The organism is Streptomyces sp. NPDC104226 (assembly GCF_055584085.1).
Window position 1 is genome coordinate 1,017,388 of record NZ_JBVJMS010000001.1, and the last position, 56,092, is coordinate 1,073,479.

Genomic DNA, 56,092 nt, shown 5'->3' on the forward strand with positions numbered 1-56,092 from the left:
GTTCCGTCTCCGGCTGGTCGGGCCGCATCTGGCACCGCCTCGAAGCTCCGCTCACCGCCTGGGCCGGCCGCGAGGTGCACCTCCGCTTCCGCCACACCGCACAGGGTCGCTACGTGGGCCGCGGCGTCTACGTCGACGTCCTGCGCGTGTCGGAGCCGGCCCGCCTCCTCTTCGCGGAGGACCGGCCCGCGGACTCCTCCCGCATCGAGGCGACGGGCTGGACCCGCTCGGCGGACTGAGGATCCAGGGCCGTGCCCTGTGGCGCCGACACTCGTTGTTGTGGTTCGTTGACCGTTCAACACGAAGGCAGGCGAGCCGTATGACCGACATCGACTGGGACAACCCGATCGACCCCAAGCCGGGCTGGACCCTGGATCACGTCAAGCTGTACGTCGGTTCGGGCGGGACCGAGGGGCAGTACTGGAACAACACCCAGACGCTGCTGCTCACGACCATCGGCCGCAAGTCCGGGAAGCCGGTGCGGACCCCGCTCATCTACGGCGAGGACGACGGGCGCTACCTCATCGTCGCCTCCAAGGGCGGCGACCCCGCGGACCCGCTCTGGTACCGGAACCTCAGCGAGCACCCCGAGGTGCGCATCCAGGTCGGCCCGAAGGTGATGCAGGGCACCGCGCGGACGGCGAGCTCCGAGGAGCGTGCCGCGTTCTGGCCGCTGATGGTGAAGCACTGGCCCTCGTACGACGAGTACCAGACCAAGACCAGCCGCGAGATCCCGATCGTCGTGATCGACCCCGTCGGCTGACGGACGGGACGCCCGGGGCGCATGAATGCCCCAGGACCACCATCGCCACGTCAGTGCCCCAGGACCGCCATCGCCGCGTTGTGGCCGGGGACCCCGCTGACGCCGCCGCCGCGGACCGCCCCCGCACCGCACAGGAACACGTTGCGGTGGGCGGTCTCCACGCCCCAGCGGCCGCCGCCCCCACCCGCGTCGGAGTACGGCCAGGAGAGGTCCCGGTGGAAGATGTGCCCGCCGGGCAGGCGCAGTTCGCGCTCCAGGTCGAGCGGGGTCTTGGCCTCGATGCACGGGCGGCCGTCGGCGTCGAAGGCCAGGCAGTCGGTGAGCGGTTCCGCCAGGTGGGCGTCGAGCTGGGCGAGGGTGGCTGCGAGCAGCACCTCGCGCGCCCCCTGGTTGTCCTTTTCGAACAGCCGCGCCGGGGTGTGCAGTCCGAAGAGGGTCAGGGTCTGGTAGCCCTGCTCCGCCAGCTCGGGCCCCAGGATCGTCGGATCCGTCAGCGAGTGGCAGTAGATCTCCGAGGGCGGTACGGAGGGCAGTTCGCCGGCGGCGGCCTCCGCGTGGGCCCGGGCGAGCTGCTCGTACCCCTCCGCGACGTGGAAAGTACCGCCGAAGGCCTCGCGCGGGTCCACGGAGGTGTCCCGCAGCCGGGGCAGGCGCCGCAGCAGCATGTTGACCTTGAGCTGGGCTCCCTCGGGGGCCGGCTCCGCCGGTGCCTCCCCGAGGAGTTCGGCGAGCGCCCGCGGTGAGGCGTTCACGAGCACCACCCGGCCCGCGACGCGGCCCTCGCCCGTCGCCGTACGGAAGGTCACCTCCGCCGGGGCGGTCGTGCCGTCGGTGTCGATGCGCAGCGCCTCGTGCCCGGTGGCGATCTCCGCCCCGGCGGCCAGCGCGGAGGCCGCCAGCGCGCCCGTGAGGGCGCCCATGCCGCCGACGGGTACGTCCCAGTCGCCGGTGCCGCCGCCGATGACGTGGTAGAGGAAGCAGCGGTTCTGGGCCAGACCCGGATCGTGGGCGCCGGCGAAGGTGCCGATCAGCGCGTCGGTGAGGACCACGCCGCGCACCAGGTCGTCGGTGAACTCCCGCTCGACGGCCCGTCCGATCGGTTCCTCGAACAGCATCCGCCAGGCCGCCTCGTCGTCGAGCCGGGTCCGCAGCTCGGCCCGCGTGGGCAGCGGCTCGGTCAGCGTCGGGAAGAGGCGTCCGGCGGCACGCCCGGTGGTCCCGTAGAAGGCGCGCCAGTTCTCGTACTCCCGCTCCGAGCCGGTCAGCCGGGCGAAGGACTCCCGGGTGCGTGCCTCGCCGCCGCCGACCAGCAGTCCGCCGGGGCGTCCGGCGCGTTCGACGGGGGTGTACGAGGACACCGAGCGCTTGCGCACCGCGAAGTCCAGCCCCAGCTCGCGCACGATCTTGGCGGGGAGCAGCGAGACCAGGTAGGAGTAGCGGGAGAGGCGGGCGTCGACGCCCGGGAACGGCCGGGTGGACACGGCGGCCCCGCCGGTGCGGCCGAGCCGCTCCAGGACAAGGACCGAACGGCCGGCCCGGGCCAGGTAGGCGGCGGCGACGAGGCCGTTGTGGCCCCCGCCCACGATCACCGCGTCGTACACGTCGTGCCCGAAGCCCCGCGAGGTCGTCATGGCTCTTGGTAACACACCTGGCCCAGCCGCTCCAGACAGTGTGCCTCGTCGGCGTGTGCCGCGACCGTGTCCGGATGGCCGTCGCCCAGTGACCGTTCGCGGATGCCGGAGAGTTCCCGGTAGACCGGCAGCGCCTGGTCCCAGCGGCCCAGCCGGCCGAGCCCGACGGCGAGTTCGCGGCGGCTGACCAGGGTGTCGGGGTGTTCCGCGCCGAGGGTGCGGGCCCGCGCCTCGCCCACCTGCCGGGCTTCGGCCACCGCTTCCTCCCAGCGGTCCAGGCGTCCGAGGTTCACCCCGAGGACGTGCCGGGCCCGCAGCGTCTCGGGGTCGGCGGCCCCGTAGGCGCGGGTGCGGTCGCGGACCAGGTCCCGGAACAGTTCCAGGGCCTGGGCCGAGCGCCCGGTGCGGCCCAGCGCGATCCCGGCCTCGTAGCGGGCGGCCAGCGTGTCGGGGTGGTCGCGGCCGAGCACCCGCTCCCGTACGGCCGCGATGTGCCGGAAGGCCTCCAGGGCCTCCTCCCAGCGCTCCAGGCGGCCCAGGGCGTACGCCACCTCGTACCGGGTCAGCAGCGTGTCCGCGTGCTCCGCCCCCAGGACGGCCGCCCGGTCGGCGGCCACCTCGGCGGCCGCGGCGTGGGCCTCGGCGAAGCGGCCGAGGGCGCCCAGCGCGCAGGCCAGGTTGTGCCGGCAGCGCAGGGTGTCGGGGTGGATCCGGCCGACGGTCCGCTCCCGGGCCGCGAGCACCGTGCGGTAGCCCTCGTACGCCTCCTGGTGGCGGCCGAGCAGGCCCGTCTCGTACGCCGCCTCCTGCCGCGCGGCGAGGGTGTCCGGGTGGTCGGCGCCGAGCACCCGGGCGCGCCCTTCGGCGACGGCCGCGTACCCGGCGAGGGCCTCCTCCGTGCGGCCGGCCCGGCTGAGGGCGAAGGCCCGCGTATGGCCGGCGTCGAGCGCGGCCGGGCCCGTGAGGGCTTGGCCGGGGCCGTGCGGGAGCCCGTAGGCGGCGGTGAGCCGGGGGTCCTCGGCCGGACGCGGGCGCACGACGGTCGGCGCGGGCGGGGTCGGCGTCGGGGGCAGGGCCGGGATCGGGGTCGGGGTGCCGGAAGCCGTCGCCGCCGGTCCCCCGACGGCGGGCACGGCCGTGGCGGGCGCGACGGAGCCGGTGGCGGCGTGCGCGGCATGGGTGGCGTGCGCGGCGTGGGCCGTCCAGGAGCCGGTCAGGACCGCCCACTCGCCGCTCGCGGGACGGGCCTCGATGCCGGCCCTGCGTCCGGCGGTCATCCCCCCGGCCCACGCGGGCAGCGGCGGGTGCGCACCGCCGGCCACGGCGGGGCCCAGCCGGGCCTCGAGGAGCTGGCGGTGCAGGTGGCGGGCGTCGCCGGGCCGGTCCTCGGGGGACTTGGCGAGCAGGTCGAGCACCAGCCGCTCGAAGTGCACGGGCAGCTCGGGCCGGTGCTCGCGCGGCGGCACGGGCGCGGTGTCGCGGTGGCCGACCAGGACCGACCAGGAGTCGCCGAGGTCGAAGGGCGGGGCTCCGGTGGCGATCTCGTACAGCACGCAGCCGAGGGAGTAGAGGTCGCTGCGGTGGTCGACCTCGCCGCCCGCGATCTGCTCGGGCGACATGTAGTGCGGGGTGCCCATGGCCATGCCGCCGCCGGTGAGCTTGGCGGTGAAGCCGATGTCGGCGGCCAGCCGGGCGATGCCGAAGTCGCAGATCTTCACCGTGCCGTCGGTGAGCCGCATGATGTTGGCGGGCTTCAGGTCCCGGTGGACGACGCCCTGGTCATGGGTGTAGCCGAGGGCGGCCGCCATCTGCTCGGCGATGTCGACGACCACGTCCACGGCGAGCGGGCGCGCGTCGTTGTCCTCCAGGAGCTGGCTGAGATTGCGGCCTTCGAGGAGCTCCATGACGAGGTAGAGGGGGCCGCCGGCCGCGCTGTCGTCGCCGAAGTCGTGGACGACGGTGACGCCACGGTGCTGGAGGGCGGCGGCGACGCGCGCCTCGCGGCGGAACCGCTCGCGCAGCACCTGGGTGAAGTGGGTGTCCTGCTCGGGTCCGAGGGGCTTGAGGCATTTGACGGCGACCTGCCGGCCCAGCGACTCGTCGCGGGCCCGCCACACCTCGCCCATGCCTCCGCGGCCGATCAGATCGAGCGACCGGTACCGGCCGTGGATCAGTCTGGACTCCGCCATGTCTTGAAGTCGCCCCCGTGTGTCGTGCTACGCCCTCCCCGGCCGGTCCAGTATGGCCGCTGATGTACGCAGTGTGTACGGCGCGGGGCGGCTCCCGGGGCCCATGCGGCGCATCGCTTTCAAGATGTGACCTGGAGGCAGCTGCCAGCGCAGACCTGCGGGAATGCTGCGCAGCAGGCTACCGGTGAGGCGCAGGCGCCGGGTGACGCTGCGCGGGGCCGGTGCGGGACGGCCGTACAGCTGGTGCGCCCAGCCGGGCAGGGACCCGTAGGCGAGGGCGGCGAGCGGGCGCCACACCAGGTTTCGGCCAGGGACGAGGAGGGGGTGGATCGGCGGGGCGCACAGGAACGCGTCGACGGCGTGCGCGTCGGGTCCGGCGGCGAGCTCGGGGCGGATCCGCTCGAAGTAGGCGGTGAGGGCCGCGGTGTCCCCCGGTACCCCGGACGGGTCGAGCCCGACGAGCCGGGCGTTGACGCGGTTCTCCGCCACGTACCGGTCCGCCTGCGCGGGGGTGAGCGGGACTCCGGAGCGGCGCAGGACGTGCAGGAAGCTGTCGATCTGGGCGCAGTGGATCCAGAGCAGCAGCTCGGGCTCGTCCACGCGGAACCGTGCGCCGGTGGCCGGATCGGTCGCCGACAGCAGGGTGTGGATCTTGCGGACGCGGGCGCCGGCCCGCTCGGCGGCCTCGGTGGTGCCGTAGGTGATCGTGCCGACGAAGTCGGCGGTGCGCAGCAGGCGCCCCCAGGCGTCGCCGCCGCCGTTCTCCCCGCTGAAGGCGGAGCTGTTCTCCATGACACCGCGGACCGCGCGCGGGTGCAGGGCCTGGAGGTAGAGCGCGCGGACCCCGGCGATCCACATGACCGGGTCGCCGTGGCACTGCCAGGTCACGGAGCCCGGGCCGTACAGCCCCGGATCGGGGCCTGCGCTGTCGTCGTCGTCCACGTACGGCTCCTCCCCCGTCGCCCGCCCCGGTACGCCGCATCGGCCGGACGGGCTCTTCCAGCATTCCACCGAACGGCCGCACGCACGCGCACGGGCGCCACTAGGCTTTCCCGCCGGCGGACCGCACCCGCCTCTCTTCGGGACGCGGAGGCACGGTCATGCGTACGGGACAGCTCGAAGGGCAGGTCGCCGTCGTCACGGGCGGTTCGTCCGGCATCGGCCTGGCGACGGCCCGGCGGTTCGTGGCGGAGGGCGCCCGGGTCTTCGTCACCGGCAGGCGGCCGGAGGAACTGGCCGCGGCGGTCCGCGACCTGGGCCCGGACGCCGTGGCCGTCCGCGGTGACGCCTCGCGCGTCGCGGACCTGGACCGGCTCTACGCGGCGGTCGCCGCCGCGGGCTGCGAAGCGATCGACGTGCTGGTCGTGAACGCGGGCGGCGGCCCGCCCGGCGGCTTCGCGGAGTTCACGGAGGAGCAGTTCGACGCCACCGCTGACCTCAACTTCCGGGGCGCCTTCTTCACCGTCCAACGGGCCCTGCCGCTGCTGCGCGACGGCGCCTCGGTCATCCTGCTGGGCTCGGCCGCCGGTTCCTCGGCGTCCACGCGGTACGGGGTGTACGCCGCCACGAAGGCGGCCGTACGGTCCCTCGCACGCAGCCTGGCCCTGGAGCTCGCGGGGCGGGCGATCCGGGTCAACACCCTCAGCCCGGGCCCGATCGACACCCCGGCGCTGGCCGGCGCGCCGGCGCACGTACGCGAGCGGGCGACCGCCGGAGTCCCGCTCGGCCGGGCCGGCCGCCCCGAGGAGGTGGCCGCGGCGGCCCTGTTCCTGGCTTCGCGGGAGAGCAGCTTCATCACCGGGATCGAACTGTTCGTGGACGGCGGAGCCGCCCAGGTCTGAGCCGCCCGGCTCCGGCCGCCGGCCCCGCCCACCCTCCTTGACCAGCAGGTTCGCATGGCTGAAAGTGACCCTACTGATCGACTGGGGCGGGACGATGACACACGACGACTACGCCGTACGCTGCGAGGAGCTTTTCGCGGTGGGCGGTTTCGGCAAGGTCCGGAGCCTGGCCGAATCCGGCCTGTCCGAGCTCGGACCCGATCCGGTGCTCTACCGGTGGCTCGGCCTCGCGCACGCCGCGGAGGACGAGGACGACCACGACACGGAGGCGGAGAAGGCCTACGAGGCCGGACTCGCACGGTGGCCCGACGACCTCGGACTGCTCGTCTCGTACCTGGAACTGTGCGTACGGGCCGACGGGTGGACGTACCCCTGGCGCACCAAGCAGGCGGAACGGCTCAAGGAGCGGATCGCCGACTTGGCGCCGCCCGGGTCCCCCGAGGCGGCCCGGGTGGAGGACGCGCTCGGCTGGGCCGGGCGGGGCTACTGGCAGGACGTCCGCGAGAAGGCGGCCGGAGCGCGGGCCGAGCGGGCGGCTCTGAGCTCGCACAGCTCCGATGTCGCCGAGGCACTGGAGCAGGGCGGCCCGGCGCCCGCCCATCCCGAGGACCTGCGGGCGGCCGAGGTGGCGGCCGCGCTGGAACTGCTGGCGGGCCGGTGGCGGGCGCCGCTGCGGCTCATGGTCCGCTATCGGGTGGCCGCGTACGTCGCCACCTTCGTGCTGGTGCTGGCCACCAACAAGGCGCTGGTGCTGAGCGGGACGCTGTCCTACAGCGTGTGGGGCTGGATCTGGTACGCGCCCCTCCTCCTGGCCGACCTGAAGCTCAAGCAGGCCCGGCGGCTGGCCCGGCAGCGGGTGATCGCCGCGACGGAGGCCCGGCACGCGGAGACCGCGGCCGCGGGCTAGCCCAATCGGAGGGCGGAGGGCAGGAGCCGGGCCCGGGGCACGCGCCGCAGGGCGCCGACCGAGGCCACGGCTCCGGTGCCCGCCGCCCAGGTCACGGCGGGCACCCGGAAGCCGCGTTCCACCTCGGGCCGGATCCTGCGGAGCTTCACGGGACGACCGCCGCTAGGCGGAGCGACCCCTCAGACGGCAGCCGGCGTGAACTCCACGCACAGGGACTTCGGCCCGCGGGTGAAGACCCCCTCGGCGACCGGGTCGTACCCCTGGGCCGGCCGGACGCCGGGCATGGCGTCGAGGAGCTGGTTGGCGGCGATCTCCACCTCGGCCCTGGCCAGCAGCGCACCGACGCAGAAGTGCCGCCCGAGCGCGAACGCCAGGTGGTCCGCGGCCGCGGAGAAGGCGGTGGCCGCCGTCAGGTCGTCGCGGAAGATGTCGAAGCGGTCCGGGTCCTTGTAGCGCTCGGGGTCGCGGTTGGCGGCGCCGATCAGACAGGTGACGGTGGCCCCGGCCGGGATGGTTCCGCCGCTCATGGTCACTTCGACGGCGGTCTGCCGCATGATCATGTGGACGGGCGGGGTGTACCGCAGGGTCTCCGCGAAGGCCCGGTCGACGAGTCCGCGGTCGCGCCGTACGGCGGCGAGCTGGTCGGGGTTGGCCAGGAGGTTCGCGAAGAGACCCGCGACCGCCTTGTCCGTGGTCTCGGCTCCGGCCGTGAGGAGGAGGCTGCAGAACGCCTTGATGTCCTCGTCGCTCATGCGCACGCCGTCGACCTCGGCGGTGCAGAGCGTGGACAGCAGGTCGTCACCGGGGTGGTCCCGCCGGTCGCTGATGACCGGCAGCATGTACGCGGCGAACTCGGCCTGGGCACGCGCGCCCGCGGCCGCCTTCTCCGGGTCGCCGGACAGGTTGCCGGTGAACGCCACGAAGGCCCGGTACCAGCCGCCGAGGGCCCGCTGCCCGGACCGGTCCAGTCCGAACATGTCCGCGATCACCGAGATGGGGAAGTGGGAGGCGAACCCGCTCACGAGGTCGACGGAGCCGGTGTCGCGGAACGCGTCGATCAGCTCGCGGGCGTTGCGCTCGATGACCGGAACCACCTTGTCCCGCAGCTCGTTGCCGCGGAAGGCCGGGGCGACCAGGGCGCGCCGCGTGGCGTGTTCGCGGCCGCTCATCTGGAGCAGGGTCTTGCCGTGCACGGGCTCGGCCTGCCAGGCGTAGTTGTCCGTGGTGAAGAGCGCTTCCTTGTCCCGGAACGCCCGCGCGACGTCCTCGTAGCGCGAGATGATCCAACTCTGCGTCCCCTCGTGCCAGATGAGGGGTGCGCTCTCGCGCATCACCCGGTAGGCCGGGTAGGGGTCCTCGGCGAACTCCCGCGAGAGGATGTCCGGGATGTCGTGCGCGGCGCTCATGGAGTTCCCCCATCGGCTCGGCCCGGCGGCAGTCCTGAGACACCCCGGTCACCGCCGACGCGGGACCGGCCGTGCCCCCACAACGCCCTGTGCGTCCGCCTTCCAGGAAACAGCACACCGCGCGACGACGCCAGGGCACCGAACCGACTGGGCGGAAACTCCCAACTCGGGCACGCTGTAGGCCCGTTACTCGTGGTGGCGCCGGAACGGTGAGGCGGTACGCGCAGATTCTGGTGCCCCTCCCCGCACAGCCCCCGCGTAGACCCGTGCTCGGCTGTCCGTCGAGACCGACGACGGACAGCCGAGGCGGCACGCGACCCCGCGCGATCGACCGGCGTCAGCGGCGGACCCTTGGCATGCCCAGGCCGATCCACGAGATGATCTCGCGCTGGATCTCGTTGTTGCCGCCGCCGAAGGTGAAGATGACCGCGCTGCGGTAGCCGCGTTCCAGTTCGCCGTGGAGGACCGCGCCCGCGGAGCCGTCCTTGAGGGAGCCGGCCGCGCCGACCACCTCCATCAGCCAGGCGTACGCGTCCCTGCGCGCCTCGGAGCCGTAGACCTTGACGGCGGAGGCGTCCTGCGGGGTGAGGTTGCCGTCCTGGACGGCGTTGACCATCTGCCAGTTGAGGAGCTTCATGGCGTCCAGGCGGGCGTGGGTGCGGGCGAGGCGTCCGCGGACCCAGGACAGGTCGATCACGCGGCGGCCGTCCGCGAGCTTGGTCTCGGCGGCCCAGCGCTGGACGTCGTGCAGGGCGCGGATGGCCATGGTGCCGTGGGCGGCGAGGGTGACGCGCTCGTGGTTGAGCTGGTTGGTGATCAGGCGCCAGCCCTTGTTCTCCTGGCCGACGCGGCGGCTCGCGGGGACGCGGATGTTCTCGTAGTAGCTGGCCGTGGTGTCGTGGGAGGCCAGGGTGTTGATGAGGGTGCAGGAATAGCCGGGATCGGAGGTCGGCACGAGGAGCATGGTGATGCCCTTGTGGGCGGGGGCGTCCGGGTCGGTGCGGACGGCCAGCCAGACCCAGTCGGCGGTGTCGCCGTTGGTGGTCCAGATCTTCTGCCCGTCGACCACGTAGGTGCCGGTCTCCTCGTCGCCCTCGCGGACGGCCTTGCACTTGAGGGCGGCGAGGTCGGTGCCGGCGTCGGGCTCGCTGTAGCCGATGGCGAAGTCGATCTCCCCGGCCAGGATCTTGGGCAGGAAGTACGCCTTCTGCTCGTCGGTGCCGAACTGCATGATGGTCGGCCCGACGGTGTTGAGCGCCATCAGCGGAAGCGGTACGACGGCCTGTGCGGCCTCGTCGAAGAAGATGAACTGGTCCATGGGCGACATCCCGCGCCCGCCGTACTCCTTGGGCCAGCCGACCCCGAGCCAGCCGTCGGCACCGAGCCTGCGGATGGTCTCGCGGTAGAAGCGCTTCTGTTCGGCCGGGTCCTCGTAGCGCGCGTAGACGTCGTCCGGGATCAGTTCGGCGAAGTAGGCGCGCAGCTCGGCGCGCAACCGCTGCTGCTCAGGCGTGTATTCGAGGTGCACGGCCCCTCCGGGTCTCTCGTGGCTCAGGTCGCGCGGCCGTCCGCCGCCGCTGCGGGGGCAGACTAGAACCTGTTCCAAGAATCCGGAAGGGCCGGGTGCGTCAAGTCGTCGACGGGCGCCCCTCGGGCCTCACCTACTCCTCGGGCCCCACCGGCTTCGCGGGCCTCACCCCGGTTCCGCCCCGCTCGGGCCGGATCAGGACCTTGATGTGCTCCTCGGGCCGGCGCAGGGAGGCGAAGGCCGCGTCCAGCCCGCCGAAGCCCGCTTCCCCGGTGACCAGGGACGCGGGGTCGATGCGGCCTTCGGCCAGGCGGGCGAGGGTGGCGCCGAACTGCTCGGGCGGGTAGGTCAGGCACATGCGGATCGTGACGTCCTTGTAGATGCCGACCACCGGCCGGATCACGTCCTCGGTCATCACCCCGCCGATCTGCAGGATCTCGGTGCCGCGCGGGACGGTGTGCAGGAGCCGGTTCAGCATGCCGGGTACGCCCACGCAGTTCACGACCACCGTGGGGCGCGGGCGGGCGCCAGCCAGTTCCGCGCAGAGCCGTACGGGGTCCTGCGCGGCCGGGTCCACCACCGCGTGCGCGCCGAGCCGGGCGGCGGCCGCCCGCCGCAGCGGCGAGGGGTCGGAGGCCACGACCGGTCCGGCACCGCGCTCCAGCAGGGCGGCGACGGCCCCGAGGCCGACCGGTCCGCAGCCGACGACCACGGCCGGGGTGTCCTTCCCCGCCGCGCTCCGGGCGATGTTGCCGAATCCCACGGCCAGCGGCTCGGTGAGGGCGGCGAGCCCGAGGTCCAGGGACGGCGGGACGGGCAGCAGTGCCTGCGCCTGTACGACGATCCGCTCGCCGAATCCGCCGGGGAAGGCGTTGCTGTAGCCCACGGTCCGCACCACCCCGCCCGGGTCGACCGCCCAGGGCAGGCCGACGACCCCGGTGCCCGGTTCGGGACCGGTCGCGCCGGGCCCGTAGGAGAGGACCCGGCCGGAGAACTCGTGGCCCATCACCAGCGGTCGGCCCGGGTCGAAGAGGAAGCTGGTGGTTCCGCTGTCCCGGGAGGCTCGGAGGAACGCGTCGGTGTGCGCGACGGCGCTCAGGTCGGAGCCGCAGATCCCGCAGGCCACCGTCTCCACGAGGGCCTGCCCGGGGCCGGGCACCGGATCCGGGTGCTCCCGTACGCGGAAGCGGCCGTCTTCGAGCACGGCGGCCCTCAACGGACCTCTCCCTTGCGGGCGATGGCCTCCGCCGTGGCCCGGCGCATCGCCCCGATGAACCGTTCGCTGTTGCGCCCGGCCCATTCCAGGCCGGCGCGGCGCGCTTCGGTGTGGCCGGTGAGCCGGGGCACGACCCGCTCGGCGAAGAGCTCCAGGCTGCGCAGGGCGGCCGCGGGCTCGGCGAGGTCCAGTTGCAGGATGAGGAAGGTCCCGAACCCGCCGGTCTTGTCCGCGAGCCGCTCGATCCGCCGCACGGCGTCCTCGGGGGTGCCGATGACGGCCCGGCCGAAGGTGGGCAGCCCTTCGGTGGTCCACCGTTCGACGGCGCCGGCCGGGGTGGCGCAGCCGTCCAGCCGGGTACCGCTCAGCGTCTCGATGTAGTCGACGAGGTCGGGCGTACCGTACTCGGCTTCGCGCAGGGCCTGTTCGCGGGTCTCGGCCAGGTGCACCGGGGTGACCAGCCGCCAGGCGGAGCGGTCGGCGGCGCGGCCGGCTTCGCCACAGGCCCGCTCGTGGGCGGCCCAGTTGGCGTCGAGCGCCCCGTACCCGGCGGGGTCGGCCGCGGCGAGCGAGAGCATCCCGACCCCGTGGCGTCCCGCGAGCACCGCCCCGGTCGGCGATACGGCGGAGGCGACCGCGACCTCCAGTTCCCGGCCCCGGTGGGGTCCGAGTTGGAGCCGGGCCTCCTCCAGGGTGAACCAGTCGGTGGCGGCCGTGACCGTCTCCCCGCGCAGCAGCCGGACGATCGCGTCGAGGGCGTCTGCCGTCATCTCGCGGGAGCGGAGCGGGTCGACTCCCATCATGAAGGCGTCCGAGGGCAGTTGGCCCGGACCGACCCCGAGCATGGCCCGGCCGCGGGACTGCTGGTCGAGCTGGCAGATCCGGTCGGCGAGGATCAACGGCTGGTGGTAGGGGAGGGAGTTGACCCCGGTACCGAGCATGATCCGGCTGGTGCGTTCGGCGGCAGCGGCGAGGAACACCTCGGGCGAGGCGATGATCTCGTACCCCGCGGAGTGGTGTTCGCCGGCCCACAGCTCCTCGTAGCCGAGCCGGTCCAGGTCGGCGGCGAGGTCGAGGTCCCGGCGCAGCTGGAGCGCCGGGTCTCCGTCGGGCCGGTGGTAGGGGGCGAGGAACACCCCGAAGCGGTGCGGGAGATACGGCTGGTGCGGCATGTGCGGTGGCCTTCCCTCGGCGGCGCCTGCTCTGCTCGGGCATCCGACGAAACACCGCCCGGGGCGCGGCTTCAATGCCGCCGCGGCCGTCCTCCCACTGAGTGGGAGGAATCCCGTGGGCCGCCGCTCGGGGTGCGGCTCACGTGTGCCTCAGGCGCGGCTCACCCGTACCTCGGGCCTGGCTCACGTGTAGAGGAACTCGTAGTCGAAGTACACGAGGTCGCGGATGCCGTCGAAGCGGAAGGTGCCCGAGGGGACCACATCCAGGCCCTCCTCCAGGGCGGCCTTGTCGTACGTCGGGCTCTGCTTCCAGGCCGCACTGGAGGGTATGAACGGTTTCAGCGGGGCGGGCAGCCCGGACAGGGAGACGACCTCGAAGTGGTGGGCGGGATCGCGCATGATGCGGTTCGCCGTGCCCTGCTTGAGGTGGGCGACGCCCACCAGGCGGATACGGGAATCCGGGCTCGGGACCGTCCGGTCGTTGCCGGACTCGCCTATGCCGTAGCCCAGCCAGTGCGCGTCGGACACGTCGCCCAGCGCAGTCCAGAAGCGCCGGTTGAGCGGCGCCGGATCGGTGCGGACCTTCTCCGCGTCTTCTCCCTCGGGCCACATGACGTAGCCGAGCCCCGCCGCGCCGAGCAGCAGCGGGGCCCCCAGTCCCAGGAGAAGCCGCCGTCTGCTGCTGAGGCCCCGCTGTGCGTCCATACAGTCCCCCCGATAGCCGTTCCGGTCAGTTCAGGGCGCTGATCATAGCGGCGGCCGTCGCCGTCATCGCCTCCCGTGCGGCGGTCAAATACGGGCGGGGATCCGCGGGGGTGAGATGGGTGCGGATGGCCTCGGTCATCGCCACGTTCAGCGCGGTGCCGATGTTGACCTTCCGGATGCCGCCGGCGACGGCCGCGGCGAGTTCCGCGTCCGGCAGACCGGAGGATCCGTGCAGCACCAGCGGTACGTCGACCATCTTGGCGAGGCGGCCGAGCAGCGCGTGGTCCAGGGCCGCGGTACGGCTGGTCATGGCGTGGCTGCTGCCGATGGCGACGGCCAGCGCGTCCACTCCGGAGTCGGCGACGAACCGCCGCGCCTCGTCGGGGTCGGTACGGGCGCCGGGTGCGTGCGGGTCCAGCGGCGCGGCCCCGTTCTTCCCGCCGACCTCGCCCAGTTCGGCTTCGATCCAGAGCCCGTTGACGTGCGCCCAGTCGGCGGCGGAGCGGGTGGCCTCCAGGTTCTCGGCGTAGGAGAGGTGCGCGGCGTCGTACATGACCGAGCTGAATCCGGCGTCCACGGCCTGCCGCAGCAGTTCGGAGCTCTTGACGTGGTCCAGGTGCAGCCCGACCGGGACAGCTGCGGCCTCGGCGACGGCCACGGCCGCGCGGCTGATGGGCAGCAGCGCCCCGCCCCGGAACTTGACGGCGTTCTCGCTGAGCTGGAGCACCACGGGGAGTCCGGCCGCTTCGGCGCCCGCGACGACCGCTTCGGCGTGCTCCAGCGTGATGATGTTGAAGGCGGCGACGGCGCGGCCCTGGGCGGCGGCGTCCTGGACGAGCCGACCGGCGGAGACGAGGCTCATCGGACGGCCTCCTCGTCCGTGGTGAGGATGACGGACCGGGTCAGATTGCGCGGCGCGTCCGGGTCCAGCCCCTGGTGGGCGGCGACGGCGATGGCCAGACGGTGGACGCGGACCAGTTCGGCGAGCGGGTCGAGGTGGCCGGCCACCCACTGGGCTCCGGTCCCCCGGACCTGTTCGGCGAGCCCTTCGGGGGCGTCGCCGAGCGACCAGGTGACGGTGCCGGGCGCCGAGACGCTGATGGGGCCGTGCCGGTACTCCATGGCCGGGTAGGACTCGGCCCAGGCCAGGGCGGCTTCGCGCATCTTCAGGGCGGCCTCGTCGGCGAGTCCGACGCTCCAGCCCCGCCCGAGGAAGGTGAACTGCCCCCGGGTCTCCAGATCCGCGGGGAGCGGGTCGGCGAGCGCGGCGCGCGCGTCGGCGATGACGGACGGGCTGTGCAGGCCGACGTGGGCGCGCAGCAGGGTGAGGGCGGTGGTGGCGAAGCGGGTCTGCACGACGGACTGCTCGTCGGCGAAGTCGAGGACGACGAGCCCGTCGGCGAGGGTGATGACCGGGGTGGCGGGGTCCCCGATGACGGCGGTGGTGGGCACGCCCGTCTCCCGCAGGCCGGCCAGCAGGTCGAGGACCTCGGTGGTGGTCCCGGACCGGGTCAGTGCGACGACCCGGTCGTAGCGCCGGTGGCGGGGGAACTCCGAGGCGGGGAAGGCGTCGGTCTCGCCCTGCCCGGCCTCCTCGCGCAACACGGCGGCGGCCCGGGCCATGTAGTACGAGGTCCCGCATCCGACGATCGCGGTACGCTCCCCCGGCCGCGGCAGCACCGCCCGGTGTTCCGGGGCCAGTTCGGCGGCCCGCTCCCAGCATGCGGGCTGTGTGCCCAACTCGTACGCGACGTGGCTCATGGCTGCTCCCTAGCGCGGTGCGTGCACCCTGAATGCGTGTTCCTGCAAGATACTGGGCTCTTTCACGCAACTTCAAGCATCTCCGCGGTGATCTCCTGCGTTAATCTCGACGTGTAGGCCAAGAGAGAGCGTCGAAGCGAACAGCGACGCGCCCCTCGAAGACAAGACCGGAAGGGCGGCCGATGACCCGCAAGGAACGCTGGCAGACACTGCTGGACCTGCTGGTGGAGCGGGGCGAGCTCGAAGTGGAACCCGCCGCCGAGGCCCTCGGCGTGTCCGCCGCCACCATCCGGCGCGACCTCGACCAGCTCGCCGAACAGCAGCTGCTGGTGCGCACGCGCGGCGGAGCGGTGCTGCACGGGGTCAGTTACGAACTCCCGCTGCGCTACCGGACCTCGCGCCGGGCCGCCGAGAAGAGCCGCATCAGCGAAACCGTCGCGGCGCTGATCGCCCCCGGCGAGGTGATCGGCCTGACCGGCGGCACCACGACCACCGAGGTGGCGCGCGCGCTGGCCGCCCGCCCCGACCTCGCCACCGGCTCCCCCGCCCTCACCGTGGTCACCAACGCACTGAACATCGCGGGCGAACTGGTCATCAGGCCGCAGTTCAAGATCGTGCTCACCGGCGGCGTGGCCCGGCCCCAGTCCTACGAGCTCACCGGCCCGCTCGCCATGGAGGTGCTCGGGCAGCTCTCCGTGGACACCGCCGTCGTCGGCGTGGACGCCTTCGACCCGGCCGACGGGGCCGCCACCCGACACGAGGACGAGGCGGCCATGAACCGCCTGCTCTGCGAACGCGCCCGCCGCGTGGTGATCGCCGCCGACTCCAGCAAGCTCGGCGTCCGCGCCTTCGCCCGCATCGTCGCCACCGACGCCGTGGACGTACTGGTGACGGACACCGGCCTGTCCCCGTCGGTGGCCGATGCCTTCGAGGCGGCCGGCGTGGAGATCATCCGCGCCTGAGCACACCGCCGCGAGCCCGCACCGGCCCGGAAGAGACGGCCTAGGCCGTCTCTTTCGGATCTTGCCGGGCCCGCGGCGCCCGGCACCGCGCCTGGCCGCACTGCCGAGACGACCACGTACGCCCAGTACGCGAGCGCCCCGACAGCACGCCCAGGCACGGCACCAGACACCGCGGACTCGGCCGACAAGATCCGAAAGAGACTGCCTAGACTCCCCGGATGGCAGACGATCTCGTCGGGCTTCTCCGGCTCACCGTCCTGGGCAGCGCGACGCCCTACCCGCGCGCCGACAATCCCTGCTCCGGCTACCTGCTCGAGGGCGGCGGAGCCCGGGTGTGGGTCGATGCGGGCAGCGGAACGCTCGGCCCGCTGCAACGGCACGTCGGGCTGGGCGAGTTGGATGCGATATGGATCTCGCACCTGCACGCCGACCACACGGCCGACCTGCTGACCGCGTACTACGGCCTGCTCTACGCCGACGTGCGACGACCCGCGCCGCTCCCCCTCTACGGGCCGCCCGGCATCGCCGACCGGCTGGCGGGGTTCCTCACCAACGGCCCGGACCGCAGCCCGGTGGAGGCCGCCTTCGAGGTCCACGAGCTGTACGACGGCCACCGCGCGCGGGCCGGAGCGCTCGGCCTCACCAGCGGGGCGGTGTCCCACGGCATGCCCGCCTTCGCGCTGCGCGCCGAATGGGGAGGCCGGTCCCTCGTGTACTCGGGTGACACGGCGCCCTGTTCGGCCCTGACCCGGTTCGCCGAGGACTGCGCGCTCCTGCTCTGCGAGGCCGACAGCTCCGCGCACCCGGCCGGCGCCGAACCGGTGCACCACACCCCCGAGGAGGCCGGCGACACCGCCCGCGCGGCCCGCGCCGGGCGGCTGGTCCTCACGCACCTCGGCCGGGACCTGGACCCGGCCGAGGCCGTGTCCCGCGCCGTCGCCCGCTACTCCGGGCCCGTGGAGCACGCGGCGCCCGGCGCCGTCTTCACCGTCGGGCAGGGCACGGCCTGAGGGGTCCCCGGTCAGTGTTCCGGGAGCCGGTCCGCCTCACGGGTCAGGGCCGCCAGCACCGGTGCGATCAGCGGGTGCGCCTCGGCGCCGCGGCGGGTGGCGGCGAAGACGCGGCGGGTGGGCGCCGGGCCGGACACGGGGCGGACCTGGACCTCCTTGAGGTCCATGCCGCGCAGCGCCGAGCGCGGTACGAGGGCCACTCCGGCGCCGGCGCCCACGAGGGCCACCACGGCCCGGAAGTCGTCGGAGGAGTGCACCAGCCTGGGCTGGAACCCGGCCAGTTCGCAGGCGAGGAGCATCACGTCGTGGCAGGGGTTGCCGGGGTACTGGCCCACCCAGTCCGCATCGGAGAGGTCGGCCAGGGACACCTCGGGGAGGTCGCCGAGCGGGTGTCCGGCCGGGAGGACCGCGTCGAAGGGCTCGGCGTAGAGCGGGAGCACGGACAGCCTGCCGTCGTCGGCGCCCGGGGCTCCCCGGTACTCGACGGCCAGCGCCAGGTCGGCCTCCCCGTCGAGCAGGAGCAGCAGGCTCTGGTCGCCCTCCGCGTCGCGCACGCGCAGCCGGATGCCGGGCTGGTCCGCGGCGAGCCGGGTGATGGCGGGGGCCAGTACCTCGGCGATGCCGGTGGCGAAGGCGGCCACGGTGACCTCGCCCGCCGAGCCGCCCGCGTAGGCGGCGAGTTCCGCTTCCGCCCGCTCCAGCTGTGCGAGCACCTCGTGCGTGTGCCCGAGCAGGATCTGCCCGGCCGCGGTGAGCCGGACGCCCCGGCCGCTGCGGGTCAGCAGGGTGTGCCCGGTCTCCTGCTCCAGCGCCGCGAGCTGCTGCGACACGGCGGAGGGGGTGAGGTAGAGGGCTGCGGCCGCGGCGGTCACCGTACGGTGGTCCGCGACGGCCCGCAGGATGCGCAGCCGGCGGGGGTCGATCACCCTGCCATTCTCGCAGGCCGCGGGGCCGTGCCGGGCCGACCGAACGGGCGGGGCCGCAGCCCGCGTGCCCCGCGCCGGAGCGCCGCGCCCCCACCCGGCCGTCCGGGCCGGCCCGAGCCGGTCCGCCGCCCGCCTCGGGCCGGCCCGCTCCGGAGCCCGGAGGACGGGTGCTGTCCCCTACCCGCCCTTCCGCCGTTCCCCGGGGGCTCCGCCCCGGAACCCGCGTCTCAACGCCGACGAGGCTGGATCTGGCCGGCCCGGGCTCGGTTCTAGGCGCCCGTCAGGGCCGCCCGCGCGTCGATGAAGGCCGCGATCGCGCGTTCCACGTCGGCCGTCGAGTGCGCGGCCGAGAGCTGGACGCGGATCCGCGCCGCGCCCATCGGGACCACCGGGTAGGAGAAGCCGATCACGTAGACCCCGCGCTCCAGCAGGAGTTCCGCCATCCTGGCCGCCTCTGCCGCGTCGCCGATCATCACCGGGGCGATGGCGTGGTCGCCGGGCAGGATCTCGAAGCCGGCCTCGGTCATCTTCGTGCGGAACAGCGCGGTGTTGGCGGCGAGCCGCTCGCGCAGGTCGTCGGCCGACTCCAGCAGGTCGAGGACCTTCAGGGAGGCCGCCGCGATGACCGGGGCGAGGGAGTTGGAGAAGAGGTACGGGCGCGAGCGCTGGCGCAGCAGCTCGACGATCTCGGCGCGCGCCGCGACGTAGCCGCCGGAGGCACCGCCCAGCGCCTTGCCGAGGGTGCCGGTGATGATGTCCACGCGGTCCATGACCCCGTGGAGTTCCGGGGTGCCGCGGCCGCCGGGGCCGACGAAGCCGACGGCGTGCGAGTCGTCGACCATGACCATGGCGTCGTAGCGGTCCGCGAGGTCGCAGATCTCCGTGAGCGGGGCGACGTAACCGTCCATCGAGAACACGCCGTCGGTGACGATCAGCTTGCGGCGGGCACCGCCCTCGGTGGCTTCCTTGAGCCTGGTCTCCAGTTCCGCCATGTCGCGGTTGGCGTAGCGGAAGCGGCGCGCCTTGGAGAGGCGGATGCCGTCGATGATCGAGGCGTGGTTGAGGGCGTCGGAGATCACCGCGTCCTCGGGGCCGAGGACGGTCTCGAAGACTCCGCCGTTGGCGTCGAAGCAGGAGGAGTAGAGGATCGTGTCCTCCTGGCCGAGGAAGGCGGAGAGCCGTGCCTCCAGCTCCTTGTGCACCTCCTGCGTACCGCAGATGAAGCGCACGGAGGCCATTCCGTAGCCCCAGCGGTCCAGGGCCTCCTTCGCCGCGGTGACCACCTCGGGGTGGTCCGCGAGACCGAGGTAGTTGTTGGCGCAGAAGTTGAGGACCTCGCCGGGGGCGCCGCCCGAGGTCACGGCGACGGCGGCGTTCTGCGGGGTGCCGATGACGCGCTCGGGCTTGTGCAGACCCGCGGAGCGGATCTCGTCGAGGGTCGTACGGAGGTCCGCGCGGACGGTCTCGAACATGTGCGGTGCTCTCTTTCTCCTGGTGCGGCGGAGGGAGGGGGGCCGGGCCCCGCGGAGGGGGGAGGGTGGTGCGGGACCCGGCCGGAGGGAAATGGTCTGTGGGGCTGGACGTCTGACGCCTGACACCGGGCACCGGACGCCCCGGCGGGCAACGCCCGGGCGTCGGCTGCGCCCGGAGCGCTACGCCTGCGTCCAGTCCAGGATGATCTTGCCGCTGCGGGCGGTCGCCGCCTCGTCGAACGCGGCCTCGAAGTCCCCGTAGGCGTACCGGCCGGTGATGACGGGGCTGAGGTCGAGCCCGCCCTCGAGCAGCACGGTCATCGCGTACCAGGTCTCGAACATCTCGCGGCCGTAGATGCCCTTGATCGTGATCATCGAGGTGACGACCTTGGCCCAGTCGACGGCGAACTCCTGCGCCGGCAGGCCCAGCATGGCGATCTTGCCGCCGTGCGTCATGTTGTCGATCATGTCGCGCATGGCCTCGCCGCGGCCGGACATCTCCAGGCCGACGTCGAAGCCCTCGCGCAGGCCGAGCTGGGCCTGCGCGTCGGCGATGGTCGCCTTCGAGACGTCGAGCGCGAGGGTGGCGCCGGCCTTGCGGGCGATCTCCAGACGGTCCGGGCTGACGTCGGTGATGACCACGTTGCGCGCTCCCGCGTGCCGGGCCACGGCCGCCGCCATGATCCCGATCGGGCCCGCGCCGGTGATCAGCACGTCCTCGCCGACCAGCGGGAAGGACAGCGCGGTGTGCACGGCGTTGCCGAACGGGTCGAAGATCGCCGCGACGTCGAGGTCGACCTTGGCCCGGTGGACCCACACGTTCTGCGCGGGCAGGACCACGTACTCGGCGAAGGCGCCGTCGCGGCCGACCCCGAGCCCGATCGTGCTGCGGCACAGGTGGCGGCGCCCGGCCAGGCAGTTGCGGCACTTCCCGCAGACCAGATGGCCCTCGCCGCTGACCAGCGCACCGACCTCGATGTCCTCGTGGACGTCCGCACCGAGCGCGGCCACCTCGCCGACGAACTCGTGCCCGAGCACGAGGGGGGTCTTGACGGCGCCCTGCGCCCAGCCGTCCCAGGAGCGGATGTGCAGGTCGGTCCCGCAGATGCCGGTCCGCAGCACCTTGATCAGCACGTCGCCGGGGCCGTATTCGGGCTCGGGAACGTCCATGAGCCACAGCCCGGGCTCGGCCTTGTGCTTGACGAGTGCCTTCATGGGGTGGCTCCAGGCATGCGGAAGGAAGCGCTACGGGGCGTGCGGGCCGGGCAGCGTTCGGACGTCACCAATCTGCCGACCTGCGGGTGATCAGTCCATCGAGGATTTCTTAAGCGGGTCCACAGCCCAGCTTCACGCCTATGCTCCTCAGGTGACGGGCAGGGGCCGGGGAGTGTTCCAGGCCGGGTTTGGGGAGGTGAGGGGCGTGCCGAGTCTGCGCAGCAGGGCGCTTTCGGTCGCGCTGATCGCGGCGGGGCGGCGAAGACGGTTCGGGAGCGCCGAGGCGGTTCGTACCCGGGTGGCGGAATCGATGCGGCGCCCGGCGTCGCACCTGCCGCCGCGATCGCTGGGCCGGGTGGCGGAGGTCTCGCGGACCTTCGTCGGGGCCTGGCCGGTGTACGAGGTCTCGCCGCTCGGCGTGGAACCGGCCGCCCGGGTGCTGTACGTGCACGGCGGCGGGTACATCAACGAACTGGTCCGGGCGCACTGGTCGCTGATCCGGACCCTGGTCACGCAGGCGCAGGCGCGGGTCGTCGTACCGGCGTACATACTGGCCCCGCGCGGAACCGCCGACCGGACCGTCCCGGTCGCCGCCGACCTGCTCAGCGGCCTGATAGCGAGCGGGGGCGCCGGTGGCACCGTGCTCGTCGGGGATTCGGCGGGCGCCGGGCTGGCGCTGGCCGCGGCCCAGCGGCTGCGCGACCGCAACGGGGCGCAGCCTTCGAGGATCGTGCTGATCTCGCCCTGGCTGGACGTGTCCATGAGCCACCCCGACCAGGCGGCCATCGAGGCGGCCGACCCGATGCTGGCCCGCCCGGGCCTGCGGGAGGCCGGGCGGCTGTACGCCGGCAACCTGGCGGCCGACGATCCCCGGGTCAGCCCGCTGCACGGATCGTTCGCGGGGCTGGCCCCGCTGACGGTGTTCACGGGCACCCGGGACGTCCTGACGACCGACAGCCGCGGACTGCTGGACCGGGCGCGGGCGGCCGGCGCCGAGGTGGAGTTCATCGAGGAGCCGGGGCTGCCGCACGACTACCCGCTGATGCCGGTCCCGGAGGGCAAGGCGGCCCGCGACCGGATCGTGGAGCTGGTCCGCGCGGCGGCGGCCGAGTCCTGAGGCGCCGTCACCGGTCGGTGCGGCCGCTCAGGCCACGCAGTTCATCAGGGAGCCGACGGGGGCCGTGCGGTAGCGGGCCCAGTAGGTCTCGTCGCGGGTCTCGCACGCGGGCGGGGTCCGGGTCGGCTGCCAGGTGACGGTGGCGAAGCCGGCGTCGGCGGCGGCCTCCGCGAAGTCGGCGTGGGCCCACTCACGGCATTCGAACGGCACCGGCGGGTCGGTCTCCAGCCGGGCCCTCAGCAGCGGGGCGTCCCCGCCGGGGGACCGCTCGACGACGCTGATCCCGTACGGGGCCCAGTCCGCGTAGGGGAACGCCCCGGGGTTCGGCACGATGGCGAGCAGCCGGCCGCCGGGGCGCAGGTTGGCGCGTACCGCACGGAACATGGCGTGCAGGGCCGTGCGGTCGTGGGCCTGGTTGAAGAGGTAGACGGCGGTCGCGAGGTCGAACGGCCCCAGGGCCGGCATGCCGGCGGCCGCGTCCGCGACGACGTACTCGACGGCGTGCGCGAGCTCCGCGCCGGTCTCCCGGGCCCGGCGGATGCGTTCGGGGCAGCTGTCGACGCCCACCGTCCTGCGGGCCCCGCCGCCCGCCAGCATCCGGGTGGTGCTGCCGTGCCCGCAGGCCATGTCGAGGGTGTCGAGGCCGCGGACTCCGCCGAGGGCGTCCAGGGCGGTGCGCAGGGTGAAGGCATCGGCGACCGAGAAGGCCGGCGGGGGCGTTGACGTGGTGTCGTACGGCTGTCGCATGTCCGCAAGCCTGCCCGCCCGAGGCCCCGTCCGAGGGCCCCCACCCCGGAGCTCCCCCGGACGGGGGAGGCGTTCGGATCAGTCCGTACGGCGTACGGGGCCGCCCCCTCGTCCGCGGGACGGACGGGGTCCGCCCGCGGGGACGACGCGCGGCCGCCCGGTCCGCGGCCAGCCTGTACGCATGACGACAGCGAGCAGCGCCCTCCCCTCCTCCGCACCCGCACCGGCACCCGCACCGGCCTGGGCCCGGTGGGCCGCCCACGCCATCGCGCTGTGCGCCGTCCCGTCCGGCCTGTGGCGCATCACCATGGCATCGGGTGTCTACGTGGGCTACGGAGACCGGGTGCTGCGCGAGGTCTACGGCATCCCGGGCTGGGGCATCGCCTACCTCGTCGGACTGTCCGTCCTCGCCGAACTGGCCGCCCTGTCACCGCTCCTGCTGGTCAGCGACCGGTGGCGGCCGCTGAGCCCCAAGGTCCTGGCCCCGCTGGCCTGGACGGCCTCGGGCCTCCTGGTCCTAGGGGCCCTGTGGCAGCTCGTGGTCCTCTTCACGGTCGAGAGCGACACGTACCTGGCGAGCGGTGCGCCACGGACCGTGTGGGCGTTCGCCTTCGCCCCGCTGCTGGCCGTGCCGGCCCTGATGACCGCGGTGACCTGGTCGTACGCGAGGCGGCACCGGGCCCGGTGAGGGGCGCGCGGCGGCATCGTCATCGCCCGCCGGCGGCGCCCTGGTGGTGCCGGCCGCCCGGCCGTGGGGGGCGTACGGGTGTCAGGGCGACCAGGGCCGGCCGCGGGGCGGCGGTGGAGCCGTCGGGGCAGGTCGTGCATCCCCGCGAGGCGAAGAAGCAGCCCGAGCAGTCCGGGGCGGCGATCTCCTCGCGGCGCAGCCGGCCCTTGCGGACCCAGTACGCGGCGAGGTCGGCCGCCTCGGCCCGGTCGATGCCCAGCCGGTCGGCGATCTGCGCGAGCCCCTCGCCGGGAGCCGCCTCCTCGAAGGCGCGCAGCAGGCGGCGCAGCATGCCGGGTCCGGGGGCAGGGGCCATGGCGGTGGCGCCCCCGTCGGTCTTCTGCGTCCCGTCGGTTCCGTTCACCACACCAGCCTCGCGATCTGGAAGACCCCGACGGCCAGCAGCCAGGCCGCCGTCAGCTGGATGCCGAAGCCGATGGCGGTCAGCCGGGTGCCGATCTCGGCCCGCTGCGCGGCCAGGGTGGCGAAGCAGGGGGTGTAGGCGAGGATGAAGACCAGGAAGGCCAGCGCGGCAGCCCGTTGGTGGCCGCCGGAGGATTCCTCGAAGGTGGCGTGCAGGCTCGCGGTGAGCTTGGGGTCGCCGTCCTCCTCGGCCGAGTAGGTCTGGGCGAGGGTGGAGATCACGCCCTCCTTGGCGATCAGGCCGGTGCCCAGCGCGGCCGTGGCGTGCCAGTCGCCGAAGCCGGCCGGGGCCACGAGGGGCGCCGTGGCACGGGTGACCGTACCGAACACGCTCTGTTCGACGTCGACCTTGCCGAAGCCTCCGTGGCCGGCCGCGGCGGGGATCGCCATGAGGAGCCAGACGGCGGCCGCGGTGGCGACGATGATGCCGCCCGCGGTGCGCAGGAACGCGGCGAGCTTCTGCCAGACCTGCGCGCCGGTGACCCGCAGGGTGGGCAGCCGGTACGGGGGCAGCTCCAGGACCAGCGGTTCGTCCTTCATGTCCCGGAACAGCAGGGGCCGCAGGATCAGGCCCATACCGACGACCAGCAGCACGGAGGCGACGTAGAGGAAGAAGACGACGGTGCCGGAGTTCGAGCCGAAGAAGACGCCCGCGATCATCACGTAGACGGCGAGCCGGGCGGTGCAGCTCATGTACGGGATGAGCAGGCCGACGAGCAGCCGGTGCGAGCGGCGGTTCAGGATCCGGGTGCCGGCGAGGGCGGGGACGTTGCAGCCGAAGCCGACGACCAGGGGGAGGAAGGCGCGGCCCGGCAGGCGCAGGGTGCGCATCAGGCGGTCGGCGACGAAGGCGGCGCGGGCGAAGTAGCCGGAGTCCTCCAGCAGGGCCAGCAGCAGGAACATGATGATCATCAGCGGGACGAAGGTGAGCAGTTGACCCACTCCGTTGATCAGGCCGTCGACCAGCAGTCCGGTCAGCCAGCCGGGCGCGTGGACGGCTTCCAGGAGCCGGTCGGCGCCGCCGCTGACGGGTCCGGAGACGAAGTCGCCGAGGCCGTCCTGGAGCGGTTTGGCCAGGGCGGTGGTGGCCTGGAAGACGCCCCACATGACGGCGAGGAAGAACGGGATGCCGAAGCCGCGGGACAGCAGCAGCCGGTCCACCCGGTCGGTGAGGGTGGGCCGGGCCCCCGCCGGGCGGGGCGCCGCGCGTTCGATGACGGCGTGCGCCCAGGCGTAGCGGGCCTCCGCGACGAGGAGTTCGGCATCGATGTCGCCGTCGGTGTCGGAGCCGGCACCGGCACCGGCACCGGCTGAACCCACCCCTGCGGCCGCTGCGAGCCGGTCCGCCGCCGCTTCTGCCCGCTCGGCCAGCGCCGCCGGGACCGCGGGCGGCTGCTCTCCGCAGAGCAGGCTCACTGCCAGCCACCGGGCGGGGTGCGGGGGCCGCCCGGAGGCCGCCGCGGCCAGCTCCGCCAGTTCGGCCTCCACCGGCGAGCCGGCTGCCCAGGCGGAGGTCCGCCCGGGGAACGGGGCCGCCGCGTCCAGGGCGTCGCGCACCGCGTCGGCGAGCTGGTCCAGCCCGGCCCCGGTGCGCCCCTCCACCCGTACGACGGGCAGCGCGAGCTCGCGGGCCAGCGCTTCCGGGGTGGGGGGCGTGCCGCGCCGGGCGGCGACGTCGGTCATGGTGAGCGCGACCACGACGGGGATGTCGGTGTCGAGGATCTGCGAGAGCAGGTACAGGTTGCGGGCCGGGTTGGCCGCGTCGAGCGCGAAGACCACCGCGTCGGGCCGCTCCCCCTCCGGTGCGGTCAGCACGTCGCGCACCAGCGCCTCGTCCGGGGAGTCGGGCAGCAGGCTGTACGAACCGGGCAGGTCGGCGATGCGCAGCGGGCGGCCGCCGCCGCCCGTGGTGCGCCAGTCGCCCTGGGCGACGGAGACGGTTTTGCCCGGCCAGTTGCCGACGCGCTGATGGGCGCCGGTGAGGGCGTTGAAGAGGGTCGACTTGCCGACGTTGGGGTTGCCGACGAGGGCGACGAACGGCGTGCCGGACCGCCGCTCCGCCGTGGCGGTCGCACCGGCCCCGGCGCCGGTGGCGTGACAGCTCATCCGGCGCACCTCAGCCGGCCGGCGGTACGGGTGTCCAGCGCGACCCGGGTGTCACCGAGCCCGACGAGCAGGCCTCCGGTCGCGCCCCGGGCGATCACGGTGACGTCCGCGCCCGGTACGAAGCCGAACTCCAGGAGCCGGCGCCGGCTCCCGCCGGCCTGACCGGGGTCGATCCCCGTGATGCGTACGGTCGTCCCTGGACGGCGGTCGTTGAGCGACGGCACCGGACCTCCTCGTTCGAATCCACTTAGGCAAACCTAAGCAGCCCGAGGTGCAACGGCAGCCGGTCGAAGTCCCTGAACGGCAGGGACTTTCAGCCCACCGGTCCCGGCCGGCCGATCGGCCGATCGGCTGATCGCAGCAGCGCGCGGGCGCAGTCGCGCAGCCAGGCGTGCGCGGGGTCCGCGTCGTGGCGCGGGTGCCAGGCCATGCCGAAGGGGAGCGTCGGCAGGGTGAGGGGGATCTCGAAGGGCTCCAGCCCCAACGCGATCGCGAGCGGCCCGGCCTGGCTGGTGATCAGGCCCACGAGGTCGCCCTCGCGCAGCACGAAGAGGGAGGCGGGGAAGGTGCCGACGCTGCCCACCACCTGCCGGGTGAGGCCCTGTTCGGCGAGGGCGGTGTCCACGGGGCCTTCCAGCCGTCCGCGCCGGGAGACGATCAGGTGCCGGGCGGCGGCGAAGTCGCGCGCGGTGACCGGACCGCGCAGCAGCGGGTGCCCGGTGCGGACGACGGCCAGCATCCGCTCGTCGGCGAGGTGCTCGACCCGGACCTCCGGGGAGCGGGTGTCGATCATGCCGAGTTCCAGGTCGGCGACGCCCTCGCGCAGCGCGGGCACGTCGATGTGGCTCTCCGCCAGGAAGCGCAGCCGCACCCCGGGCGCCTCGCGGGCGACCCGGTCGAGGAGTGCGGCGGCGTGGACGGCGGTGAAGGCCTCGTTGGCCAGCACGGTGAAGGTGCGGGTCAGTGTCGACAGCTCGACCCGGCCGCCGGCCAGGAACAGCGCGCGGGCCCGTTCCACGACGGCCCGGACCTCGCCCTGCACGGCGAGGGCGTGCGGGGTGGGAACCATGCCGCGGCCCGCGCGGACCAGGACGGGATCGCCGAGTGCCGCACGGATCCGGCCGAGGGTGCGGCTCATCGCCGGCTCGGACAGGTGGAGCCGGGCCGCGGCCCGGGACACGCTCGACTCCTCCAGGAGGACGTCCAGGGCGACGAGGAGGTTCAGGTCGAAGGCCGCGAGGGCGGGCCCACCGGATTGCGTCACGCGCATGGATCCCTTGCAGAACTTGCACTGGAAAGCAGGTCGCACCAACCCTACGGTGAGAGCACACCCCACCGCCCCACCGACTCCGAGGAGGAGCCGTGCTCCGCCATGCCTCCCTCACCACCACGACACCCCCCGCCCCCGCCCTGACCCGCACCGCCCTGCTCGTCCTGTGCGCCTGCGTCCTGGTGGCCCAGGGCATGGTCGCCGCCGTGAACCTGCTGATCCCCCAGCTCGCCGGATCCGCCCTGCACCCCACCTCCGGTCAACTGCTGTGGACGGTCGACGCCTACGTCATCGTCTTCGCGGCGCTGCTGATCCCGGCCGGCGCCCTCGGCGACCGGTACGGCCGCAAGGGGGCCCTGCTCGCCGGGCTCGGCCTGTTCGCGGCCGGCGCGGCGGTCAGCGCGGCCGCCGCCGGGCCGGCCGTGCTGATCGCCGGGCGCGGGCTGTGCGGGGCGGGAGCGGCCCTGATCATGCCCGCCACGATGTCGGTCCTGGTCCACCTGTCGCCGCCCGAGTTGCGCGGCCGGGCCCTGGCCACCTGGACGCTGTCCGCCGGCCTCGGGGGCCTGGCGGGCAACGTCGGCGGCGGGCTCGCCGGGCAGTACCTGACCTGGCGGGCCCTTTTCTGGGCCGTCGTCCCGCTCGGCGCACTGCTCGCGCTGGCAGTCGCCCGCACGGTGCCCCGTACGCCCTCGCGCCCCGACGCCGCCGTCGATCCGGCGGGGGCGGCCCTGCTCGCGGGGGCGCTCTTCGCCGTGGTCTACGCGATCATCGAGGGGCCCTCGTACGGCTGGGGCTCGGTGCGCGTCCTGGGCGCCTTCGGCGCGGGCGCGGTACTGCTCGCCGTCTTCACGGGCCACGCGCTGCGCGCCGCCCGTCCGCTGCTGGACCCGCGGATCTTCGCCTCGCGCAGGCTGCGGGCCGGGACGCTCGGCATCGGAGCCGGCTTCTTCGGGCTGTTCGCCCTCTTCTTCGTCAACGCCCAGTACCTCCAGTACGCCAAGGGCTTCTCCCCGGCCCTGGCGGGCCTCGCCATCGTGCCCCTGACCCTCGGCATGGCCCTGGTGCCCAGGCTGGGCGCCCGGCTCCAGGAGCGCACCGGGCCCCGGCTCCCCGTCGGCGCGGGGCTCGGCCTGATCGGCGGCGGCCTGCTGCTGGTCTCCACCGCCGACGCGGGCACCCCGTACGCCCTCTACGCGCTCTACCTGCTGGTGCTGTCGGCGGGCACCGGGCTGTGCGCACCCGCGCTGACCCTCACCGTGGTCTCCGAGCTGCCCGCGCACCAGGCGGGGATGGGTTCCGGCCTGAACACCGCCGCCCGGGAGCTCGGCGCGGCGCTCGGGGTGGCGGTGGTCGGCACGGTGCTGGCCTCCCGGTTCCAGGGGGTGCCGCGGGACGCCGCGCAGGTCGCGGTCTTCACGGACGCCATGGGGTCCGCGCTGCGCACGGCTGCCGGGGTGCTGCTGCTGGCGGCGGTCGCCGTGGTCGCGGGCTACCGGGGGCGGACGCCGACGGCGAGCGGCGGGCCCGCGGCGGACTGACCCAACCGACCTGATCTGCACGCCTGGTGCGGATCCGATCAGTCGTGCGGTGGAGGTGGTGCCGGAGGCGGCGTCGCAGGTGGCGTCGGCGGCACTGCCGGAAAGGAGCGTCCACGGGGTGTGCGGAAGCACCGGCCCGAGGGCATTCTGGATAGGTGACGGCGAGACCGGAAACCGGCGGCCCCGTCACCGACGCAACGGCCCGGACCCTCGCGCGGGCCGCTCGCGATGCCGTGGGGGCCGCCGGCGGGTACGCGGGCGGGGTCTACCTGCGCTCCGGCACCGAAGGGCTGCTGCTGATGGCGGCCGTGACCGGGATCCCGGGGCCGCTGTTCCGCCCGTGGTGGCGGATGCACATGAACCGCCCGTACCCCGTCGCCGAGGCCTACCGGTCCGGCCAGTCCGTGCACCTGCCCGACGCGGAATCGGCGATGCGGCGCTTCCCCCAGCTGATGGCGGGGCTCCCCTTCCCCTTCGGCTCGCTCTACGAGCCCGTGACCCGCGGCCGCGAGCACTACGGCGTCCTCGTGGTGCTGCGCCCCGCGACCCCCGGGGTCCCGGTCGGGCCCGGCGACCGCAAGCGGCTGCGCGCGGTGGCCACCCGGCTGGCCGGGGAACTGGCCGCACTCGCCGCGGGCGGGGCAACGGTGACGTGGGAGGGCGATCCTCTCTGCTTCCCCGGCCCGGGCCAGGCCGGCAGCTTGGCGGACGGCCAGGCGGGCAGCTTGGCGGACGGCCAGGCGGGCAGCCTGACGAACGGCCTGGCCGGCAGGCCGGCGGACGGCCCCGCCGGCGGCGCCCGCGCCGCCGTGGACCGGCTGGACCTGGCCGTCCTGTCCGTGGACCGCCAGGGCGTGATCGGCTTCGTCAACTCCCGCGCCCGCTCAGCCGCCACGACCCTGCTCGACTCCGACGGCGCGGAACTCTCCGGGCGGATGCTGTGGGAGGCACTGCCCTGGCTCGGACACCCCGCCTACGAGGACCACTTCCGGGCCGTGTTCCTCTCCCCCGCCCCCGTGCATTTCCAGGCAGCCCGGCGCGGCCCCGAACCCACCCCGAACTGGCTGTCGGTGGGACTGCATCCGGGGGTCGACGGGATCACCGTGACCATCGCCGAGTCCGAACCACCCACGTACGCCCCCGAGTCGCTGATGCGGCCCGGCGCGGGGTTCGCCTCGCCGGGCCTGGGATCGCCCGCAGACCGGGCTTCGGCCCTGTACCGGCCGGTGGCGCTGGCGATCGCGCTGACCGAGGCGGTGACGGCCCGCCAGGTGTCGATGGTGGTCACCGACGAACTGCTCCCGGCGTTCGGCGGACGGCAGTTGGCGATCTACCTGCTCGGCGAGGGCCATCTGCACCTGGCGTGGGAGACCGGCTTCCCCCAGGGCTTCCTCGACCGGTTCGACGGGGTCGCGCTGGACGTGCGGCTGCCCGGGGTGGAGACCCTCACCTCGGGCCGTCCGATGTTCTTCGAGTCGATGCAGCACCTGGCCGCCGCCTACCCCGGAATCGAGCTGGACGCCGATGTCGGCGCCCGGGCCTTCCTCCCTCTGATCGCCTCCGGCCGGCCCGTCGGCTCGTGCATCCTCGGCTTCGACGCCCCGCGCGGCTTCAGCCCGGAGGAGCGCACGGTGCTCACCGCGCTGGCCGGGCTGATCGCGCAGGCCCTGGAACGGGCCCGGCGCTACGACAGCGAATCGGCGCTGGCCCGCGGACTCCAGGCGGCCCTGCTCCCGCACCGGCTGCCGGTGCGGGAGAACGTGGTCACGGTGGGGCGGTACCTGCCCGGCACCGCCGGCATGGACGTCGGCGGCGACTGGTACGACGTCATCGACGCGGGCGGCGGGCGGCTCGCGCTGGTCATCGGCGACGTCCAGGGCCACGGGGTGGCGGCCGCGGCCACGATGGGCCAACTGCGCAGCGCGGTACGGGCCTTCGCGCTCAGCGGCAACGAGCCGGACCAGGTGATGCGCGGCACGAACGAGCTGCTCATCGACCTCGATCCGGGTCAGTTCGCCAGCTGCTGCTACATCGTGCTCGACCCGGCGTCCGGCCTCGCCCTCGCCGTCCGGGCCGGGCATCCCCAGCCGCTGCTGCGGCATCCGGGCGGCCGGACGGAGGTGCTGGACCTGCCGGGCGGGATGGTGCTCGGCGTCGACGCCGAAGCCACGTACCCGGTGACCCGGCTGCGGATCGAGCCGGGGGCGGTGCTCGCCCTGTACACGGACGGGATGGTGGAGAGCCCGGGCACGGACATCGACGTGGGAGTGGAGCGGCTGCGCGCCGCACTGGCCGCCGCCGGTCCCGCCCCGCTGACCGAGACCGCCGACCGGCTGGTCGCCGAGGCGGGTCACTCCACGGACCGGCCGGACGACATCGCCCTGCTGCTGGCCTCCCGCACGTCCGCCCCGGAGGCGGCCGCACCGGTCCGGGACGCACAGGTCCGGGACACCCCGGACCTGGCTGCCCCCGACCGGGCTGCCCCGTAGGGCGCGGGCCGCACGTGCGCCGCCCGCGCCCCGCCCTCCTGCGCCGCTACTTCTTGGCGTAAGCGCGGGCGTAGGAGTCGCCCGCGATCAGGGCGTCGGCGACCATCTCCGGTGTCACCGGGAACGGCATGTTGTGCGTGGTCTCGCCCTCCGCGGTGGCCGCGCGCCCGATGGCGAGGAGCTCCTCGCGGTCCGGGTCGCCGAGGCCGATCTCGGCGAGGGTGGTGGGCAGACCGACGGCGCGGCTGAAGCGCAGGTAGGTGTCCAGCTCGTCGGTCGGGGCGCCCTCCAGGACCAGCTGGGCGAGGGTGCCGATGTTGACCTTCTCGCCGTGCATCATGCCGTGCACCTTGTGCGAGACGGTCAGCCCGTTGTGGATGCCGTGCGCGGCGGCGAGGCCGCAGGACTCGAAACCGAGGCCGGAGAGGAGCGTGTTGGCCTCCGTGACCTTCTCCAGCGCCGGGGTCACCACGTGCGCCTCGGCGGCCAGCCGGGCCTGGGGGCCGTATTCCATCAGGGTCTCCCAGCACAGCCGGGCCAGCGCGAGGGAGGCCTCGGTGGCGAGACCGCCGGCCATGGCGACCCGGTTGGCGGCCACGCAGACCCGGGCCTCGTACCAGGTGGCGAGCGCGTCGCCCATGCCGGAGACGATGAAACGGCTCGGGGCGCCCGCGACGAGCGCGGTGTCGACGAGCACCAGGTTCGGGTTGCGCTGGAAGAAGGAGTAGCGCTCGAAGGCGCCCGACTCGGTGTAGATCACGGCGAGCGCGCTGGTCGGCGCGTCGGTGGAGGCCACCGTGGGTGCGGAGACGACGGCGATGTCGCCCAGCGCGTGCCCCACGGCCTTCGCGGTGTCGATGGCGGTGCCGCCGCCGATGCCGATGATGACGTCCGCCCCTGCGGCCTCGGCGGCCGCGGCGACCCGGTCGATCTCCTTCTGGGTGCAGAGCCCGCCGAAGACCTCCTTGGTCAGCTTGACCCCGGCCGCGGCGAGAGAAGCGGTGACGGCCGCGTCCACGAAGCCCCAGACGCCCTTGTCCGCGAGGACCACGGCGTTCGTCCCGAGGCGGGCCGTGTGCTCGCCCAGGTCGTTCATCGCCCCGGCGCCCTGCACGTACTTCGGCGGGCTGATCATCATGCGCGTACCGACGGTCTTCACGTGAATCCTCCTCATTGCGAATTCATTTCCGCTTGCTTATTCATCCCTATCACGGATTTCTGTGATCCCGGAGATATGCACGGTCCCCTTGCGGACGGGCCCTTCCGCGGCCGGATCCGGGACCAAGGACCCGGCCTGTTCCGCCGGTTCTCCGGAGTAAAGTTCCAGCCAAGTGCCCCGGAAGCGGTGGCGGATCGGCGACGGTGCCGAGTTAATACCGTCCCGCAATTCCAATTTCCGCCCCGGCCCGGCGTGACGAGTTCCCCGTTCCGCCTTCCCCTTTCAAGGTAAAGAGGCCCCCGTGAAGAAGCTCATCAATTCCCCCGAAAGTGTCGTCTCCGACGCACTGCGCGGAATGGCCGCCGCTCACCCGGCGCTCCGCGTCGAGGCGGAGAAGGGCATCGTCACGCGGGCCGCCGGAACGGCCGGGGACCCGGCCGGGAAGGTCGCGCTCCTGTCGGGCGGCGGCAGCGGGCACGAGCCGCTGCACGCCGGGTTCGTCGGGCGCGGCATGCTGGCGGCGGCCGTGGCCGGCCCGGTGTTCACCTCCCCGGTCCCGGACAACATCGCGGCCGCGACCTGCGCGGTCGACGCCGGTGCGGGCGTCCTGCACATCGTGAAGAACTACACGGGCGACATCCTCAACTTCACGATGGCGGCGGAGGACTGCGAGGACGAGGGCGTCAAGGTCGAACAGGTCGTCGTCGACGACGACGTGGCCGTCGCCCGGACCGGGCACGGGCCCGGCCGGCGCGGCACCGGCGCCACCCTGTTCGTGGAGAAGATCGCGGGAGCCCTCGCCGAAGAGGGTGCTCCGCTCACCGAGGTGGCCGCGGTCGCCCGCAAGGTCAACGCGAACGCGCGCAGCTACGGCGTCGCCCTGAGCTCCTGCACCACCCCCGCCAAGGGCAGCCCCAACTTCACGCTCGGCGAGGACGAGATCGAGCTGGGCATCGGCATCCACGGCGAGCCCGGCCGCGAACGCCGCACGCTCATGACGGCCGCCGAAACGGCGGAGGTGATGCTCGACGCCATCCTCGAAGACCTCCCGGAGGCGGCCGGCGCCCCCGTCATCCTCCTCGTCAACGGCCTGGGCGGTACCCCGCCCGTGGAGCTGTACATCATGCGCGCGGAGGTCGAGCGGGTCCTCGGCGAGCGCGGGATCACCGTGGCCCGGTCCCTGGTCGGCAACTACGTCACCAGCCTCGACATGGCCGGCTGCACCCTCACCCTGTGCCGCGCCGACGAGGAGCTGCTGCGCCTGTGGGACGCGCCGGTGGACACCCCGTCCCTGCGCTGGGGCTGCTGACCCCGCCAGGCCGTCTCTTTCGGATCTTGCCGGGCCCGCGGCGTCTGGTGCCGCGCCTGGCCGCACTGCCGGGGCGACCACGTACACCCAGTACGCGAACGCCCCGACAGCACGCCCAGGCACGGCACCAGACGCCGCGAGCTCGGCCGACAAGATCCGAAAGAGACGGCCTGCCCCCACCCGACCGAACACCTTCCAGGAGCCCTTCCCCATGACCGCCACGCCCGCCGCCGCCCCGACCACCTCCACGCACCCGACCGCAGGGGCCGCCGTGCTGGACACCGCCTACTTCCGCCGCTGGATCGCCGAGACCAACCGGCTCGTACGGCGGGACAGCGCGCGCCTCACCGAGCTGGACGCGGTCATCGGTGACGGGGACCACGGGGCCAATCTCGTACGGGGCTTCGGCGCCGTCGGCACCGCCGTGGCCGAGCAGCGGCCCACCACTCCGGGGGCGCTGCTGGCGCTGGCCGGCACCACCCTGACGAACACCGTCGGCGGCGCCTCCGGCCCGCTGTTCGGCACCGCGCTGCGCCGCACGGGCAAGGTGCTCGGCGACACCGGGGCGCCCACCGTGGCGGAGCTGGGCGCCGCGCTCGGCGCCGGGCTGAAGTCGGTGCAGAAGCTGGGCGGCGCGGAGATCGGCGACGCCACCCTGGTGGACGCCCTGGCTCCCGCGGTGACGGCGCTGGCCGAAGCCGCCGAGGCGGACCTGCCGCTGCGCGAGGCCCTGGACGAGGCCGTACGGGCCGCCCGCGCGGGCGCCGACGCCACCGAGCCGCTCGAAGCCCGCAAGGGCCGGGCCAGTTACCTCGGCGAGCGCAGCATCGGCCACCAGGATGCCGGAGCCAACTCCGTGGCCCTGCTCATGGAGGCGCTGCGGGCCGCGGTCGACGCACCCGAGGCCGAGCTCGCCGGCGAGGAGCCGGCCGGCGCCGCCGAGGCCCCCGCGCAGGAGCAGGCGCAGGCGCCGAAGTCCCGTACCGGCCGGGTCGGCATCGTGCTCGTCTCGCACAGCAAGGCGGTCGCGGAGTCCGTGGCCGCACTGGCCGGCGCGCTGATCGGCTCGGTCGAGCAGCCGCCGCTGGCGGTCGCGGGCGGCACCCCCGACGGCGGGATCGGCACCAGCGCGGAGCTGATCTCGGCCGCCGCCCGTTCGGTGGACGAGGGCTGCGGCGTGGCGGTGCTGTGCGACATGGGCAGCGCGGTGCTGACCGTGAACGCCCTGCTGGGCGAGGAGCCCTCGGGGCTGCCCGAAGGCGCCCGGATCGTGGACGCGCCGTTCCTGGAGGGCGCCGTGGCCATCACGCTGACCTCGGCGATCGGCGGCGACATCGACGCCGTTCTGGCCGCCGCCGAGGACGCGCGCGGCTACCGCAAGCGCTGACCGCACACACTGCGGGGCCGAGGGCGCCGTTCAGGGGAGGGCCCGCCGTGACGGGCGCACCGCCCCCGGACGGCGCCCTCGGTCGGTGGGTGTTGGTAGAACTGTTGTCGGACGACCCGCGGGGCCGGGTCTCCGCCCACCACACCGTCAGGAGCAGCGCACATGACCATCGGGGTTCACCTGAGCGAGCTGGGCGGCCTGCCGGCCTTCGACTTCCCGGGGCCGAAGGAGACCCGCGAGCTGCCGGAGGCCGGGTCCGTGGCCTGGCGGATCTCGGTGGACCCCTATGACGCCGAGGAGGAATGGCCGCAGGCCTTCGCCCGGTTCACCGAAGCCGTGGACACCCGGCGGGTCCGGTCCCTGATCGTGGGCGGCTGGGCCGATGCGTACGAGTCCTCCAGCGCGGAGATCGTCGAGGTACTGGTCGCGGCGGCCCCGGACTTCCCCGCGCTGCGGGCACTGTTCGTCGGCGACATCACGGGTGAGGAGTGCGAGATCTCCTGGATCCAGCAGTCGGACGTCGGCCCGCTGCTGCCGGCGTATCCCTCCCTGGAGGAGTTCGCGGTGCGCGGCGGCGAGGGGCTGCTCTTCCCGCCCGTGGAGCACGCGGCACTGCGCGTGCTGCGCGTGGAGGCCGGCGGGCTCCCGCGGGAGGTGGTGGCCGGGGTCGCGGGGAGCACGTTCCCCGCCCTCACCGACCTCGACCTGTGGCTGGGCACCTCCACCTACGGCGGGAACACGGAGGCCGGCGATCTGGAGCCGTTCCTGGGCGGCGAACGGCTGCCCGCCCTGCGCCGGCTCGCGCTGCGCAACAGCGAGATCCAGGACGCCGTCGCGGCGGCGCTCGCCACCGCACCGGTCGTGGACCGGCTGGAGGTGCTCGACCTCTCCATGGGCGTCCTGACCGACGAAGGCGCGGAGGCCCTGCTGGCGGGGCGCCCCCTCACCCATCTCACCAAGCTCGACCTGCACCACCACTACGTCGGCGAACCGCTGCGGGAGCGGCTGAGCGCGGCGCTCGTCCCCCACGGCGTGGAGGTCGACCTGGGCGACCCGCAGACCGTGGACGTCTATGACGAGTCCGAGTACCGCTACGTCGCGGTCGCGGAGTGACGCGTACGGATTCCACCGGGGTCCCGGGCTTCGCCGCCTTCGCCGTCGTCGGCAATCCGGGCAACCGCCGGGTCGCCCTCTTCCAGGACGCCGTGCGCGCCGCCGGGCTGCCGGCGGCGCGGGTGGTTCCGTGGCGGGAGGTGCTGACCGGGCGGGCCGTCTTCCGGGCGGGCGAATGCGTACGGATCGACTCTCCCGGCGAGGACCCGGAGGTGGAGCTGCTGCTGCGCGGGGCCGCCGACGCCTCCCGCGTCGAGGGCACGGGACGCTGGTACCGCCGGTTCACCGAGGCGGTGCACCGGGTGGCGCAGGAGGTGCGGTCGGCCGGCGGCACGCTGACCTGTGATCCGGACGAGCTCGCGGTGCTGTTCGACAAGCGGCTCTGCCACGGGGTGCTGGCGGCTGCCGGGACGCCCGTCCCGGCCTCCCCGACCTCGGGCCCGGACGCCGTCCGCGCACCGGTGCGCGGCTGGGAGGAGGTCCGGGCGGTCCTCGCCCTCCCCGGTTACCGCCGGGCGTTCGTGAAGCTCGCGCACGGTTCCTCGGCCTCCGGGGTGCTCGCGGTGGAGACGGGCTCGGGCGGCAGGATCCGCGCCACCACCTCCGTGGAGCGGGCCCCTTCGGGGGCGCTGCACAACTCGCTGCGCCTGCGGCGGTACGAGGACGAGCGGGTGATCGGCGCCATCGTCGACGCCCTGGCCCCCGACGGCCTGCACATCGAGCGGTGGCTGCCGAAGGCCTCCCAGCAGGGGCGCTCCGCCGATCTGCGGGTGGTCGTCACCGGAGGCCGGGCCACGCACGCCGTGGTCCGCACCGCGGCCGGTCCGCTCACGAACCTGCACCTCGGCGGTGCCCGCGGCGATCTCGACGCGGCCGTCGCCGCGGTGACGGCCGCGGGCGGCAGCTGGGAGGCGGACGCCCTCGCCGTCTGCGAGCGGGCCGCGGCGGCCTTCCCGCGCATGCTCTGCGTGGGGGTGGACCTGCTGCCCGCCCTCGGCTGGCGGAGCTTCGCCGTGGGAGAGGTCAACGCCTTCGGGGACCTGCTGCCCGGGCTGACGGGCCTGCCCGGCTCGCCCGCCGAGGGCCGGGACACCTATGCGGCCCAAGTGGCCGCCGTACGACGGGAACAGCATGCACACGCCTGCGTCCGGCCCTGACATGAACGAGGTCGTCGGCCGCGACGACCTGCTGCTCGTCACCCTCGACACGTTGCGCCACGACGTGGCCGCGCGGCTGGCCGCCGAGGGGCGGATCCCGAACCTGGCGGCGCGGCTGCCCGGCGGGGTGTGGGAGCGCCGGCACGCGCCGGGGAGCTTCACCTACGCCTCCCACCAGGCCATGTTCGCCGGGTTCCTGCCCACCCCCGACGGGCCGGGCCCGCATCCGCGGCTGTTCGCCGCCCGGTTCCCGGGCAGTGAGACCACCGCCGGGCGCACCTGGGTGTTCGACACCCCGGACCTGGTGTCCGGGCTGGCCGGGGCGGGTTACCGGACCGTGTGCGTGGGGGGCGTCGGCTTCTTCAACAAGGCGGCCGCGCTGGGCTCCGTACTCCCCGGGATGTTCCAGGAGTCGCACTGGGAACCGGAGTTCGGGGTGGCGTCGCCGACCTCCTTCGAGGCCCAGGTGGACCGTGCCGAGCGGGTCGTCGCCGAACTGCCGCACGACCGGCGGCTGTTCCTCTTCCTGAACGTGTCGGCGATGCACCAGCCCAACTGGTTCCACTCCCCCGGGGCGACCGCGGCGGACGGCGACTCGTGGGAGACGCACGCGGCCGCGCTGGAGTACGTCGACCGGCACATCGGGCGGCTCTTCGACGCGATGCGGTCGCGGCGCCGCTGCTTCGCGATCGTCTGCTCCGACCACGGGACCACGTACGGGGACGACGGGTACACGGGGCACCGGCTCGCCCACGAGGCGGTCTGGACGGTCCCGTACGCACAGTTCCACCTGAACCACGAGGAGTCCGGCCCCCGATGACCGCCCTGACCACACCGACGACCGGCGCCACCCCGTACGAGAGTTACGTGTACGCCTACCCGCACAAGACGGCGTACCGGCCGCTCACCGACCGGCCGGACCTGCGCGGGCTGTGGGCGGAGCAGCCCAAGAACGCCCTCTCGCTCTACCTCCACGTCCCCTTCTGCGAGGTGCGCTGCGGATTCTGCAACCTCTTCACCCGGATCGGCGCCCCGGAGGGACTGACCACGGCCTATCTCGACGCGTTGGAGCGCCAGGCGTCGGCGGTCCGCGGCGCGCTGGGCGACGAGGAGCCCGTACGGTTCGCGGCGGCCGCCTTCGGCGGCGGGACGCCGACCTTCCTGACGGCGTCCGAGCTGGAGCGGCTCTGCGACATCGCGGAGAAGGCCGCGGGCGCCGATCTGCGGGCGGTCCCGCTGTCGGTGGAGGCCTCGCCGGCCACGGCCACCGCGGACCGGCTCGCCGTCCTGGCCGACCGGGGGACGACCCGGCTCAGCCTCGGGGTGCAGAGCTTCGTGCCCGACGAGGCGCGTTCCGCCGTGCGTCCGCAGAAGCGGGCGGAGGTGGAGGCGGCCCTGTCGAGGATCCGGGACGCCGCACTGCCGGTGCTCAACATCGACCTGATCTACGGCATAGACGGGCAGACGGAGGAGAGCTGGCGGTACTCCCTGGACGCCGCGCTCGCCTGGCGTCCGGAGGAGCTGTACCTGTACCCGCTGTACGTACGCCCCCTGACGGGCCTGGGGCGCAGGCCTGCCGACGCCTCGCCCGCCGGGTGGGACGAGCAGCGGCTGCGGCTGTACCGGACCGGACGGGACCACCTGCTGGCCGCCGGGTACGAGCAGGTGTCGATGCGGATGTTCCGCCGGACCGGGGCCCCACAGGAGGCCGCCGACGACTACGCCTGCCAGACCGACGGCATGATCGGCCTCGGCTGCGGGGCCCGTTCCTACACGGCCGAACTGCACTACTCCTTCGACTACGCGGTCGACATGCGGGAGATCCGCACGATCGTCGACGACTACGTGAGCCGCCCGGAGTCGGACTTCGCGCGGGCGGAGCACGGCCGCTGGATCGACGCGGAGGAGGCCCGGCGCCGACATCTGCTGCAGTCCCTGCTCCAGGCGCGCGGGATGCCGGTGGGCGAGTACCGGGAGCGGTTCGGGAGCGGTCCGCGGGAGGACTTCCCGGCGGAGCTGGCGGCCTTCGCGGAGCGCGGCTGGCTCGTGGACGACGCGGAGCTGCTGCGGCTGACCCCGGAGGGGCTGGCGCATTCGGACGCGGTGGGCCCGGCGCTGTTCTCGGCGGACGTACGGGCCGCGATGGCCGCGTACGAGCGCAAGTGACGGGCGCGGGGCGGGAGACGGCGGCGCCTCGGTGGAGGGGCTCGCCGTGGAGGGGCTCGCGGTGGAGGGGCCGTCGATGGACCTGACCGTCCTCTACCGGGGGCCGCTGTCCTCCTGCGACTACGACTGTCCCTACTGCCCCTTCGCCAAACGGCGCGACAGCCGGGAGCTGCTGGCGGCCGACCGGGCCGCCCTGGAACGGTTCACCGGCTGGGCGGCCGGCAACACCGGCGACCGGCTGTCCGTCCTGTTCACCCCGTGGGGCGAGGGCCTGGTCCGCTCCTGGTACCGGCGCGCCCTGGTCGAGCTGTCGCACCTGCCGCACGTGCGCCGCGTCGCGATCCAGACCAACCTGAGCGGCCGCACCGGCTGGACCGCCGACGCCGACCTGGACACGCTCGCGCTGTGGTGCACGTACCACCCGGGGCAGACCCCGTACGACCGCTTCCTCGGCAAGTGCCGGGAGTTGGCGGCCTCCGGGGTGCGGTTCAGCGTGGGCGTCGTCGGCCTGCCCGAACACCTGGCGGAGGCCCGCCGGCTGCGCGCCGCGCTGCCGCCCGAGGTGTACCTGTGGGTCAACGCGGCGGAGGGGCACGCGTACACCGATCCGGAGGCGGCCGACTGGACCGGCCTGGACCCGCTCTTCCCGTTCAGCCGCCACCCGCACCGCTCGGCGGGCCTGCCGTGCCGCACGGGCGCCTCGGTGATCTCGGTGGACGGCGCCGGCACGGTCCGGCGCTGCCACTTCGTCAAGGCGGAGCTGGGCAACCTCTACGACGGCTCGTACCGGGCAGCCCTGCGCCCGCGCGCCTGCCCCCTGGCGGTCTGCGACTGCCACATCGGCTACGTCCACCTGGAGACGCTCCCGCTCTACGACGTCTTCGCGGGCGGCGTCCTGGAGCGGATCCCCGCCCTCCCGTGACACGGGAGGGCGGCGGGTGGGCAAAGCGGAGGGAAATTTACCCGCGGTCACATGCGGTTATCGCACACGGTGATCGTGCAGCGTTTACACGGCGTTCACGACTCGCGCGGCGGACACCCCGTCACCCGACGACGAAATCCGCAGGTGAACAGCTCTTGACCTGCGGATCTCGCGGAGATTCCATTCGGCCCGGGAGCCACCGAACCAGCCGTGCCCACCACCGCCCCGGAGGCGATACCGCTCCCGCGCTCACTCACCGCATCTGCCGATCGGAACACCGCACCGATGACTGACACGATCAGCGCTCCCCAGGCCCTCTCCCCCGCCACCGGTCCCGTGCCCCAGAAGCTCAAGCGTTCCATCGGCGTCGTCGGCGGAACCCTGCTCACCCTCTCGTGCGTGACGCCCGCCTCGACCCTCTTCGTCGTGGTCCCGGACCTCTTCTCCACCCTCGGCACCTGGACCGCGCTCACCATCGCGATCGGCTCCCTGCTCTGCATCGGGGTCGCCTTCTGCTATTCGGAGCTGGGCACCCTCATCCCCAGCGCCGGCGGCGAGTACGCCATGGTGTCCACCCTGTCCGGCCGGCTGGCCGGCTGGCTGGTCTTCGTCCTGTCCCTGCTGGTCGTGATGATCGTGCCGCCCGTGATCGCCATGGGCACCGCCGACTACCTCGCCCCCGTCGTCGACATACCGGCCCCGGCCGCCGGCGCCGGCGTGATGCTGCTCGCCACCCTCGCCGGTCTCCTCGACCTCCGGGCCAACGCCTGGATCACCGGCATCTTCCTCGTCCTGGAGGTCGTGGCGGCCGCCCTCGTCGCCGTGCTCGGCTTCGCCCACAGCGAGCGGGGCGCCGGCGCCCTCGTGCACGGCACCGTGGCGGCGGAGGGCGGCGGCACGTCCACCGTCACCGCGATGATGGTCGTCTCCGGGCTCGCCATCGCGCTCTTCGTCACCCAGGGGTTCTCGACCGCCGTCTACCTCTCCGAGGAGCTGGAGAACCCGCGCCGCAACGTCCCGCGGACCGTGCTGGCCACCCTCGCCATCTCCGCCGCCGTCATCCTGGTGCCGGTCATCGCCATCACCCTGGGCGCCCCCGACCTGGAGGCCCTGACCTCCGGCGACCTCGGCACCATGGTGACCGCCTGGTCCAACTCGGCCGTCGGCACCTTCGTCAGCCTCTGCGTGGCCCTCGCCATCGTCAACGCGGGCATCGTCATGGTCATCCAGAACTCCCGGGTGCTGTTCGCCTCCGCCCGCGACAAGGCCTGGCCCGCGCCCGTCAACTCCGCGCTCTCGCGGCTCGGCCGGTTCGGCTCCCCGTGGGTGGCCACCCTGCTCGTCGGCATCCCCGGCGCGGCGATGTGCTTCGTCAACCTGGACACGCTCTACGGGGTCACCGGCGTCTCGGTCACCGGCATGTACCTGCTGGTCGCCGTGGCCGCGCTGGCCGCCCGCCGCGGGGCGCACCGCGAGACGGCCGCCTGGCGGATGCCGCTGTGGCCCGCCGTCCCGGTCGTGCTGATCGTGGTGTTCGCGTACATCCTCACCCAGCAGGAGACCCAGTACCTGCTGTGGACCGGCGGCATCACCGCCGTGGCCACCCTGTACTGGGCGCTGTACCTGCGCCCCCGCAAGGACACCCGCTGGCTGGTCAGCATCCCGGTGGACGAGGACGACCCGGCTCCGGCCGAAGTGCACTGAGGTGCACTGAGATGAACTGAGGTGAGGTGCGGGGCCACGGGATCACATCCCGTGGCCCCGCACCTCTTTGCGTACGGGCCCCCGTGCGGGCGGCCGGTCCCGGGCGCAGCCCGTGCGCCGCGACCGCCGGGTCCATGGGCTATGCTCCGCGCCATGGCCGTCACCCAGCGCCTCCTGTCGCGCTCCTGTTGTCCCCGCTGACGCCTGCCTGCTCCGACACGCCCGCCCCGCGGCCGATGCCCCGGCGCCAGGTCATCCCGGTCCTGGAACACCCCTGAAGTCCTGCGGTCCCGCCGCATCCCCGCGCCTTCGCGCACCCCGTCGCGCATCCCCCGCGCCGTCGTGCATCCGGTTCCGTTTCCCCCTCCGACCCGGCGATCCCCGCCTCCCGAAGGAGCCCGTTCACCATGAGCATCAGCCCCGCCCTCCTCGACGTCGACCAGGCCCACGCCCGGCACGCCGAATTCCGGATCGTCGACGTCCGGACCCCCGGCGAGTACGCCTCCGGCCACCTCCCCGGCGCGGTGAACATCCCGCTCGACCGGATCGACCGCTTCCTGCCCGAGCTGCGCGAGGCCGCCGAAGCCCAGGAGCTGCTGCTGGTGTGCGCCTCGGGACCCCGGTCGCAGAACGCGGCCCGGACCCTTGCCGGGCACGGCATCACGGCCACCAGCCTGACCGGCGGCACCGCCTCCTGGTCGGCCCAGGGGCATCCCCTCGACCACCCCGCTGGTGGGCCCCGCCGGCTCTGGGCCATGGAGCGTCAGGTCCGGCTGACCGCGGGCGCCCTCGTCCTCCTCGGTCTGCTCCTCGGCCTGCTCGTGCACCCGGCCTTCGAACTGCTCAGCGCCGGGATCGCGGCCGGGCTCGTCTTCTCCGCCCTCACGGACACGTGCGGCATGGCCGTGGTCCTGGGCCTGCTGCCCTTCAACCGCCGCCGCTAGACCCGCCGGTTCCGTCTTCGCCCGGCATCTGGACGATTCCGTCCATCATCCGGACTCCGCTTGTCGATACCGCCCGGACACCGACAGGATGCACCCCATGGCCCCCGTACTCGTATCGCGTCGTCACGTAGATCTGCTGCGTGTGTCGACCATGCTCTGTCGGGCTGCCGTCTCCCGTGCGCACGGCTGTTGATCTCACCGATCCGCCGATCCGCCGCATCTGACTCCTCCGACTCCGTACGGACGAGTCCGCGCCCCTAGGCCGTTCGCGCTTCCTTCAGCCTCCCTCTTCACCGCGCCGTTCGCGGTGGCCGCAGCCCTGCCCGCGGGGCCGATCACGGCCATGGCTCCGGTCGCGCGAACTCCCGTATTCCTGCCCGCACTTCCCCGTACACGTGCCACCGCCGCCCCAGCCGGATCCGCGCGCGGCGGTGCGTGTCACGCTGCTCCGACGAGGTTCGCCATGCCCGAGAATCCGCTCCTGCTGCACTGGTTCCTGCCCACCGGCGGGGACGGCCGCGACCCCGGCGGGGTCACCGCCGTCCAGGGCCGCAGCAGTACGGCCACCCGCCGTCCCGCGGACGTGCCGTACCTGGCCCAGGTCGCCCGCGCCGCCGAACAGGCCGGATTTCATTCGCTGTTGACCCCTGTCGGGCTCGGTTGCGTCGATCCGTGGATCCTGACGGCCGCGCTGGCGCAGCACACCACGCGGATCGGCTTCCTCGTGGCGTTCCGCGCGGGTTTCGCGAGCCCGACGCTGATCGCCCAGCAGGCGGACGCCTTCCGCCGGTTCGCCGGCGGCCGGCTCGGGCTGAACGTGGTGACGGGCGGCGATCCCGCCGAGCAGCGGGCCTACGGGGACGGGCTGGCGCACGACGAGCGCTACGCCCGCACCGATGAGGTGATGGCCGTGCTGCGCGACCTCCTGGACGGGAAGTCCGTGGACCACGAAGGCGCCCACCTGCACATCGAGGGGGCGCGCCTGACCGATCCGGAGCTGCGCCACCCGGTCCCGCTGTACTTCGGCGGGGCCTCGCCCGCGGCCGAGGAGGTCGCCGCCCGGCATGCCGACGTGCAACTGCTGTGGGGTGAGCCGCCGTCGGCCGTCGCGGCGCGCATCGAGCGGCTGCGCGAGCGGGCTCGCCCGGCGGGCCGCACGGTCCGCTTCGGGCTGCGGCTGCACGTCATCAGCCGGGACTCCGCGGCCGAGGCCTGGGCCGAGGCAGACCGGATCCTCGCCGGGCTGGATCCGGCGGCGGTCCGGGCCACCCAGGAGCGGTTCGCCGCCATGGACTCCACCGGGCAGGCCCGGATGACGGCCCTGCACGGCGGGGTCGCGGACGCCGAACGGCTGACGGTGGCACCGAACCTGTGGGCGGGCATCGGGCTGGTCCGCGAGGGTGCGGGCACGGCCCTGGTCGGCTCGCACGACGAGGTCGCGGCGCGGCTGGCGGAGTACCGGGCCCTGGGCGTCGACGAGTTCATCCTGTCGGGATATCCGCATCTCGAGGAGGCCTACCGGGTGGGCGAAGAGGTCGCCCCGCGTCTGCGCGCCCTGACCGGGGCGGCGGTCGCATGACCGCGCTCACCACGGAGGCTCCCGCCCGGCTCGCCCCGCCCGGCGCCCCTGCGGACGGCGCCGCGCCGCGGTCCCGTGCCCGGATCCGGGAGGCGCTGCGCTGGACCGGGCTGCGCCTCCTCGCCCTGGCCGTGCTGCTCGCCGCCTGGCAGGCGGCGGTGGCGGCCGAGCTGTGGCCGAGGGTGCTGGTCCCCTCGCCCGGTGAGGTGTGGCGGCAGTTCCTGCTGGCGTCCACCACGCACGACGGGGTCCGCGGCTACGGTGGCCACCTGCTGGTGGAGCACCTCGGGGTGAGCCTCGGCCGGATCGGCACCGGCTCCGCGTACGCCGTGCTGGCCGGGGTGCCCCTGGGGCTGCTGATCGGCACCGTCCGGCCGCTCGCGGTGGTGCTGGAGCCGGCCGTGACCTTCCTGCGCACCCTGCCGCCGCTCGCGTACCTCTCGCTGCTCGTCATCTGGTTCGGCATCGACGAGGCCCCGAAGATCTGGCTGCTGGTGATCGCGGCGCTGCCGCCGATCGCCGCGGCCACGGCGGCGGCCGTACGGACCGTGCCGGACGAACTCGTGGAGGCGGCGAAGGCGTTGGGTTCCGGTCCGGCGTCCCTGCTCCTGTCGGTGCGGCTGCCCGCCGCGCTGCCCGAGATCCTCACGGGCATCCGGATCGCCGTCGGGGTCGCCTACACCTCCGTCGTGGCGGCGGAGACCATCAACGGCGTGCCCGGCATCGGCGGGATGATCCGCGACGCCCAGCGCTACAACCAGACGGCCCTGGTGATCGCCGGCATCCTCGCCATCGGGCTGTCCGGGATCGTCCTCGACGCCCTGCTCCGGGGAGTCGAGCGCTACGCGGTCCCCTGGCGCGGCCGCGGCTGACCGCCCGAGCCCCGCCCGCCCCCTCCGCTTCTCCCCAACCCCGTTCCTCATCAATGGAGTTCCGTCATGCCCAGAAACGCATCCCGCCGCACCCTGCTGCTGGCCGCCGCCGTCGCCCTGACCGCTTCCGCCACCGTCGCCTGCGGGGCGGACGGGGACGGATCGTCGGCCGGGCCGGGGCGGACCACCGTACGGATCGCCTACCAGGCGATACCCAATGCCGACCTGATCGTGAAGAACCAGCGGCTGCTGGAGCAGGCCCTGCCCGAAGCCGACGTGAAGTGGGTGAAGTTCGAGTCGGGCGGTGACGTCAACACGGCCGTGATCGCCGGTTCGGTGGACCTGGGCCTGGCCGGGTCGAGCCCCGTCACCAAGGGCCTCTCGGCCCCGCTGAACATCCCGTACAAGGTGGTGTGGATCCACGACCTGATCGGCGACAACGAGGCACTGGTCGCCAAGCCGGAGATCGGCTCGGTCAAGGACCTGGCCGGGAAGAAGGTCGCCACGCCCTTCGGCTCCACCGCCCACTACTCGCTGCTCGCCGCACTGAAGGCCGCCGGGGTGGACGCGGGGGCCGTGCAGACCATCGACCTCCAGCCGCAGGACGCCCTCGCCGCCTGGAAGCGCGGGGACATCGACGCGGCGTACGTGTGGACGCCCACGCTCAGCGAGCTGACCAAGGACGGGAAGGTGCTCGTCACGAGCCGGCAGCTCGCGGAACAGGGCAAGCCCACCGCCGACCTGGGCGTGGTCACCAACGCCTTCGCGGCAGCGCACCCCGAGGTGGTCACGGCCTGGATCAAGGCACAGGACCAGGCCGTCGGGCAGGCCCGCACCGCCCCCGACCAGGCGGCGAAGTCCATCGGAGCGGAGCTCGGGCTGCCGCCGGAGGAGGCGAAGCGCCAGCTCTCGGAGCTGGTGCTGCTGAGCGCGAAGGAACAGACCGGCCCCGACTACCTCGGCACGCCCGGCGCCCCGGGGAAGCTCGCGGCGACGCTGCGGGACGCTGCCGTCTTCCTGAAGGAGCAGAAGAAGGTGGACGCCGTCCCGGACGAGGCCGCCTTCGGCCGGGCCCTCGCGGTGGAGGAGCTCGGCCGTGCCGCGCACTGAACCGGCCCCGGACACCGGCAACGCCACCGCCGGTGCGGGCGACGCCGGACTCGCCGTGGACCTCGCGGGGGTGTCGGTCCGCTACGGGCCGGCGAAGCAGCCGGTGACCGTGCTCGACGCGGTGGACCTACGGGTCCGCGCAGGCGAGTTCGTCGTCCTCGTCGGCCTCTCCGGCTGCGGCAAGACCACCCTGCTGCGGGTGATCGCCGGCTTCGCCCGCCCGGCCTCGGGCACCGCCCTGGTCCGGGGCGCCGCCCCGCGTCCCGGGCGGGGTGCGGGGGTGGTGTTCCAGCAGCCGCGACTGTTCCCGTGGCGCACCGTCGGCGGGAACCTCGGCTTCGCACTGGCCCGCCACGGGGTGCCGCGGTCGGAGCGGCCGGGCCGGATCGCCGAACTGCTGGACCGGGTGGGCCTGCCCGGCATGGGAGGCCGGCGCACCTGGGAGCTGTCCGGGGGCCAGCAGCAGCGGGTGGCGCTGGCCCGCGCGCTGGCGGCGGAGCCCGAACTGCTTCTGATGGACGAGCCGTTCGCCGCGTTGGACGCGCTGACCCGGGAGCGTCTCCAGGAGGAGGTCCGCTCCCTGGCCGGGCGGCTCGGCACGACCGTGCTGTTCGTGACGCATTCGGTCGAGGAGGCGGTGCTCCTGGGATCCCGTGTCCTGGTGATGGCGGCCGGGCCGGGCCGGGTGGTGGCGGACCTGCCGGTGCCGCTCCCCCGCGACCCGGCCACGGACGTCGCGGGATTGCGGGCCTCCCCCGAGTTCGCCCGGCTGCGCGGCCGGCTGGCCCGGGAGCTGCGCCCGGGCTGACGGGCGTCGGGCCGGCCGGCGCCCGTTCCTCAGACCTGGCCCGCCGCCAGGCTGCCCCCGCCCAGGGTGAGCGCGGTGTTCACGAGGCCGACGTGGCTGAACGCCTGTGGGAAGTTGCCGAGTTGGCGTCCGGAGACGGGGTCGTACTCCTCGGCGAGGAGTCCCACGTCGTTGCGTACGGACAGCAGGTGCTCGAAGAGCTCCCGTGCCTCCTTCTCCCGCCCGGTCAGGTACAGGGCGTCGGTCAGCCAGAACGAGCAGGCGAGGAAGGCCCCTTCGTCGCCGGGCAGGCCGTCCACCGAAAGCCCCTCGGTGCTGTAGCGGCGGACCAGGCCGCTGCGGCCCAGCTCCTCGCGCACCGCGTCGACCGTGCCGATGACGCGGGGGTCGTCGGGCGGCAGGAAGCCGACGCGCGGGATGAGGAGGGTGGCGGCGTCCAGTTCGCGGGAGCCGTAGTACTGGGTGAAGGTGCGCCGCTCGGCGTCGTAGGCGTTCTCGCAGACGTCGCTGTGCACCGCCTCCCGCATGGCGCGCCAGCGGTGCACGTCGCCGGGAAGCTTGGGGTTGAGTTCCAGGGTGCGCACGGCCCGGTCGGCGGCGACCCATGCCATCACCTTGGAGTGCGTGAAGTGGCGGCGCGGGCCGCGCACTTCCCACAGGCCCTCGTCGGGGCGGTGCCAGTTCTGCTCCAGGAAGTCGAGGAGCGCGATCTGGATCTTCCAGGAGTGCCACTCGGCGGGGAGTCCGGCGGAGCGGGCCACGTAGAGGGAGTCGAGGACCTCCCCGTACACGTCGAGCTGGAGCTGGTCGACGGCCGCGTTGCCGACCCGGACCGGCGCGGAGGACGCGTACCCCTTCAGCCAGGGCAGCTCGCTCTCCGGGATGCGCCGCTCGCCGCCGATCCCGTACATGATCTGCAGGGCGGCGGGGTCGCCCGCGACGGCGCGCAGCAGCCACGCCCGCCAGGCGCGGGCCTCCTCGAGGTACCCGGTGGCCAGCAGGGAGCCGAGGGTGAGGGTGGAGTCGCGCAGCCAGCAGTAGCGGTAGTCCCAGTTGCGGATGCCGCCGAGCTCCTCCGGCAGGGAGGTCGTCGCGGCGGCGGCGATTCCGCCGGTCGGCGCGTAGGTGAGGGCCTTGAGGGTGATCAGGGAGCGGATCACCGCATCCCGGTAGGGGCCCTCGTACGTGCACCGGCCGGTCCATTCGCGCCAGTCGGCGAGGCTCTGCTCCAGGGCGGCGTACGGGTCCAGGGGCTCGGGGCGCGGTTCGTGCGAGGGGTGCCAGGTGAGCACGAAGGCGACGCGTTCGCCCGCGGCGACGGTGAACTCGGAGCGGGTGCTCATGTCCTCGCCCCAGGTGTGCACGGGGGGTTCGCTGCGCAGCCATGCGGCGTCGGGCCCGGCGACGGCGACCCGGTCGCCCTCGCGGTTGCCGCCGCGCCGGACCCAGGGCACGACGTGCCCGTAGTCGAAGCGCAGGCGCAGGGTGCTGCTCACGGTCGATTCGCCGGTCAGGCCCTCGACGATCCGCATCAGGTCGGGCGCGGTGTCGCGCTGCGGCATGAAGTCGATGACCTTGAACGAGGCGCCGTCCTCGGTCTCCCAGAAGGATTCCAGGACGAGCGTGCCGTCGACGTAGCCGCGGCGGGTGCAGCGGGCGGATTCGGGTGCGGCGGCCGGGGCGATGCGCCAGTGACCGTTCTCCTCGTCGCCGAGGAGGGCGGCGAAGCAGGCGGCCGAGTCGAAGCGCGGCAGGCACAGCCAGTCGATGGACCCGTCGCGGCCGACCAGCCCACTGGTCATCAGGTCGCCGATGAGTGCGTAGTCTTCGATGGGTTGTGTCATTTAGGGCACTTTCCCTCGAATGCCCACACTCAATCAGCCCGTCCGGGTCCCTGCGCGGCGCCGCCGGGGGAGCCCCGGGGCGGCCGCACCCGTCGGCTCAGTTCCGGACGAGGAGGAGCACGCCCGCGGTCACGACGCCGAGGGCGACCGCGAGGGCCCCGTGGGCGAGGCGGTGGCCGCGCAGGACGGGCAGGAAGCGGTCGACGGCGTACCGGCCGGGGCCGGTGAGCGCGAGGGCGGCGGCGCCGGCGGCGAGCAGGAGCTCGTACTCAATGCCCGCCGGGGCGAAGAAGGAGCCGGTGCCCTTCACCGCGATGGCGTTGATCAGCGTGCCGACCAGAGCGGCGCCCGCCAGCGGCGTGAGCAGCCCGAGGACGAGGCCGAGCCCACCGAGGGTCTCGGTGAGGCCGGCGAGGACGGCCATGGCGTCACCGGCCGGGTATCCGCTGGCGGTGAAGAACTGGCCGGTGCCGCTGATGCCGCCGCCGCCGAACCAGCCGAAGAGCTTCTGGGCGCCGTGGGCGGCCATGGTCAGGCCGAGGACCACGCGCAGCAGGAGCAGGCCCGCGTCGTGGGCCGGGGTGGACAGCGCCGGGGCGGAGGCACGCGCGGGGGGCGCGGCGGGTTCGCCGGTTCGCGGCTTCGGCGTGGTGACGGAGGGGCTGTTCATGGGAGGGGTCCTTCCGGTCGGGCGGCCCGAGGAACGGGTTGTTCAAATTCGAACGACTCGCTCGAGCCTAGCCCTGCATCCGCTGCTGATTCAAATTGGAACGGCACGTGTAGCCTGGTTCCATGGCTGAAACGAAATGGCTCGACGACCGCGAAATGCGGGCCTGGGAGGGGTTCCTGGCCGCTTCCGCCCTGGTCAACCGCCGTCTCGACCAGCAGCTCAAGGACGATTCCGGACTCTCCCACCCGCAGTACGAGATCCTCGTGCGACTCGCCAGGGCGCCCGAGGGCGAACTGCGCATGACGGAGCTCGCCAACGGGCTCGTCAACTCCAAGAGCGGCCTGACGTACCAGGTCACGCAGATGGAGAAGGCCGGCCTCGTCCGCCGCCGCACCTGCCCCTCCGACGTCCGGGGGATCTACGCCGTCCTCACCGAGACGGGCCGCGCCCGGCTCGCGGAGGCCGCGCCGGGGCACGTGACCACGGTGCGGGAGGTCCTGGTGGACGTGCTCACGCCCGAACAGCTCGACATGCTCGCGGACGGGCTGGGCGAGGTCAGCCGCCGGCTCCGGACCCAGGGCGCGTGATGGACGCGACGACCGCCTGGATCATCGTGGCGGCGGTGGTGGCGGCCGGCCTGGCGGTCACCGCGGCCGTGCTCCTCGTACGGGTCTTCGCGGCCCGCAAACTGCTGCGCGACGCGGGCATCCCCCTGCGCGACAAGGCGCTGTTCTGGGCCGCCGTGGTCTACACGGTCTCCCCGGTGGACCTGATCCCGGACCCGGTCTACCTGGACGACATCGGCATCCTGCTCCTGGCCCTGCGCTCCCTCCACGCGGCGGCCTCGGCGGCCCGCCCGCCCAAGGAGCTTGACGCGGCGTAGCGACCGTCCGCGGCATCCGCGGCAACGCCCGCCGGCTCGGCCGACCCCGCGCGGGCGGAACTGGACGCTGATGCGGGGGCCGACCGGGCGTGCCGTCTTGGGGACGGCGTGTTCCATCGTGCGCTGGCAGGAGCCGCCCATCACCACCAGGTCGCCGTGGCCCAGCGGGAGGCGCAGCAGGGTGGGGCCGCCGTCGCGCGGGCGCAGGGCCAGATCGCGGGGGTCGCCCACCGAGAGGATGGCGACCATCGTGTCCTCGGTGGCGGAGCGGCCGGTGCGGTCGCCGTGCCAGGCGACGCTGTCCCGGCCGTCGCGGTACAGGCACAGGCCCGCCGTGACGAAGGGTTCGCCCAGCTCGGGGGCGTAGTGGCGGCTCAGCGCGGTCCGGGCCTCGGCAAGGACGGGATGCGGGAGCGGGTCGGCCGCGCCGTAGTGGGCCAGCAGCCGCGGGACCGCCACCTCCCGCTCGTACATCTGCCGCCGCTCGGCGTGCCACGGCACGTCGGCCGCGAGCCGCTCGAAGAGCGCGTCGGCTCCCGTCAGCCAGCCCGGCAGGTGGTCCACCCAGGCACCGGCGCCCAGCTCCGTGCGCCGGGCGCCCGCCGGCGGGCCGAGGCGGATCTCGTCGCCCTGGTCGAAGAGCGAGCCCTGGAGTGCGTGCATGGATCCAGGGTAACGCGCCATTCGAACACATGCACGAACGGTGCGCGGGGAGAGAGCGCGTGGAGCCGTCCCGCTCACTTCCGCTTACGAAATGTCCCGAGGGGGCGGGGCTCAGGCCCCGAAACAAGGGCCGTTCACCGCCGCCACACGGCATTCGACGGCCGTTTCCTGGAAGGGACGAGAAGTCCACAACCGGCCATGAGGAAACACACGATGAGCGCAATCGACGAATTCACCTCCCACACCGTTCCCGAGGTCCTTCACGAGTCCTACGCCTTCAGCTGCCTCGACTGCGGCCACGGGTGGGAGAAGCAGTACGACGTCCAGCACTACATCGACGCCACCGGCGTCCAGCGCACGCTCTGCACGGTGGACGGCGACCGGGTCCCCTCCCCGCTGACCCGCTCCGAGTGCGCCGCCTGCGGCAGCCACGTCATCCGCATCCTGCGGGCCGGCACGGTCTCGCACGCACGCATGGCGATGACCAGCGGAGCCCGACCGATGGAGATCCCCTCCTTCCTCTCCCTCCTGCACGGAGGCAAGTGACCGCCATGAGCACCGACACCGTCCCCACCGTCCCCGCCACACCCGCGGCCCTCGCCCCGGCCGCCGCAGCCTCCTGCGGGCCGGCCGATCCCGCCGCGGCGGAGGAACCCGAGGATTTCGAGCCCCCGGCCTCATGGCCGGACGGGCTCACCACCGCCGAAGCACACCGCCTCCGGCAGGAGCACGGTCCGAACGAGATCGCCGAGGAGCACAAGAACCCCCTGCGGGAGTTCCTCGGCTACTTCTGGGCCCCCATCCCCTGGATGATCGAGACCGCGCTGATCCTCTCGATCGCCGTCCGGCACTGGGTCGACGTGGTCATCATCGGCGTCCTGCTCGTCGTCAACGGCGTGGTCGCCTTCCTGGAGGAGCACGAGGCCGCCAACGCCATCGCCGCCCTCAAGCAGCGCCTCGCCACCGAGGCCCGCGTCCTGCGCGACGGCGTCTGGCGCACGGAGGCCGTCCGCGAACTGGTCCCGGGCGACATCGTCCGGGTCCGGCTCGGGGACGTCGTCCCGGCCGACGTACGGGCGCTCGGCGCCGGCACCCTCGACGTCGACCAGGCCGCCCTCACGGGCGAGTCCCTGCCCGTCGAGCGCGGCCGCGGCGCAAGCCTCTACTCCGGATCCGTCATCGTCCGCGGCGAGACCGACGCCGTCGTCGAGGCCACCGGCGCGAACAGCTTCTTCGGAAGGACCACGGCGCTCGTCGGCGAGGCCGGCACCGTCAGCCACCTCCAGCAGGCCGTCCTGAAGATCGGCAACTACCTGATCCTGCTGGCCGTCGCCCTGGTCACCCTCACGGTCATCGTCTCGGTGGCCCGCGGCAACCCGGTGCTCTCCGTCATGGAGTTCGCGCTCGTCGTCGTCATCGCCTCCGTCCCGGTCGCCCTGCCGGCCGTCATGTCCGTGACGCTCGCCGTCGGCGCCCGCAACCTCGCCAAGCGCGGAGCGGTCGTCTCGAACCTGCCCGCCGTCGAGGAACTGGGCAGCATCGACATCCTGTGCTCCGACAAGACGGGCACCCTGACCGAGAACCGCCTCGCGATCCTGGACCCCTGGGTCCCGGACGGCGTCGACCAGGACGACCTGCTCGGCTCCGCCGCGCTGGCCTCCCGCGCCGAGAACGGCGACCCCATCGACCGGATCGTCATCTCCACCGCCGCCGACCGGCTGACCGGCTCCGACACCGGCTGGGCGCACGGCCTGCCGGTCACCGACTTCGTCCCCTTCGACCCGGTCACCAAGCGCACCGAAGCCACCGTCGGTTTCGGCCCCGGTCCCGGCCCGGCGCCGGACTCGTACCACGTGAGCAAGGGCGCCCCCCAGGTCATCGCCCGGCTCTGCGACGGGGACCCGGCCGCCGCGCGCGTGGCGCGCATCGCCGACGAGTTCGCCGCCCGCGGCTTCCGCTCCCTGGGCGTGGCCCGTACCGACGAGTCGGGCGCCTGGCGCCTGCTCGGCATCCTGCCGCTGGCCGATCCGCCGCGCGAGGACACCGCGGACACCGTGGCGGCCGCCGGCGACCTGGGCGTGTCGGTCAAGATGGTCACCGGCGACCAGGTGGCGATCAGCCGGGAGCTGGCCCGCCAGATCGGGATGGGCGACAACATCCTGAACACGCACGCGCTGGACGACGGGAAGCCCGAGGCAGAGCTCGCGGAGCTCGTCGAGATTTCGGACGGGTTCGCGCAGGTCTTCCCGGAGCACAAGTACCGCATCGTCAAGATGCTCCAGGAGCGCGGCCACATCGTCGGCATGACCGGAGACGGGGTCAACGACGCCCCGGCGCTGAAGCAGGCCGACGCCGGCATCGCCGTGGCCGACGCCACGGACGCCGCCCGGGCCGCCGCGGACGTGGTGCTGCTGACGCCGGGCCTGTCGGTCATCTCCCACGCGATCAGCCAGGCCCGGGAGATCATCCAGCGGATGGTCAACTACGCCACCTACCGCATCACGGAGACCATCCGGGTGCTCGGCCTGATCACCCTGACGATCGTCGCGTACGACTTCTTCCCGGTCACCGCGATGATGATCGTCCTGCTCGCCCTGCTGAACGACGGCGCGATCCTCACGATCGCCTACGACAAGGTCCGCGGCTCACACAGGCCCGTCACCTGGGACATGCGCAGCGTCCTGACCGTGGCCACGGTGCTGGGGGTGGTCGGGGTCGGCGAAACCTTCCTGCTCTTCGTCCTCGGCCGCGAGGTCTTCCACCTGGGCGACGGGCTGATCCACTCCCTCGTCTACCTCAGCCTGTCGGTCTCCGGTCAGCTCACCATCTTCGTGACCCGCACCCGCGGCCGGTTCTGGACCTCCCCCGCTCCGGCCAAGCCCTTGGTCATCGCGGTCGCCGTCGCCCAGACCATCGCCACCCTCGTCACCGTGTTCGGCGTCGGAATGACCCCGCTCGGCTGGGGCTGGGCCGCCGCCGTCTGGGGCTACGCGATCTGCTGCTTCCTCCTGGAGGACCAGCTCAAGCTCGCCGCCCACTGGTTCCTGGACCGCCGCCGCGGCGTCCGGTCCGTCGCCCACTGACGCGGCCGTCGCCCGTGCGCGTCCCGCCCGGACCGGTTCCGGGCGGGACGCGCAGCACGTCGTACGCCGTGTCGCGCGCCGGGCCGGGCTCCCGGCCGATGGCAGGGTGCTCGTACACGGTGTATCCGGTATGACCGATATCCCCGATGGATCCGCGTAACGGCAGGTGAGGAGGGAGAGGTCCATGAGGTGGAACGCGCTCGTCCGTTCGGCGCCGCACCGGCTGGACCCCGTCGCCCGGGACCGGGTCGCCGCGGTGACCTGCCTGCTGATCACGGTCCCCTTCGAGGTCTACGCCGAGGTCGCGCACCAGTCCTGGGCCAGCCACCCCCTGCTGCGCTGGCTCGGGATCCTCGTTTCCTGCGGCGCACTGCTGTGGCGCAGGACCCGCTTCCCGCTCGCCGCCCTCGTGGTCCTGGCCGCGACCGCACTCAGTGCCAAGTTCATCGCCCTCTTCTTCCTCGCCTACGCCGCCGGCCGCCACCAGCGCACCTCCTACGCCTACGGGTTCGGGGTGGTCGCCACCGCCGAGCTCATCGCGCTCAGCGCACTGGGCTCCGGCCCGCCCCTGATCCGCGAGAGCTCCCCCTCCAGCCTGGCCCTGCTGGCTTCCACCGTGGCCCTGACGAGCGTGGTGGGCGCGACCCGGAGCCGGCAGCTGGCGGAGCGGGCCCACCTCCAGGAGGTGGCGCGGGAGCGGGCGGCCGAGGCGGTCAACGCCGAACGGCGCAGGCTCGTGAGGGAGTTCCACGACCTGCTCGGCCATGACGTGGCCCTGCTGAACATCCTGGTCGAATCGCTGCGGAGCTCCGTGGGCGGCCGGGACCGGGCGGCCGACGGGCTCCTCGACGCGGCGCAGCGGCAGTGCGCGGCCGCCTCGGACCATCTGCGGGGCATGACCGCCGTGCTCCGGCTGCGCGAGCTGGACACGCGGGCGCCGGACGGCGTCGCCGGACTCGACGCCCTGAGCCGCTCGCTCGACAGCGTCAGGGCGGCGGGGGTCGACGTACGGCTCGCGGACGGTTTCGCCGAGGGGTTCGAGCGGCTGCCCGCGGACCACCGGGAGGCAGCCCGCCGGGTGGTCACCGAGGGACTGACCAACATCCTGCGGTACGCACCCGGTTCGGCGGTGCGGCTGTCGCTGCGGGCGGATCCCGCCGGCTGGACCCTCGACGTCCGCAACGGTCCGCCGGGAGCGCCCGTACGGTCGCTCGCGCCGGGCACCGGCCTCGGGCAGGCCGGGCTCCGCGGGCGGCTGGAGTCGCTCGGCGGCGGGCTCGAAGCGGGGCCGGTCACCGGGCCGGCCGACCTGCATGCCGGATCCGACGCCGGTTCCGGTGCCGGTGTCCCTGCCGGTGCCGGTGTCGACGAGGCCCTCCGGGGCGGCGGCTACCTGCTGCGCGCCCACGCCCCCTACCCGCCCGAGCACCCACCCGAAGGAGCAGAGCAGTGATCCGTATCGTGATCACCGATGACGAGGACGTCATCCGCGCGGGACTGCGCACCATCCTCGCCGTCCCGGACGAGATCGAGGTCGTGGGCGAGGCGAGTTCGGGCTCCGAGGCCCTGCAGGCCGTCTCGGCGCACTCCCCCGA

Annotated in this window: 51 protein-coding genes and 2 pseudogenes (2 of these 53 running past the window's edge); 30 read left to right on the forward strand and 23 right to left on the reverse strand. The window is 73.8% G+C overall.

Annotation, left to right across the window (positions count from 1 at the left end; translation table 11 throughout):
* Window positions 1-239 carry the final stretch of a serine hydrolase domain-containing protein gene (locus tag ACZ60J_RS04450; RefSeq protein WP_469678894.1) on the forward strand. It extends 1,705 nt beyond the left edge of the window, so the window shows 239 of its 1,944 coding nt (coding positions 1,706-1,944); the start codon falls outside the window, past its left edge; the stop codon is at window positions 237-239.
* A gap of 80 nt (window positions 240-319) precedes the next feature.
* Window positions 320-763: a nitroreductase family deazaflavin-dependent oxidoreductase gene (locus ACZ60J_RS04455; protein ID WP_469678895.1), complete on the forward strand. Its 444-nt coding sequence runs from the start codon at window positions 320-322 to the stop codon at window positions 761-763.
* Window positions 764-813: 50 nt separating this feature from the next.
* Here ACZ60J_RS04455 and ACZ60J_RS04460 read toward each other — a convergent pair whose 3' ends face one another.
* Genes ACZ60J_RS04460 through ACZ60J_RS04470 form a run of 3 tightly spaced genes read right to left on the reverse strand, consistent with a single transcriptional unit; the run spans window position 814 to window position 5,525 of the window.
* Entirely contained in the window at window positions 814-2,394 is a 1,581-nt protein-coding gene (locus ACZ60J_RS04460) for a phytoene desaturase family protein (protein ID WP_469678896.1), read from the reverse strand.
* Window positions 2,391-4,583, reverse strand: coding sequence for a serine/threonine-protein kinase (locus tag ACZ60J_RS04465; protein ID WP_469678897.1), 2,193 nt, complete (start codon window positions 4,581-4,583; stop codon window positions 2,391-2,393). The genes ACZ60J_RS04460 and ACZ60J_RS04465 overlap by 4 nt, the downstream gene beginning before the upstream one ends.
* Window positions 4,584-4,610: 27 nt before the next feature.
* Window positions 4,611-5,525 carry an oxygenase MpaB family protein gene (locus ACZ60J_RS04470; protein WP_469678898.1) on the reverse strand — a complete coding sequence of 305 codons (915 nt, stop codon included), beginning with the start codon at window positions 5,523-5,525 and terminating at the stop codon, window positions 4,611-4,613.
* Window positions 5,526-5,683: 158 nt separating this feature from the next.
* On the opposite strand from ACZ60J_RS04470, the gene ACZ60J_RS04475 reads away from it, so the two are divergent.
* The gene (locus ACZ60J_RS04475) at window positions 5,684-6,424 is read left to right on the forward strand and encodes an SDR family oxidoreductase (RefSeq protein ID WP_469678899.1); all 741 of its coding nucleotides are present in this window, start codon (window positions 5,684-5,686) and stop codon (window positions 6,422-6,424) included.
* Between the two features lie 64 nt (window positions 6,425-6,488).
* Complete coding sequence (locus ACZ60J_RS04480; protein ID WP_469678900.1) at window positions 6,489-7,331, forward strand: hypothetical protein; 843 nt, start codon at window positions 6,489-6,491, stop codon at window positions 7,329-7,331.
* Here the strand turns inward: ACZ60J_RS04480 and ACZ60J_RS04485 are convergent.
* The 8 genes from ACZ60J_RS04485 to ACZ60J_RS04520 all read right to left on the reverse strand — a co-directional run bounded on the left by ACZ60J_RS04485 (window position 7,328) and on the right by ACZ60J_RS04520 (window position 15,119).
* Window positions 7,328-7,480 carry a hypothetical protein gene (locus ACZ60J_RS04485; RefSeq protein WP_469678901.1) on the reverse strand — a complete coding sequence of 51 codons (153 nt, stop codon included), beginning with the start codon at window positions 7,478-7,480 and terminating at the stop codon, window positions 7,328-7,330. The two genes, ACZ60J_RS04480 and ACZ60J_RS04485, sit on opposite strands and share 4 nt — an antisense overlap.
* A gap of 30 nt (window positions 7,481-7,510) precedes the next feature.
* Complete coding sequence (locus ACZ60J_RS04490; RefSeq protein ID WP_469678902.1) at window positions 7,511-8,737, reverse strand: cytochrome P450; 1,227 nt, start codon at window positions 8,735-8,737, stop codon at window positions 7,511-7,513.
* Between the two features lie 337 nt (window positions 8,738-9,074).
* On the reverse strand, window positions 9,075-10,265 hold the full coding sequence (locus ACZ60J_RS04495; protein WP_250739108.1) for an acyl-CoA dehydrogenase family protein: 1,191 nt from the start codon (window positions 10,263-10,265) through the stop codon (window positions 9,075-9,077).
* A gap of 133 nt (window positions 10,266-10,398) precedes the next feature.
* On the reverse strand, window positions 10,399-11,481 hold the full coding sequence (locus ACZ60J_RS04500; protein ID WP_469678903.1) for a zinc-binding dehydrogenase: 1,083 nt from the start codon (window positions 11,479-11,481) through the stop codon (window positions 10,399-10,401).
* The gene (locus ACZ60J_RS04505; RefSeq protein ID WP_469678904.1) at window positions 11,478-12,653 is read right to left on the reverse strand and encodes an LLM class flavin-dependent oxidoreductase; all 1,176 of its coding nucleotides are present in this window, start codon (window positions 12,651-12,653) and stop codon (window positions 11,478-11,480) included. Before ACZ60J_RS04505 ends, ACZ60J_RS04500 begins: the two co-directional genes overlap by 4 nt.
* 183 nt (window positions 12,654-12,836) lie before the next feature.
* Window positions 12,837-13,358, reverse strand: coding sequence for a hypothetical protein (locus ACZ60J_RS04510; protein ID WP_469678905.1), 522 nt, complete (start codon window positions 13,356-13,358; stop codon window positions 12,837-12,839).
* A 25-nt stretch (window positions 13,359-13,383) separates the two neighbouring features.
* The gene (locus tag ACZ60J_RS04515) at window positions 13,384-14,220 is read right to left on the reverse strand and encodes a class II fructose-bisphosphate aldolase (RefSeq protein ID WP_469678906.1); all 837 of its coding nucleotides are present in this window, start codon (window positions 14,218-14,220) and stop codon (window positions 13,384-13,386) included.
* A complete protein-coding gene (locus tag ACZ60J_RS04520; RefSeq protein ID WP_469678907.1) occupies window positions 14,217-15,119 on the reverse strand; it encodes an SIS domain-containing protein in 903 nt (300 codons plus the stop codon). Before ACZ60J_RS04520 ends, ACZ60J_RS04515 begins: the two co-directional genes overlap by 4 nt.
* A gap of 182 nt (window positions 15,120-15,301) precedes the next feature.
* On the opposite strand from ACZ60J_RS04520, the gene ACZ60J_RS04525 reads away from it, so the two are divergent.
* Window positions 15,302-16,081, forward strand: a complete 780-nt coding sequence (locus ACZ60J_RS04525; RefSeq protein WP_469678908.1) for a DeoR/GlpR family DNA-binding transcription regulator — start codon at window positions 15,302-15,304, stop codon at window positions 16,079-16,081.
* A 218-nt stretch (window positions 16,082-16,299) separates the two neighbouring features.
* Window positions 16,300-17,091, forward strand: coding sequence for an MBL fold metallo-hydrolase (locus ACZ60J_RS04530; protein WP_469678909.1), 792 nt, complete (start codon window positions 16,300-16,302; stop codon window positions 17,089-17,091).
* A gap of 11 nt (window positions 17,092-17,102) precedes the next feature.
* Here the strand turns inward: ACZ60J_RS04530 and ACZ60J_RS04535 are convergent, their stop codons facing one another.
* From ACZ60J_RS04535 to tdh, 3 genes are all read right to left on the reverse strand, one after another.
* Entirely contained in the window at window positions 17,103-18,017 is a 915-nt protein-coding gene (locus ACZ60J_RS04535) for a LysR family transcriptional regulator (protein ID WP_469678910.1), read from the reverse strand.
* 269 nt (window positions 18,018-18,286) lie between these two features.
* The gene (locus ACZ60J_RS04540; protein ID WP_469678911.1) at window positions 18,287-19,489 is read right to left on the reverse strand and encodes a glycine C-acetyltransferase; all 1,203 of its coding nucleotides are present in this window, start codon (window positions 19,487-19,489) and stop codon (window positions 18,287-18,289) included.
* 180 nt (window positions 19,490-19,669) lie between these two features.
* Window positions 19,670-20,704, reverse strand: coding sequence for an L-threonine 3-dehydrogenase (gene tdh / locus ACZ60J_RS04545; protein WP_469678912.1), 1,035 nt, complete (start codon window positions 20,702-20,704; stop codon window positions 19,670-19,672).
* A 205-nt stretch (window positions 20,705-20,909) separates the two neighbouring features.
* Here tdh and ACZ60J_RS04550 point away from each other — a divergent pair, with 205 nt between their 5' ends.
* Complete coding sequence (locus ACZ60J_RS04550; RefSeq protein WP_469678913.1) at window positions 20,910-21,821, forward strand: alpha/beta hydrolase fold domain-containing protein; 912 nt, start codon at window positions 20,910-20,912, stop codon at window positions 21,819-21,821.
* A 27-nt stretch (window positions 21,822-21,848) separates the two neighbouring features.
* On the opposite strand, the gene ACZ60J_RS04555 is transcribed toward ACZ60J_RS04550, so the two are convergent.
* Window positions 21,849-22,568, reverse strand: a complete 720-nt coding sequence (locus ACZ60J_RS04555; RefSeq protein ID WP_469678914.1) for a class I SAM-dependent methyltransferase — start codon at window positions 22,566-22,568, stop codon at window positions 21,849-21,851.
* A gap of 181 nt (window positions 22,569-22,749) precedes the next feature.
* On the opposite strand from ACZ60J_RS04555, the gene ACZ60J_RS04560 reads away from it, so the two are divergent.
* Window positions 22,750-23,256 carry a hypothetical protein gene (locus ACZ60J_RS04560; protein WP_469678915.1) on the forward strand — a complete coding sequence of 169 codons (507 nt, stop codon included), beginning with the start codon at window positions 22,750-22,752 and terminating at the stop codon, window positions 23,254-23,256.
* A 19-nt stretch (window positions 23,257-23,275) separates the two neighbouring features.
* On the opposite strand, the gene ACZ60J_RS04565 is transcribed toward ACZ60J_RS04560, so the two are convergent.
* The 4 genes from ACZ60J_RS04565 to ACZ60J_RS04580 form a co-directional block, all read right to left on the reverse strand.
* Entirely contained in the window at window positions 23,276-23,659 is a 384-nt protein-coding gene (locus ACZ60J_RS04565) for a helix-turn-helix domain-containing protein (RefSeq protein WP_469678916.1), read from the reverse strand.
* Window positions 23,656-25,824: a ferrous iron transport protein B gene (gene feoB / locus ACZ60J_RS04570; RefSeq protein WP_469678917.1), complete on the reverse strand. Its 2,169-nt coding sequence runs from the start codon at window positions 25,822-25,824 to the stop codon at window positions 23,656-23,658. Before feoB ends, ACZ60J_RS04565 begins: the two co-directional genes overlap by 4 nt.
* Window positions 25,821-26,048 carry a FeoA family protein gene (locus ACZ60J_RS04575; RefSeq protein WP_469678918.1) on the reverse strand — a complete coding sequence of 76 codons (228 nt, stop codon included), beginning with the start codon at window positions 26,046-26,048 and terminating at the stop codon, window positions 25,821-25,823. The genes feoB and ACZ60J_RS04575 overlap by 4 nt, the downstream gene beginning before the upstream one ends.
* Before the next feature lie 89 nt (window positions 26,049-26,137).
* Window positions 26,138-27,094 (reverse strand): LysR family transcriptional regulator, encoded by a 957-nt coding sequence (locus ACZ60J_RS04580; RefSeq protein WP_469678919.1) that lies wholly within the window; start codon window positions 27,092-27,094, stop codon window positions 26,138-26,140.
* A gap of 92 nt (window positions 27,095-27,186) precedes the next feature.
* On the opposite strand from ACZ60J_RS04580, the gene ACZ60J_RS04585 reads away from it, so the two are divergent.
* A complete protein-coding gene (locus ACZ60J_RS04585) occupies window positions 27,187-28,635 on the forward strand; it encodes an MFS transporter (protein ID WP_469678920.1) in 1,449 nt (482 codons plus the stop codon).
* Window positions 28,636-28,790: 155 nt separating this feature from the next.
* Entirely contained in the window at window positions 28,791-31,124 is a 2,334-nt protein-coding gene (locus tag ACZ60J_RS04590; protein ID WP_469678921.1) for a PP2C family protein-serine/threonine phosphatase, read from the forward strand.
* Between the two features lie 46 nt (window positions 31,125-31,170).
* Here the strand turns inward: ACZ60J_RS04590 and ACZ60J_RS04595 are convergent, their stop codons facing one another.
* Complete coding sequence (locus ACZ60J_RS04595; protein ID WP_469678922.1) at window positions 31,171-32,283, reverse strand: glycerol dehydrogenase; 1,113 nt, start codon at window positions 32,281-32,283, stop codon at window positions 31,171-31,173.
* A gap of 301 nt (window positions 32,284-32,584) precedes the next feature.
* On the opposite strand from ACZ60J_RS04595, the gene dhaK reads away from it, so the two are divergent.
* From dhaK to ACZ60J_RS04665, 14 genes and pseudogenes are all read left to right on the forward strand, one after another.
* Window positions 32,585-33,592, forward strand: a complete 1,008-nt coding sequence (gene dhaK / locus ACZ60J_RS04600) for a dihydroxyacetone kinase subunit DhaK (protein WP_469678923.1) — start codon at window positions 32,585-32,587, stop codon at window positions 33,590-33,592.
* A 271-nt stretch (window positions 33,593-33,863) separates the two neighbouring features.
* A pseudogene (gene dhaL / locus ACZ60J_RS04605) lies at window positions 33,864-34,499 on the forward strand (dihydroxyacetone kinase subunit DhaL); the annotation flags it as partial.
* A gap of 93 nt (window positions 34,500-34,592) precedes the next feature.
* On the forward strand, window positions 34,593-34,979 hold the full coding sequence (locus ACZ60J_RS04610; RefSeq protein ID WP_469679110.1) for a PTS-dependent dihydroxyacetone kinase phosphotransferase subunit DhaM: 387 nt from the start codon (window positions 34,593-34,595) through the stop codon (window positions 34,977-34,979).
* Between the two features lie 162 nt (window positions 34,980-35,141).
* The gene (locus ACZ60J_RS04615; RefSeq protein ID WP_469678924.1) at window positions 35,142-36,092 is read left to right on the forward strand and encodes an STM4015 family protein; all 951 of its coding nucleotides are present in this window, start codon (window positions 35,142-35,144) and stop codon (window positions 36,090-36,092) included.
* Window positions 36,089-37,249, forward strand: a complete 1,161-nt coding sequence (locus ACZ60J_RS04620) for an STM4014 family protein (protein ID WP_469678925.1) — start codon at window positions 36,089-36,091, stop codon at window positions 37,247-37,249. The genes ACZ60J_RS04615 and ACZ60J_RS04620 overlap by 4 nt, the downstream gene beginning before the upstream one ends.
* Before the next feature lies 1 nt (window position 37,250).
* Window positions 37,251-38,069 carry an STM4013/SEN3800 family hydrolase gene (locus tag ACZ60J_RS04625; RefSeq protein ID WP_469678926.1) on the forward strand — a complete coding sequence of 273 codons (819 nt, stop codon included), beginning with the start codon at window positions 37,251-37,253 and terminating at the stop codon, window positions 38,067-38,069.
* Complete coding sequence (locus tag ACZ60J_RS04630) at window positions 38,066-39,415, forward strand: STM4012 family radical SAM protein (RefSeq protein ID WP_469678927.1); 1,350 nt, start codon at window positions 38,066-38,068, stop codon at window positions 39,413-39,415. Before ACZ60J_RS04625 ends, ACZ60J_RS04630 begins: the two co-directional genes overlap by 4 nt.
* 76 nt (window positions 39,416-39,491) lie before the next feature.
* A complete protein-coding gene (locus ACZ60J_RS04635; protein ID WP_469679111.1) occupies window positions 39,492-40,337 on the forward strand; it encodes an STM4011 family radical SAM protein in 846 nt (281 codons plus the stop codon).
* 285 nt (window positions 40,338-40,622) lie between these two features.
* The gene (locus ACZ60J_RS04640; RefSeq protein WP_469678928.1) at window positions 40,623-42,041 is read left to right on the forward strand and encodes an APC family permease; all 1,419 of its coding nucleotides are present in this window, start codon (window positions 40,623-40,625) and stop codon (window positions 42,039-42,041) included.
* Window positions 42,042-42,448: 407 nt separating this feature from the next.
* Window positions 42,449-42,985: a rhodanese-like domain-containing protein gene (locus ACZ60J_RS04645; protein ID WP_469678929.1), complete on the forward strand. Its 537-nt coding sequence runs from the start codon at window positions 42,449-42,451 to the stop codon at window positions 42,983-42,985.
* 463 nt (window positions 42,986-43,448) lie between these two features.
* Window positions 43,449-44,564: an LLM class flavin-dependent oxidoreductase gene (locus ACZ60J_RS04650; RefSeq protein WP_469678930.1), complete on the forward strand. Its 1,116-nt coding sequence runs from the start codon at window positions 43,449-43,451 to the stop codon at window positions 44,562-44,564.
* A complete protein-coding gene (locus ACZ60J_RS04655) occupies window positions 44,561-45,436 on the forward strand; it encodes an ABC transporter permease (RefSeq protein WP_469678931.1) in 876 nt (291 codons plus the stop codon). Before ACZ60J_RS04650 ends, ACZ60J_RS04655 begins: the two co-directional genes overlap by 4 nt.
* 66 nt (window positions 45,437-45,502) lie before the next feature.
* Window positions 45,503-46,546 carry a taurine ABC transporter substrate-binding protein gene (locus tag ACZ60J_RS04660; protein ID WP_469678932.1) on the forward strand — a complete coding sequence of 348 codons (1,044 nt, stop codon included), beginning with the start codon at window positions 45,503-45,505 and terminating at the stop codon, window positions 46,544-46,546.
* Window positions 46,533-47,354 carry an ABC transporter ATP-binding protein gene (locus ACZ60J_RS04665; protein WP_469678933.1) on the forward strand — a complete coding sequence of 274 codons (822 nt, stop codon included), beginning with the start codon at window positions 46,533-46,535 and terminating at the stop codon, window positions 47,352-47,354. The genes ACZ60J_RS04660 and ACZ60J_RS04665 overlap by 14 nt, the downstream gene beginning before the upstream one ends.
* A gap of 29 nt (window positions 47,355-47,383) precedes the next feature.
* Here ACZ60J_RS04665 and ACZ60J_RS04670 read toward each other — a convergent pair whose 3' ends face one another.
* Together ACZ60J_RS04670 and ACZ60J_RS04675 are read right to left on the reverse strand one after the other, a co-directional pair.
* Entirely contained in the window at window positions 47,384-49,198 is a 1,815-nt protein-coding gene (locus ACZ60J_RS04670) for a glycoside hydrolase family 15 protein (protein WP_469678934.1), read from the reverse strand.
* A 97-nt stretch (window positions 49,199-49,295) separates the two neighbouring features.
* On the reverse strand, window positions 49,296-49,868 hold the full coding sequence (locus tag ACZ60J_RS04675) for a DoxX family protein (protein ID WP_469678935.1): 573 nt from the start codon (window positions 49,866-49,868) through the stop codon (window positions 49,296-49,298).
* Window positions 49,869-49,990: 122 nt separating this feature from the next.
* Between ACZ60J_RS04675 and ACZ60J_RS04680 the strand changes: the two genes are divergently transcribed.
* Window positions 49,991-50,455, forward strand: a complete 465-nt coding sequence (locus ACZ60J_RS04680; protein ID WP_469678936.1) for a MarR family winged helix-turn-helix transcriptional regulator — start codon at window positions 49,991-49,993, stop codon at window positions 50,453-50,455.
* Window positions 50,455-50,751: a YkvA family protein gene (locus tag ACZ60J_RS04685; protein WP_469678937.1), complete on the forward strand. Its 297-nt coding sequence runs from the start codon at window positions 50,455-50,457 to the stop codon at window positions 50,749-50,751. Before ACZ60J_RS04680 ends, ACZ60J_RS04685 begins: the two co-directional genes overlap by 1 nt.
* A gap of 42 nt (window positions 50,752-50,793) precedes the next feature.
* Here the strand turns inward: ACZ60J_RS04685 and ACZ60J_RS04690 are convergent.
* Window positions 50,794-51,414: pseudogene (locus ACZ60J_RS04690) on the reverse strand (alpha-ketoglutarate-dependent dioxygenase AlkB); the annotation flags it as partial.
* A 213-nt stretch (window positions 51,415-51,627) separates the two neighbouring features.
* Between ACZ60J_RS04690 and ACZ60J_RS04695 the strand changes: the two are divergent.
* From ACZ60J_RS04695 to ACZ60J_RS04710, 4 genes are all read left to right on the forward strand, one after another.
* On the forward strand, window positions 51,628-51,960 hold the full coding sequence (locus ACZ60J_RS04695) for a hypothetical protein (protein ID WP_469678938.1): 333 nt from the start codon (window positions 51,628-51,630) through the stop codon (window positions 51,958-51,960).
* A 5-nt stretch (window positions 51,961-51,965) separates the two neighbouring features.
* A complete protein-coding gene (locus ACZ60J_RS04700) occupies window positions 51,966-54,497 on the forward strand; it encodes a plasma-membrane proton-efflux P-type ATPase (protein ID WP_469678939.1) in 2,532 nt (843 codons plus the stop codon).
* Between the two features lie 184 nt (window positions 54,498-54,681).
* Complete coding sequence (locus ACZ60J_RS04705) at window positions 54,682-55,950, forward strand: sensor histidine kinase (RefSeq protein WP_469678940.1); 1,269 nt, start codon at window positions 54,682-54,684, stop codon at window positions 55,948-55,950.
* On the forward strand, window positions 55,947-56,092 hold the 5' end (the start) of the coding sequence (locus ACZ60J_RS04710) for a response regulator transcription factor (protein WP_469678941.1). 526 nt of this gene lie beyond the right edge of the window; the window shows 146 of its 672 coding nt (coding positions 1-146); it begins with the start codon at window positions 55,947-55,949; its stop codon lies beyond the right edge, outside the window. Before ACZ60J_RS04705 ends, ACZ60J_RS04710 begins: the two co-directional genes overlap by 4 nt.

Bases quoted from the DNA above. Each gene is read 5' to 3' on its own strand.
- ACZ60J_RS04530 (WP_469678909.1), top strand. From the start codon at position 16,300: ATGGCAGACGATCTCGTCGGGCTTCTCCGGCTCACCGTCCTGGGCAGC.
- ACZ60J_RS04675 (WP_469678935.1), bottom strand. From the start codon at position 49,868: ATGAACAGCCCCTCCGTCACCACGCCGAAGCCGCGAACCGGCGAACCC.
- ACZ60J_RS04520 (WP_469678907.1), bottom strand. From the start codon at position 15,119: ATGAGCCACGTCGCGTACGAGTTGGGCACACAGCCCGCATGCTGGGAG.
- tdh (WP_469678912.1), bottom strand. From the start codon at position 20,704: ATGAAGGCACTCGTCAAGCACAAGGCCGAGCCCGGGCTGTGGCTCATG.
- ACZ60J_RS04705 (WP_469678940.1), top strand. From the start codon at position 54,682: ATGAGGTGGAACGCGCTCGTCCGTTCGGCGCCGCACCGGCTGGACCCC.
- ACZ60J_RS04615 (WP_469678924.1), top strand. From the start codon at position 35,142: ATGACCATCGGGGTTCACCTGAGCGAGCTGGGCGGCCTGCCGGCCTTC.
- ACZ60J_RS04580 (WP_469678919.1), bottom strand. From the start codon at position 27,094: ATGCGCGTGACGCAATCCGGTGGGCCCGCCCTCGCGGCCTTCGACCTG.
- ACZ60J_RS04635 (WP_469679111.1), top strand. From the start codon at position 39,492: ATGGACCTGACCGTCCTCTACCGGGGGCCGCTGTCCTCCTGCGACTAC.
- ACZ60J_RS04695 (WP_469678938.1), top strand. From the start codon at position 51,628: ATGAGCGCAATCGACGAATTCACCTCCCACACCGTTCCCGAGGTCCTT.
- ACZ60J_RS04655 (WP_469678931.1), top strand. From the start codon at position 44,561: ATGACCGCGCTCACCACGGAGGCTCCCGCCCGGCTCGCCCCGCCCGGC.
- ACZ60J_RS04680 (WP_469678936.1), top strand. From the start codon at position 49,991: ATGGCTGAAACGAAATGGCTCGACGACCGCGAAATGCGGGCCTGGGAG.
- feoB (WP_469678917.1), bottom strand. From the start codon at position 25,824: ATGAGCTGTCACGCCACCGGCGCCGGGGCCGGTGCGACCGCCACGGCG.
- ACZ60J_RS04460 (WP_469678896.1), bottom strand. From the start codon at position 2,394: ATGACGACCTCGCGGGGCTTCGGGCACGACGTGTACGACGCGGTGATC.
- ACZ60J_RS04555 (WP_469678914.1), bottom strand. From the start codon at position 22,568: ATGCGACAGCCGTACGACACCACGTCAACGCCCCCGCCGGCCTTCTCG.
- ACZ60J_RS04455 (WP_469678895.1), top strand. From the start codon at position 320: ATGACCGACATCGACTGGGACAACCCGATCGACCCCAAGCCGGGCTGG.
- ACZ60J_RS04510 (WP_469678905.1), bottom strand. From the start codon at position 13,358: ATGGACGCACAGCGGGGCCTCAGCAGCAGACGGCGGCTTCTCCTGGGA.
- ACZ60J_RS04490 (WP_469678902.1), bottom strand. From the start codon at position 8,737: ATGAGCGCCGCGCACGACATCCCGGACATCCTCTCGCGGGAGTTCGCC.
- ACZ60J_RS04630 (WP_469678927.1), top strand. From the start codon at position 38,066: ATGACCGCCCTGACCACACCGACGACCGGCGCCACCCCGTACGAGAGT.
- ACZ60J_RS04670 (WP_469678934.1), bottom strand. From the start codon at position 49,198: ATGACACAACCCATCGAAGACTACGCACTCATCGGCGACCTGATGACC.
- ACZ60J_RS04625 (WP_469678926.1), top strand. From the start codon at position 37,251: ATGAACGAGGTCGTCGGCCGCGACGACCTGCTGCTCGTCACCCTCGAC.
- ACZ60J_RS04560 (WP_469678915.1), top strand. From the start codon at position 22,750: ATGACGACAGCGAGCAGCGCCCTCCCCTCCTCCGCACCCGCACCGGCA.
- ACZ60J_RS04505 (WP_469678904.1), bottom strand. From the start codon at position 12,653: ATGCCGCACCAGCCGTATCTCCCGCACCGCTTCGGGGTGTTCCTCGCC.
- ACZ60J_RS04525 (WP_469678908.1), top strand. From the start codon at position 15,302: ATGACCCGCAAGGAACGCTGGCAGACACTGCTGGACCTGCTGGTGGAG.
- ACZ60J_RS04645 (WP_469678929.1), top strand. From the start codon at position 42,449: ATGAGCATCAGCCCCGCCCTCCTCGACGTCGACCAGGCCCACGCCCGG.
- ACZ60J_RS04640 (WP_469678928.1), top strand. From the start codon at position 40,623: ATGACTGACACGATCAGCGCTCCCCAGGCCCTCTCCCCCGCCACCGGT.
- ACZ60J_RS04650 (WP_469678930.1), top strand. From the start codon at position 43,449: ATGCCCGAGAATCCGCTCCTGCTGCACTGGTTCCTGCCCACCGGCGGG.
- ACZ60J_RS04540 (WP_469678911.1), bottom strand. From the start codon at position 19,489: ATGTTCGAGACCGTCCGCGCGGACCTCCGTACGACCCTCGACGAGATC.
- ACZ60J_RS04475 (WP_469678899.1), top strand. From the start codon at position 5,684: ATGCGTACGGGACAGCTCGAAGGGCAGGTCGCCGTCGTCACGGGCGGT.
- ACZ60J_RS04685 (WP_469678937.1), top strand. From the start codon at position 50,455: ATGGACGCGACGACCGCCTGGATCATCGTGGCGGCGGTGGTGGCGGCC.
- ACZ60J_RS04660 (WP_469678932.1), top strand. From the start codon at position 45,503: ATGCCCAGAAACGCATCCCGCCGCACCCTGCTGCTGGCCGCCGCCGTC.
- ACZ60J_RS04700 (WP_469678939.1), top strand. From the start codon at position 51,966: ATGAGCACCGACACCGTCCCCACCGTCCCCGCCACACCCGCGGCCCTC.
- ACZ60J_RS04465 (WP_469678897.1), bottom strand. From the start codon at position 4,583: ATGGCGGAGTCCAGACTGATCCACGGCCGGTACCGGTCGCTCGATCTG.
- ACZ60J_RS04515 (WP_469678906.1), bottom strand. From the start codon at position 14,220: ATGAGCCTCGTCTCCGCCGGTCGGCTCGTCCAGGACGCCGCCGCCCAG.